Source organism: Microbacterium sp. M28, assembly GCF_025836995.1.
Classification (GTDB): Bacteria; Actinomycetota; Actinomycetes; order Actinomycetales; family Microbacteriaceae; genus Microbacterium.
This window is the reverse complement of sequence record NZ_CP107546.1, coordinates 619,424-675,848: the sequence shown is the minus strand read 5'-3', so window position 1 is coordinate 675,848 and position 56,425 is coordinate 619,424. Positions and strand designations below refer to the sequence as shown.

The following is a 56,425-nucleotide window of genomic DNA, read 5'->3' as shown; positions in this document are numbered from 1 at the left end:
CGGGAACAGCGCGAAGGCGCTGACCACGATGGCGACGAGGTGGCGCCATCCGGTGTCGGCGAACCAGGCTCCGAAGCTCCGGCGGCGACGCGAGGCGATGTCGGTGCTCATCTCAGTTCAACTCCTCGAGTGCCTTGGTCTTGCGGAAGCTGACGATCGAGATCGTCGCCACCACGATGAAGATCAGGATGGTGAAGGCCGACGCGAGACCGTAGTCGCGCGTCTGTCCGGTGAAGGCGACCTTGTAGACCATCGAGATCAGGATGTCGGTGTGCCCGACGGGGATCGACACGTCGCTGAAGCGCGGCCCGCCGTTCGTGAGCATGTAGATGAGGTTGAAGTTGTTGAAGTTGAACGCGAACGACGAGATCAGCAGCGGTGCGACCGTTACGAGCAGCAACGGCAGCTTGATGCGCCGGAAGATCTGCCACGGGTTGGCGCCGTCCATCACGGCCGCCTCGTTCACGTCCTCCGGGATGCCCTGCAGCGCGCCCATGCACACCAGGAACATGTAGGGGAAGCCGAGCCAGAGGTTGACCAGCAGCACCGACACCTTCGCCAGAGTCGGATCCGTCAGCCACGGGATCTCCGCGCCGCCGAGCAGGACCTGGTTGATGAACCCGAAGCTCTCGTTCATCATTCCGGCCCAGACCAGCGCCGACAGGAAGGCCGGGAACGCGTACGGGAGGATCAGAATGATCCGGTAGCCGTTGCGGAACCGCATCCTGGTGTTGTTGAACACCAGCGCGAGCAGCAGACCGAGGAAGAAGGTCGTCGCGACCGAGATCAGCGCGAACGCGAACGTCCAGATCGTGACGGAGATCAGCGGACCGCGGATGTTCTCGTCGGTGACGGCGCGGACGAAGTTGTCGAAGCCGACGGTGATCTGCCAACCGGGCAGCAGCTCGGTGCCGTCCTGGGCCGTGAACGCACCGGTGCCGATGTCGGAGTAGACCTCGCCGGACTGCGTGTCGACGATCGCGTCGGCGGCATCGTCGTACTCGAGCGTGGAGATGTACAGGTAGCCGCTCTGCCCGTCCGGCGTGCGGATCGCACCGTCGTTGGGGTCCTCGCTGTACGGCACGGAGAGCTGCTCGATCTGCTCGGAGCGCGAGAGTACATCCGCGAACGTCAGCGTGGTCCAGCCGTCGACGCCGACGGCCTTGGCGCCCTCCATGGTCGCGTCGACCTCCTGCAGGGGCTGCTCCTCCGTGCCGACCGATGCCTCGCCCGACTCGGGGTCGGTGACCAGCAGGCCGAGCGTGCCGAACTGCTCGACGACCGTGACAGGGTAGGTCGGCGAGTCCTCGACGCGCTCCTGCGCCGAGGCCAGCAGGGACGAGATCGCCTGATCCTTGCTGCCGTTGTGCCCGGTGCCGTAGTTCGTGAAGCCGATGTACCCGGTGTACAGCAGCGTGAAGACCTGGAACACGACGAGGAAGATGATCCCCGGGGTGAGGTACTTCGCCGGGATGCGCTTGCGCGAGAAGTAGATGTAGTTGACCAGCACCGTGACGGCCACGACGATGCCGAGCACCAGCCACTCCTGATGCGTGAAGAGCACGAACACCGCGTACAGCGCGACGGCGTCGACGATCGCGAGCAGCAAGATCTTCAGCAGCATCCAGCCGAGGTGGCCGGATGCGGCATCGGCGATCTGCGCGGCCTGACGCTGACGCTTGGTGGGCGGCGCGGTGGACTCGTCTGTCTCGACGGTGTCAGTCATGTCTTCCCCGTGGTGAAGCCGTCGGGGCGGACGCCTGGTCCGCCCCGACGGGGTTGCACTTCGTTACTTGATGGCGGCGGTGACGTCGTCGACGAGCTTCTGCCACGTCGCGGTCGGGTCCTCGCCGTTGATGATCGCGGCCTCGGCGACACCCCAGTACTCCCACACCGAGCCCATGGCGGGGATGGCGGGCATCGGGACGGCCTCTTCGCCGACGGCCTGGAAGCCGGCGATGATCGGGTCGGATGCCGCGGCATCCGCTGCCGCCGTCAGAGCCGGCAGGATGTTGCCGGTCTCGAACAGCTCGAGCTGGACGTCCTCCGTGCCGATGTAGTTGACCAGGAAGTCGTTCGCGGCGACCTTGTTCTTCGACTCGGAACTGACGAAGAAGCCCTTCACACCGGCGAACGGCGACGCCACCTCGGCGGTCGGGCTGGGGATCGGGTCGATCGCGACATCGATGCCACCGTCGACGGCCGCGCCGACGTTCCACGGACCGGTCAGCCAGAACGCGGCCGTGCCGTCGAGGAACTGCTGCTTGGCGATCTCGCCGTCGATGTCCGTGTTGAAGTTGCCTGCCGCACCCTGCGCGCCGAGCCACGAGGCGAACGCGAAGCCGCCCTCGCTGCCGAGCTGCAGGTCGGCCGGGTCGTAGCTGCCGGTGTCGTCGGTGCCGAACACCGGAGCGCCGAACGCGGTCTGGAACGGGTACAGGTGGTAGGGGTTGCCCTCGGCACCCTGCTCGACGACGAAGGCGCCCTTGGCGATCATGTCGTCCCAGCTGGTGGCCGGCTCGGGGACGAGCGCCGTGTTGCGCAGGATCGCGATGTTCTCGACCGCGTACGGGAGCATGTACGCGGTGCCCTCGTAGGTGGAGGCCTGGAGTGCGACGGGGAGGTAGTCCTCCGTGGAATCGCCGAGCTCGAGGGGCGCGACCACACCATTGGTGGAGAGCTCGCCGAGCCAGTCGTGCGCGCCCATGGTGATGTCGGGACCCTTGCCGGTCGGGACCTGCTGGATGAAGTCGTCCTTGATGGTGTCGACGTCCTTGGAGACGATCTCGACCTTGACGCCGGTCTTCTCCTCGTACGCCTCGGCGGCTCCGGCCAGCGCGTCGACGCGCTCGGCATCCACCCAGACCGTCAGAGTTCCGGTGCTCTCTTCGCCGGCGCCCTCTTCCGGTGTGCCGCCGCTCGCGCAACCGGCCAGCGTCAGCGTGGAAACCATAGCGATGACGCCTGCGGCGACGATGCCCCTCTTGTTCACCTTCATTGGTGTGTGCCTCTCTGCGTGCTGATGGCCTGCAGGACTGCAAGCGCTTACAGTATGCAACGAGATCACCCTGTTTTGCAACGACTCTGCAGGGTGATACCAACCTGTGACCGACCATTCCGGGGGCTGCGTCCTGTGGAAGCGTTTCCAAGAGTTCCCCGGATCATCAGGATCGCTACACTGCCTGTATGGCTGACAGCTCCTTTGACATCGTCTCCAAGGTCGACCACCAGGAGGCCGAGAACGCCCTCAACCAGGCCCGCAAGGAGGTCGAGCAGCGCTACGACTTCAAGGGCACCGACGCCTCGATCGCGTGGAGCGGCGAGCAGATCCTCATCAAGGCCAACTCCGAGGAGCGCGCGAAGGCCGTCCTGGACGTGTTCCAGTCCAAGCTCATCAAGCGGGGCATCTCGCTGAAGAGCCTCGACGCCGGCGAGCCGTTCGCGAGCGGCAAGGAGTACCGCATCGTCTCCTCTCTGAAGGACGGAATCTCCTCCGAGAACGCGAAGAAGATCAGCAAGATCATCCGCGATGAGGGCCCCAAGGGCGTGAAGAGCCAGATCCAGGGCGACGAGCTGCGCGTGCAGTCCAAGAGCCGTGACGATCTGCAGTCCGTGATCGCATTGCTCAAGGGCTCCGACCTCGACGTCGACCTGCAGTTCATCAACTACCGCTGATACCCCCTCCCCGCAGCCGTCCGATGGGTGGCGTCCCCCGTCGCGCCCGCTGCTCGATCACATACTGATATACGGGTCTCGATCGGCCAAGCTGGTGGGCGGTGCCTCTTCTCACTCGGGGTGGGAAGACTCTCCGGTGGGGAACGAGAGAGGCCTTCGACGCGCGTCGGACCTGGCACCTCCTGTGGCCGGCCGGCGCGTCTGACGTCCGCCGGCCACAGCACACCGGAGTTTGGCATCGGAGAGCCGTTCGTGATGTAGTGGCCCTCCGGGACGCATCGTGGCGGACCGGATCGAAGTACTGGGGGCACGATCGATGATTGGGGAAGCACGACGGATCGGACGCACGAAGCGGCTGCTGGCGGAAGAGGTGTTCCAACAGCTCGGCGCGGCCATCGTCACAGGGGAACTCGCACCGCGCGAACGCATCAGGGACGCGGAGCTCGCCCTGCAGATGCATGTCTCGCGCATGCCGATCCGAGAGGCGCTGCAGCGTCTCGAACGCATCGGACTGGTCCGGATGTACCCGAGCAGGTACACCGAGGTGACTCCCCTCACCGATCAGATCGTCGCCGACTCCCGCGAGTTCGCCGGCTTCCAGGCGGGCTTCGTCGCGCGTCTCGCCGCGGAGCGGATGACCGAGCACGAGCGCGACGTGGCGTCGACCCTCATCGACGAGCTGGACGCCACGATCGACGACCCGACCGCCTATTCACTCGCGCGCAAGGCGCTGTTCGGCCGGCTCTCGGAGTTCGCGCGCAATGCGTTGCAGCACAGCCTGCTGCGTGAGGCGAGCATGGCACTGGCACGCAACCTGCACCACCTCGCTCCGGACGACCGCGCTGCCACGCTGGGACTTCACGCCGAGCTCCGCGAGGCATTGCGCACCGGCGACCCGGATGCTGCTGAGCAGGTCAGCCGCGCGATCCACGGGCTGACGCCGCCCACCCCGTGACCCAGCGGTCCAGCCGGCGGTAGGCGTCCTCGCGCGCGTCGTGGCGCGACAGGAACACGTCATGCAGAGCACCGTCGATGCGTTCGACCGTCACGGACGGTCCGAGCTTGAGCGCGGCCCTCGCGATGTCATCGACCACGAGGACGCTGTCGGCGTGGGTCAGCTCCTCGGACCAGCGGGTCGGCACCGCCGTCCTGGCCGACAGCAGCACGCACACCGGGGCATCGATCGCGAGGCCGGCAGCCACTTTCGCGTGACCGGCGAGGATCGCATGCAGCCAGCCGGTGTGCACCGGCATCGAGTACTCGGGCCGCCAGGCGAGATTCACCTCGACCGGATCATCGGGGTCCGCCGCCTCGGCCTGCGCACGCGTGTAGAAGCCGAGGTCCACCTGCGGCACGGCATCCAGCGGTCGTACCCTGGCACCCCACCCGACCATCGGCGCGATCGCCTGGCGGACCGGACCGAGTTGGAACTCCAGCCACGGCGCGTTGAGGATCACCGCAGCGGCCCTTCCCGGGTGGCGCGTGGCCCACAGGCTCAGGATCAACCCGCCGGTGGAATGCCCGAGCAGCACGAGACGACGCCCGGATGCCGCGCCATCCCTGATCGCATCCAGCGCGGCCGCGATGTCCTCGTCGTAGGCCGTGAGATCCGCGATGTACCCGGGAGTCTGGCCTTCGCGCAGGCTCCGACCGTACTTGCGCAGATCCAGGGCGAAGAACCGAGCTCCGCGGCCGGCCCAGAACCGTGCCAGGCGCTTCTGGAAGAAGTAGTCGGACCAGCCGTGGATGTACAGCACGTCGACGTCGGCCAGATCCCTGGTCGGCACGGGCACGGGCCTGCCGCGCAGCCGCTGCACGAGCCGGTCCCAGCCGGTGGGCTCCGGTTGCGGCGGCGTCGGCAGCGCGCGCACCAGGGTTGCCACGACGTCGCCCTCGGCATCCGACCCGAGCGGCAGAGTCAGCTGCTCGAACTCGTCGCCGAGGATGTCGGGCGTCCACGCAGTCATGTGCCCAATGCGGTCATGTTAGCCGCGACGAGCGGAGCCACCGCCATCAGATCGTCCATGGATCGCCCCGGCGCGGAGACGCGCACCCAGTCATCACCGACGACGATGTCGATGAACGGCAGATCATCGTAGTACTCCTCCTCACCGGAGTACGCGGCATCGGCACCCTCGATATCGACTGCGGAGCGTCCGGTCGGCAACTCAGCCGCCCAGCGACCGGCCGGCAGCGTCGTCAGCGTGAGGTAGTGCTCGCCGTCGTACGCACCGGGCGTTTCGAGATAGAGGCAGGCTCGAGCGCCGCCCTGCTTCCAGTAGACAGCTGCCGGGATGCCCCAACCGCCGAACTCCGAGTGGAGCTGCGCCGGGACGTCCCACGTCGATGCGAGTGTCTCCGGCGCGAGCAACTGATCGCACGCGGCGCCAGCGATCGGGCTGGGCGCGACCTCGACGGGCTCTACCGTTTCGGCAGCCTGCGCAGCGAGTCCGACGAGCGCCGCGCGAACGGGCTCCAGATCGCCCTCGGTGATCTCGGGGCCGAGAACCGTCGCCTCCACGAGGATGTCTCCGTCGCGGACGAGGACCGCGCAGCGCCCGTCATCGCACCGGGGCGCCAGGTCCCCGTCGGTGTACCCATTGGCGGCCAGGTCATCAAGGACGTCCTGCGCGCCGGTGCTCGCCGTGATCTGCCATGATGTCTCGCCGTCGTCGTACGCGCACACCGCGCCGCCGGCTCGGGCGAACATGTATTGCGCAGGCCCCGGATACCAGCTCGGAGACTCCTTCAGCCACAGGTGCTCGGCGACGGGCGCCGACGGGGTGCCGAAGAGCTCCGTCATCGCGAACACCACGTCGTCGCAGGACAGATCGAACGCCGCTTGCGGCGCGCCTGCGGGCGCCGCGGTCGGGGTCGGGGTCGACGTATCGACGGCGTCGGGTGTCCGATCCGACGGAGACGGAGTCGCGGCCGGAGCGCAACCGGCCGCAACGACGAGCACAACAGCGAGCATCGGAACCCACCACTTACGTCGGAGCATGACGCCAGACTAAGCCACGAGACGGCATAGACGCGGGAGCCCGGTCACGCCTGCGGCGGCGGGCCCACGCGTCCTCGCCGCATGCATGACCGAAGCAGGTCAGTCGCGGGAGATCTGCACCATCTCGTCGCGATCGACGACCTTGATGCGGGCGCGGCCGTGCGGGGCACCCAGCGCGATCTCGTGCTGGTCGAGGCGGTGCCAGCCGTCGAGGTCCGTCCATGCGACGTTCCGCGAGGCGAGCAGAGCCGGGATGGCGTCCTCGGACGGGTCCTCCGGCTGCCACCACGACCCCTGGTCGTTCACGAGGTGCTGGACGGTCTCCATGGCGTCGGACTTCGTGTGACCGATCAGGCCGACGGGGCCGCGCTTGATCCATCCGGTGGCGTAGACGCCGGGAACGCGCTCGTTCGAATCCTTCGCGAGCACCTGGCCCTCGTGGTTGGGGATCACGCCGTGCTTCTTGTCGAACGGCACGTCCTTCAGGGGCGAGCCGAAGTAGCCGATGGCGCGGTACAGCTGGCCGATCGCGATCTCGCGCATCTCACCCGTGCCCTGCACACCGCCGGAGCCGTCCGGCTGGGTGCGCTCGTAGACGATCGCGGAGACGCGGCCATCGGCATCCTTCCTGATCTCCACCGGACGCGCCCAGAAGTGCAGGTGCAACCGGCGGGATGCCTCGCCGCCGGCGTTGTTCGCCCCCGGCCGGGTGCGCCACTGCTGCAGGACGCGATCGATGACCTTGACCTGCTTATTGCTCTCGACCGCGGCCTTGGATGCCTCGTCGTAGTCGAAGTCCTCGTCGTACACGACCATGTCGACGTCGCGCAGCTCGCCCAGTTCGCGCAGCTCGAGCGGCGTGAACTTGACCTGTGCGGGACCGCGACGGCCGAAGACGTGGACGTCTGTGACCTTGGACGCCTCGAGACCGGCGTGCACGTTGTCGGGGATCTCGGTGGGCAGCAGGTCCTCGGCGTGCTTGGCGAGGATGCGCGCCACGTCGAGCGCGACGTTGCCGTTGCCGAGGACAGCGACGGATTCGGCATCCAGTGTCCACTCGCGCGGGACGTCGGGGTGCCCGTCGAACCAGCTCACGAAGTCGGCGGCCCCGAAGGAGCCCGTGGCGTCGACGCCGGGGATGTCCAGGCTCGTGTCGCGGATCGCGCCAGTGGCGAAGATCACCGCGTTGTAGTGCTTCTTGAGGTCGGCGAGCGTGATGTCCTCGCCGAAGCGGACGTTGCCGAAGACCCGGATATCGCCGCGATCGAGCACGTCGCGCAGGGCACCGATGACACCCTTGATGCGTGGGTGATCCGGTGCGACGCCGTAGCGGACGAGACCGTACGGCGCGGGGAGCTGTTCGAACAGATCGATCGACACGTCGAAGGACCGCTCGGTCTTCAGCAGGATGTCCGCGGCGTAGATGCCTGCGGGGCCTGCCCCGACGATGGCCAGCCTGAGCTTGGTCATGATTCCCTTTCGGATGCTGCTGCGACCGGCGAGCGTCAGCTGCTGCGGTCGGCGAGGGTTTCGGCGAAACGCGTCAGCGCCTCGCGCACGGTGCCCTTCGGGAGCGGAGCGAGCACGGCGACCGCGTCGCTCGTCCACGCACGGGCGAGTTCGAGAGTCTGCTGCGTCACGGGGTGGTCGCGCAGTTCGGCCAGGGGCTCATCGAGGATGCCGGGGTCGACGCCTTCCGCGATGCGGGCGACGCCGTCGTCGATGCGGGCCGCGAGAGCCTGCGCCTCGGCGTCCTCGCGTGCCTTCAGGAGGAGGTAGGGCATCGTCGGGACTCCGGCGCGGAGGTCGGTACCCGGTACCTTGCCGGTGTCCTCCGGCTTGGCCGACAGATCGATCACGTCGTCGATGAGCTGGAAGGCGACGCCGACCTTCTCGCCGTACACCCGCAACGGCTCGTGGTACTCCTCCGGCGCGTTCGAGAACAGCGCACCGGCCTGGGTCGCGGCCGCGATCAGCGAACCGGTCTTGTCAGCGAGCACCTGGATGTAGAACTCGATCGGGTCGTCGCCCGGCTGCGCGCCGACGGTCTCGTGCAGCTGTCCGAGGACCAGGCGCTCGAACGTGTCGGCCTGCAGACGGATGGCACGATCGCCATAGCGCGACATGAGCTGGCTGGCCCGGGAGAAGAGGATGTCGCCGGTGAGGATCGCGACGCTGTTGCCCCACACCGCATGCGCGGCGGGGACGCCGCGGCGGCGGTCGGCGCCGTCCATGACGTCGTCGTGATAGAGCGAGCCGAGGTGCGTCATCTCCAGCGCTTTGGCGATGTCGATGACGGCCGTGGTGTTGCCGTCGCCGAGCTGCGCGGTCAACAGCGTCAGCACCGGACGAACGCGCTTGCCGCCCGCTTCGAGGAGGTAGCGGCTCGCGGCATCCGCCACGGAGTCCGCGACGCGGAGGTCGACGGCGAGGCCCTCTTCGACCAGTTCGAGGCCGTCTTCGATCTCCCGCGCGACGCGCCGGGCCGCAGGGCCGATGAAGACGCGGTCGCTGAAGCCGAGTCGGCTCGCCAGGCGCGAACCCGGAGCGATGGGGCTCGAAGTCACGTGAGTCAGCCTACCCGTACCGTCTGGGTCGCTCGGTCAGGAGGACGCGGATTCGGAGGTGGATCCGGAGGTGGATCCGGCGGCCGGTGCGGCCGTGGTCGCGCGCCGTCGGCGGCTCTTCGCTGCAGGGGCGGCGGGCTTGGTCGCGCGGTGCAGCGCGACGATGCCGAGGCTGAGATCGCGGTGGGCGACGTCGATCCAGCCCGCCTCGCGGATCCACGCGGCGAGCGCCTTCTGGTCGGGCCAGTCGCGGATCGACTCGTTCAGGTAGTCGTACGCCTCGCTGTTCGTCCCCGCCAGGCGGGCGACACGAGGAAGGATCTGCGCGTTGTAGAAGCGGTACAGCACGCGGAACAGCGGGTTCGGCGGCGTCGAGAATTCGTTGATGAGCAGTCGCCCACCGGGTTTGGTCACCCGGTGGAGCTCGCGCAGCGCCTTCTTCGGATCCTGCACGTTGCGCAGACTGTAGGACATCGTGACGGCGTCGAACTCGGCATCCTCGAACGGCAGGTCCGTGGCGTCGGCCTCGACGAACGACAGATTCGGCAGGTGCCCGTGGCGCCGACGCCCCTCGGCGAGCATCCCGGGCGAGAAGTCGGCCGCGACGACGTCGGCTCCGCTGCGGGCGAGAGATGCCGACGAGGACGCCGTCCCCGCACCGAGGTCGAGGATGCGCTCGCCCGGCTTCGGCCCGACCGCACGCGTGGACGCAGCGCGCCACAGTGCATCATTGCCGAACGTCATGACGACGTTCGTGCGGTCGTACCCGGCCGCGACCTGATCGAACATGCCGCTGACGCGGGACGGGTCCTTGCCGAGGTCGGCGCGGTTGGGCTCAGTCACGGTTCCAGTCTATGGCGGGGCGCCGTTCCGAACGGCTCAGCGGTCGAGACCGAGGGCGACGAGGCGGTCGAGCCAGGCGTCCGCCGTCGCGTCGTCGAACGGCGCCTCCTGCCGGCGCACGCGATCCTCGAGATCGAAGGTCAGCGCCTCCAGATGCGCCATGACGTCCGCGGGATATCCGAACCGCGCGCTGTGCTCGGCCCACTCGTCGCGGTCGTCGACATACGTGCCCTGCTCGTCGGTGCGCCGGATCACGTCGAGGTCCATGTCGATCGCGGAGGCGAGCAGCGGGCCGTACCAGCGGACATCCCAGGCGATGTCGATGTAGATGCGCAGATCGCGCGGGTGGTCGCGGTTCACCGTGAGCGCGTAGTCCGCGGAACCGGCCTGCAGCGTGACCTTGTTGCGCTGACCCACATGGTCGACCGCCGGGATCAGGGTGACGTTCGGCACGTCCGCGTCGAAAGCCGCGCCAGGGCGCGAGCTGTGGAACCCGATGGGCTGGCCGATCCAGTCGCCCCAGGCATCCGCTCCGAGGTAGACGCACTCGTGCCGCCAGTGCGGCGAACCGTCCCACTTGCGCCACTGGAAGATCATCTCGGTGCCGGGTTCGGGGCGCTCGCTCATCCTGCCAGCCTATGCGGCGGCGCAGGCCGCGCCCGGGACACCTTCGCGACGGTCATATCCTGGAGGGGTGAGCAACAGCCTGGTCGTGCAGACCCGTGAGATCGAACCGGTCGAGGATCTGCTGGCCTACGCCGACCCCGAGGCTCCGCTCGCGTGGTTGCGCCGCGGCGACGGCTTCGTCGCGGCGGGATCCGGTGTCGCCGCGGTGATCCGGGTAGCAGCCGGCGAGGGTTCTTCCCGCGCGGCGATCGCCGCCGAGTCCTGGCGTCGCCTCTGCGCGGACGCCGAGATCGACGACACCGTGAAGCTGCCCGGATCCGGTCTCGTGGCCTTCGGCGCTCTCACTTTCGACGAGGACTCCGCCGCCGACAGCATCCTCGTCGTACCGTCGGTCATCGTCGGCAAGCGCAACGGCCGCAGCTGGATCACCCGCATCGGCGACGCGGCACCGCTCGCCGAACGCGAGTACGGACCGCACTGGGCCGGGACGGTCGGCCCCGGCGCGCAGACCCCCGAGGGCTACCAGGCATCGGTCGGCGCTGCCCTGGAGCGCATCGGCGCCGGCGAGCTCAGCAAGGTCGTCCTCGCCCGCGATCTCGCGGGCACGATCCCTGCAGGCTCCGATCTGCGCCGCCTCGTCCGCGCGCTGTCGACCGGCTACCCCGACACCTGGACGTTCGCCGTCGACGGCCTCATCGGCGCCAGCCCGGAGACCCTCGTGACCGCGCAGCAGGGCACGGTCACCGCCCGCGTGCTGGCCGGGACGATAGGGCGCGGTGCGGATCCGGACGCGGATACGGTCGCCTCGGCAGCCCTCGCTTCAAGCACCAAGGATCTCGACGAACACCAGTACGCGGTGCAGAGCCTGCTGGTGGCGCTGCGCCCGCACGTGCGGGCGCTCGCGGCGAGCGAGCAGCCCTTCCTGCTGAAGCTGCCGAATCTCTTCCACCTCGCGACCGACGTCGAGGGCGAGCTGTCCGACGGAGAGTCCGCCCTGGATCTCGTCGGCGCGCTGCACCCGACCGCTGCCGTCGCGGGGACCCCGACCGACGTCGCGATCGCCGCCATCCGCGAGCTCGAGCCCTTCGACCGTGGCCGTTACGCGGGGCCCGTCGGGTGGGTGGATGCCGCGGGCGACGGAGAGTGGGCGATCGCGCTGCGCTGCGCGCAGTTCGACACGGATGCCGACGCGGATGCCCCGATCGCCGTCACCGCGTACGCGGGTGCCGGAATCGTCGCCGGGAGCGACCCCGAGACCGAGCTGCTCGAGACCCGGGTGAAGTTCCGGCCGCTCGTCGACGCTCTGGCCTAGGCGGGTCGCCGTCCATAACTCCTCATGAATGCCCGGACTCCGGCTGGATCTCGGCCGTTTGGCGGCGCGAACCCATCGATTCTGAGGAGTTGTGAACCGCCGGCGCGTCGCTCAGCTCGCGGCGAGGCGCTTCTTCTCGGCTTCCACGTCGAAGTCGGCGACCGGCCATTGCGGGTCGGTGTCCTGCAGGGCCGAGATCAGCAGCTCCTGCACCGCGAGTCGCGCGTACCACTTGTGGTCTGCCGGGACGACATACCAGGGCGCGGCATCGGTCGAGGTCCGCTCGAACACGGTCTGGTAGGCGGCCATGTAGTCCGGCCACAGCAGCCGCTCGTCGACGTCTCCGGGGTTGTATTTCCAGTGCTTGTCCGGACGTTCGAGCCGCTCCATGAGCCGCTCCTTCTGCTCCTCCGGGGAGATGTGCAGCATGACCTTGATGATGCGCGTCCCCGATGCCGCGACGCGCGACTCGAACGCGTTGATCGCGTCGTAGCGGCGTTCGATCTCGGCGGCATCCGCGAGGGATCGCACCTTCCCGATCAGCACGTCCTCGTAGTGCGAGCGGTCGAAGACGCCGATGTAGCCGGGCGAGGGAAGCCGCTTCTCGACCCGCCGGAGGAAGTCCTGCGCACGCTCCTCGTCGGTCGGCGCCTTGAAGGCGGCGAGCTCGACCCCCTGGGGGTCGACGCCGCCGACCACGTGCCGGACGATCCCGCCCTTTCCGGCAGAGTCCATCGCCTGCAGCACGAGCAGCACGGCGTGACGCGTCTCGTCCACTCGGCTCTGCGCCCACAGCCGCTCCTGCAGCTCACCGAGTTCCTGCACGCGGTGCGCGAGATCCTTGGCAGCGCGATGCTTGTCGCCGTCATAGCCCGGCGTGCTGTCCGCCTCGAGCCTCTCCAGGCGGAATCCGCTGTCCACGCGAAGGATCTCGGATGCGTCGGCGTGCCAGCCGTGTGTGCTCATGCGCCCATCCTGCCCGACCGCGGCGTCGCGGGCGAGGCTCAGCGCTCGAGCGGAACCTCGATGAGCTGGCGTCCGCCCGCAGGAGCCGTGAGCACCTGGTCCAGGACGGCCCGCGTCGTGACGCGCTGATACTCCCAGCCGTATGCGCGTGCGAGGTGTTCGAAGCCGACGGTGTGCGGTGTGTAGAAGGCGCGGTCGAGATCCTCGACGGGTGCCTGCGTGGCGACCTCGAGCGAGTCGAAGATCGTTCCTCCGCGGTCGTTGCCGACGATCACCTGAAGCCGCGGCTCGCGTTCGTCGGGCGGGAGCAGCAGTGCACCGACGTCGTGCAGGAAGGTCAGGTCGCCGAGCAGGACGCGCGTGGTGCCGGCCGGGCCGCCGGTCTGACTCGCGATCGCGATGCCCATCGCCGTCGCGATGGTCCCGTCGATGCCGGCGAGTCCACGGTTGGCGTGCACGGGTACCTTCTTGCCCGGCAGCACCGCGTCCGCGGCGCGCACGAGTCGGGACGACCCGAACACGAGCCGGTCGTGCGGCCACGTCGCGCGCCAGACGGCATCCGCGAGCAGCGTCCGATCCAGCGGACGGCGGACGGCGGCGAGCTCGGTGGCGACCGCCTCGCGTCGGACGGCCGGGTCCGTCGACAGCAGGCCTTCGGCATCCGGCGCCGGGTCGGTCAGGTCGACGGATGCCGCGGCCGATGCTGCGCGCCAGGAGCCGAGCCAGGCACGATCGGGCTCGCCCTCCGCCACGACGACGGATGCCACGGGTGTCGTGCGCCCGTTGAGGTCCAGCGCCTCTCCGCCCGATCGAACGGCGATGATCTCGATGTCGGTGCGGCGAAGCAGCGCCGTCGCCTCGCGGCTGAGGGTCGGGTGGCCGAACACGATCACGCGCTGGACGCGTCCGCCGAGGGCGTCGTCCCGCAGAAGTCCGCGGTAACCGTGGACGAGATCGCGCCCGAAGCGCGCGCCGCTGACGATCTCGGCGACCAGTGGCCAGCCGCCCGCATGCGCGACGGCCTCGGCGTCGGGCCCGGCGTCGGCACCGGCGAGGACGAGCGTCCGTGGCCCGTGCTGCACGGTCAGCGGCGTCATCGGGGCCGCGGCCGGCACCGGCCCCGGCATCGCGATGGCCGACGACGAGAGCGCGGCGGACAGCGGCTCCCTCGAGGGGAGGTTCAGGTGTACGGGACCGGCGACGCCCACGATGGGCGCCGCGGTCGGCCGGATGACGACCTCTTCGGACGGAGCCGTCTCCGCGCCGAGCGCGACCGCCACGGCGCGTTCGCCGAGCGCCGTCCAGTCGAAGTCGCCATCGTCCCCCGGCACCGGCGCGTCGATGCTGAGCCGAGCGAACGGGGCGAACAGTCCGGGTTGGACGGTGGCCTGATTCGCACCGACTCCGCGCAGTTCCGGCGGACGGTCCGCCGTCAGCAGCAGAAGCGGGACACCGGCGTGGAACGCCTCCATCGTGGCGGGCAGCAGGTTCGCGACCGCCGTGCCCGAGGTGCACACCACGGCGACCGGGACGCGCTGCTCGCGTGCGATGCCCAGGGCCGTGAAACCCGCGACGCGTTCATCGATCCGCACGTGCACGCGCAGCGAGCCCTGCCGGGCGAAGTGCGTCGCGGCGAGCGCGAGAGCCTGAGAACGGGACCCCGGTGACAGCACGACGTCGCGGACGCCGTGGCCGATGAGCGACGCGAACAGGCGAGCCGCGGCATCCGTGGCCGGAGAGGCCGTCACGACCGCGGTTCCGCCGGGCCGTCGTTCTCGTCGTCCAGGCGGGCGAGCTCTTCCTCGAGACGACGGATGCGGTCGTCCTGCTCCGTCTTGCTGATACTGCGCAGGAACTCAGGGTCGTCGTCCGGTGCGACCGAGCGGGGTGCGCCCTTGCCGCCGGCGCGGAAGCGGCCGATCGTGAACCAGAGGATGCCGCCGATGACGGGGATCAGGACCACGATCGCGATCCACACGCCCTTGGACACGCCGCGGTGCCGCGTCGCCGGCTGCACCGCGCAGTCGACGATGCTGAACACCCAGAAGACGAGGGCCAGCAGGCCTCCGATGAACAACAGTCGAACCACGCCCTCAGTCTAGGCCGGTTGCCTGCCTGTCGGGCCCATACGGGACGCGCCGGTCGTCGGCGCCCCCGCTGTAGCCTGTCGCGCGCCGATCGGTCAAGGCTGTTCCCCCTGCCGGACGCGCAGAGCAGACTGCTCGGAGAACACGATCGGGTCGGCCGATCGCTGCAGGATCGGAGATCACCGTGTCGCTCACCGCCATCGCTCCCGCCGTCGGGCTCCCGTTCTCGGATCGCGGTCCGCTCAGCGCCGCCGTCCTCCGGCATCTCAGCGGTGACGCCCAGGCCGGCGACCATCGACGGTTGGCGGACGAGGCGCTCGCACGCACGGAGGATGTCATCCGCGACGACGACATCCAGCTCGCGCTCTTCGCCCTCTACGCCTCGGCGTACGGCTCGATCGAGGCGTTCTCACCGGAGACGGAATGGGATCCGGAGCTGATCGGCACCCGCCGGATGCTGGAGGAGCGATTCGAACAGGCCCTCCGCGCACAGATCCCGCAGCCCGATCTGCCGGAACCGACCGCCGATGCCGTCGCGCGCTCGCTGTTCGCGCTGACCGCGGCCGACGCAGGTCCCAGCGTGTCAAGGCACCTCGCCAGGACCGCGACGCTGGACCAGGCCAGAGAGTTCTTCATCCAGCGCTCCGTCTACACGCTGCGCGAAGCGGATCCGCATTCCTGGGCCATCCCGCGACTGCAAGGGCGCGCGAAGGCCGCACTCGTCGAGATCCAGACGGACGAATACGGCGGCGGGCGGCCCGATCGCGTGCACGCGACGATCTTCGCGGCATCCATGCGCGGCGTCGGGCTGGACGACACCTACGCAGCGTACGTCGATGACGTGCCGGCGATCACGCTCGCCGCGCTCAACATGATGTCGATGTTCGGACTCAACCGGCGCCTGCTCGGAGCCATCGTGGGTCACCTCGCCGCGTTCGAGATGACGTCGTCGATCCCGAGCCGCATGTATGCGGACGGATTGCGCCGACTCGGCTTCGGAGAACACGTGACCGACTACTTCGACGAGCACGTCGAAGCGGACGCGGTGCACGAGCAGATCGCCGCACGGGACCTGGCCGGAGGTCTCGCCGAGGACCGCCCGGATCTGCTCCCGGACATCATGTTCGGCGCGATCGCCTGTCTGACGGTCGAGGGCTGGTTCGGCGAGCATCTGCTGGATGCCTGGACGCGAGGCGAATCGTCGCTGCGGACGGCGGCCGGATCATGACCGGCGAACGCGCGACCATCACGCCCTACCCCGACGGTCCGCTGCTCGTCCGCGGGGACGTCGACCTGAGGACGCCCGACGGCGAACCCGTGCAGCGCAACCGCCGCACGGTCGCCCTGTGCCGATGCGGGTTGTCCATGATCAAGCCGTTCTGCGACGGGACGCACAAAGCGGCCGGCTTCCGCACGGAGGGTGACTGATCGCCGGCCGTGCGGGGCGGCGCCTGCGCGCCGCCCCGCACTCCGACCTCACACGCTGCGGCGTCGTCGGGTCATGGCCGCCGCGCCGGCGACCAGCAGCAGGAGCGCCGTCACGGCGAGCCCCAGCGGCAGCGCGCCACCGGTGCGCGGCAGCTCGTTGACGCCCGGCGTCCCCGGCTGGGCGGGGTCGACGCCACCGGCGGTGTCCGGAGCGGGCTGGTCGGGCGACGTCGGGTCCACCGGATCCACCGGATCCACCGGATCCACCGGATCCACCAGGTCCCGCACGATCACCCCGGCATCCCACGTCGGATCGATTCCCTCGGTCGCGCGGACCTCTCCCCACGGGTAGTCGTGGGTGAGTCGCGTGTTGTCCGCGCCGAGCACGATCGTCGCGGTCAGACCGGTCGCCGGATCCGCATCGGAGTCGACGGCATCCTCATCCCCGGCATCCGCCACGGTGAAGCCGTAGACCTGCTTCTGCTCGTCCGTGAGGGTGAACTTCACCCGGTACTCCCCCGCCGGCAGCTCATCGAACATGTAGCGGCCGCGGTCGTCGGTCGTGGTCGTGCCGATCACCTGGCCGTCGCGGAACAGCTCCACGGTCACGCCGGGCAGCACCTGCTCGGCATCATCCTGGATGCCGTCCTTGTCGGCGTCGATCCAGACGACGTCGCCGATGGCGTACGACCGCTCGGGCTCCACCGTCGCACCGGGCGTGTTGAACAGCACCACATCCTCCGACGCCCCGTCCTCGCCCACGACGATTCGGCGCAGCTCGGTCGCCCTCTCGTATCCCGCCGGAGCGACGTCCTCGCGCAGCCAGTACTCACCGGGTTCGGCGACGACAGGCGTCTTCCCTTCGGCCGTGATGATCTTGCCCTCGGTGACGCGCAGATCGCTCAGCACGACCGTGCTCCGGTCCGCCGCGAGCACCGAGAACCGGGCACCGGCATCCGTGATCAGGGTGGCCGCGTTCGTGCTGTCGCGCTTGAGCAGGCTGAGCGGATAGTCGTTCGTCGGGGTGATCGTCGCGCCGGTGGATCCGATCACGTTCGTGATGCCCACGTTCGGCTCGTGGTCGACGATGCGCACCTTGAAGTGCAGCGCGGTCGTCGCGCCGGGCGTCACCGGCCCGCGTTCGACCGTGACGGTCTCGGCATCGGCATCGTACGAAGCGACGAGCTTCGAGCCGGGGATCGCATACGTCGTCCCCGCCGTGATCTCCCCCGTCGCGACATCGTCCGCCGCCACGAAGCCGACGAACTCGACGCCTTCGGGAAGGTGATCGACGACGTCCTCGACCATGTGCGCGAACGTGCCGTGCGGCATCAGCGCGACGCGGTAGACGAACTCGTCCTGCAGCAGTGCGCCGTCGGCATCCGTGCCGACGCGGAGGTTCGACGTGAACGTGCCGGTCGCCGCGTCGTACACGCGCTTGCGCACCTCCATCTCGTTGCCGAAGCTCGTGGCCGTCGTGCTGGAGCTCGAAGTGAAGACGATCTCCTGGTCGGCGCCCTCGTAGCGTGCCGAGTTCACGACGTCCAGCGTCTGCTTGCCCTGCAGCACGTGCGTGGGCAGCGAGAGCGTGATGTTCCACGTCCCCGTGTACGGCGCCACAGCCGTCGCACCCCACGAGGCTGCCTTCGGGAAGGCCGCGTTGGGCGCGATCACGAGGTCGCCGGCGTCGTCGATCGACAGGTCGAACGTGTCGCCGTCCAGCGGATAGTTCCAGTCGTACATGCCTGTCAGCGACGCCTTGATCTGCGGGAGGGTCTTCTCCGTGACGTCGAACACGTCATGATCGATGTCGTCGATGATGCGCGAGTTCGCGGCATCCCCGACGCCCTGGCCGATCGTGAAGGTATACGGGATCGACGCCGATGTTCCGGAGCTGACCGTGACGGTGCCGCCCTTGGTCGTCTTCGCGAACCTGCTCGGGTCGTCGATGCCGCCGGTGGTGTCCTTCGGGACCGTGATGGTCGTCGAGGCGCCCTTCGCCTCGTAGCGGCCCTCGGCGTAGACGAAGTAGGCCGTGTTGTCGACTCGATACTGGGTCGCATACTGCGTGTCGGACGACGGCCACGCGGTCAGCGATCGGATGGTCGCCTTCGCCGTGAGGGTGTAGCTCTTGGCGGTGTCCCTGCCGATGTTCACGTAGATCGTCTGCCCGGAGACGACGTAGGTGTTGATGTACGCGTCCGCCGCGATCGCGTTCTCGGCGTTGCCGGACAGACCGGACGCCGGGGCGAGGACGATCTCGTCACCGTCCTGATCGGTCAGTCGGAGGAAGCCCGAGTCGTCGATGTTCCAGGTCGCCTGGTCGGCCAGGGTGTCGCGGATGACGACGTTGCGGTTCAGCGCGAACGGCCCGTCCGCGAACTCGGCGAACACGGTCAGGTCGGCGCCGAGCGTGTACGTGACCGGGATGCCGTCAGGCAGCGTCGCACCGGCGGCGAGCTGCTCGTCGAGCGCCACAGCCGTCGGGTCGACGTGCTTGCTGAAGGCGCGGCCGGTCGCCGGGCGCTCCTGGCCCTTCACCGAGCCGGTGATGGTCGTGGTGGCCGAGCGCTTCTCGCCGTTGATGTCGGCCGCATTGGTCAACGTGATCGTATAGCTGCCGCCGTCGACCTCGTCGATCGCGTCGTACGCTGCCTGGAGTTCGTCCCGCACGGCGGCGAGCGCTGCGGCATCCGCGATGCGCGCCTTGTACGTGAACGTGTAGACCGAGTTGGCCTCGGCGGCGAAGGTGTGCTCGAAGGTCGTGCCCGAGATGGCGGGCAGGCCGTCGATGGCCGTGGTGACCGGGTTGAGGTCGTTCACGTCGCGGACGACCTTGGAGCCGGCGAGCGAGCCGTCGACGAATGCGAGATGTGCGCCGAGCGTGTCGGCGAGCACGACCTCACGGGCCTGCTCGCTCGAGATGGTCACGGTGTACGGGAGCTCGATGTCCAGCACGCTCTCGTCCAGGACCACCCTGCCGTCCACGACCGTGTGCGGGATCGACACCCATGAGACCGACTTGTTCGCGGCGGTCGCAGTGTCGCGCGGCGAGTCGCCCTCGTCGGTCACGATCACGGTCTGCTTCGTCTGCTCGCCGTCGACCTCCCAGACGAGGTCGCGCACCTCGGACTGCTCGACGACGTCGACGGTGAACCGCAGATCGAGGACACCCTGGTTGACATCCGCCGGGAACGGGTCCTTGAACGTCACGACCAGGCGCCCCGCATCGTTCATCGCGAGCGACTCGACCGCCGTGTTGCCCGCAGGCACCACGAGCGCAGGATCCGGGATCGTGATCCCCTCCGGAAGGGCGATCTCGACCACCGCTCCGTCGTCCATGCTCCCGTAGCCGATCTGCAGGTCGTACGTCCCGCCTTCGGTCAGCACCGGCATCCCGTCGTGCTCGCTTCCGGATCCGACCGGGAACAGCGTGACCTTGCCGCCCGCAGCGAACGCCGGAGTGCTGAGGCCTCCGACGGCGAGCAGAGCGACCAGGATCCCGGCCAGCCAGTGCATGAAAGTGCGCGCGCGCGGGCGCGCCGAATCGTCCTTGGACATTTCTCCCCTTGTCCCCAACGCACGCCACCACAGCGCACGAACACACAGAAAGGCGCGTGAGATTCACACGCGCCTTCGCGACGATGCCGCCCTTCGCGGCACCCAGAGCGACGGACCTTCGGGTGGCCCGTCACTGATGAGACGTCGTCACCGTCGATTCATTACGCGATTCGGCAGGTGTGTTTCCCTGCGGCGCTCGGACAGCACTGTCAAGGGCCTCGCTGGAGCGGTGTTCGCGACTCAGGCTCGGACGGACCGAGACGAAGGAGGACCGATGAAAGCGCTCACCTGGCAGGGAACCCGACGGGTCGCCGTGAAGGATGTTCCGGATCCGACGATCCAGGAGCCGACCGACGCGATCGTGCGCATCACGTCCACGGCGATCTGCGGTTCGGACCTGCACCTGTACGAACTGCTCGGGCCGTTCCTCGATCGCGGTGACATCCTCGGACACGAGGCGATGGGAGTGGTCGTCGAGGTCGGGTCCGAGGTCACCCAGCTGGCGGTCGGCGATCGCATCGTCGTGCCGTTCAACATCGCGTGCGGCCACTGCTTCATGTGCCGCAACGGCCTGCAGTCCCAGTGCGAGACGACACAGGTGACGGAGTACGGCAGCGGCGCGGCCCTGTTCGGCTACACGAAGCTGTACGGTCAGGTCCCCGGAGGCCAGGCCGAACTGCTGCGCGTCCCGCTCGCCGACTACAACCACATCCGCGTCGGCGGGGCGCTGCCGGACGAGCGCTACCTCTTCCTCAGCGACATCCTGCCGACCGCGTGGCAGGCCGTCGAGTACGCCAGGGTGCCCGAAGACGGGATGCTGGCCGTCCTCGGACTCGGCCCGGTCGGCCAGCTCGCCGCGCGGATCGGCGTGTACCGCGGCCATCGCGTCGTCGCGATCGACCCCGTCCCCGAGCGCCGAGCCATGGCAGAGCGGCATGGGGTCCTCGCCTACGACCTCACCGACACGGTCATCGACGAGCTCCGCGATGCGGCGGACGGTCGAGGTCCGGACTCGGTCATCGATGCGGTCGGCATGGAGGCCCACGGCCACCGCGGCGTCGCAGCCGTCCAGCGCGCGACCGGGCTGCTCCCGGACGGCATCGCCCGCGGAGTGATGCAGAAGGCCGGCATCGACCGCCTCGGAGCGCTGTACGGCGCGATCGACCTCGTCCGCCGCGGCGGGACCGTCTCGCTCAGCGGTGTGTACGCCGGCGACGCCGACCTGCTGCCGATGAAGACGATCTTCGACAAGCAGCTCACGATCCGTGCCGGTCAGTGCAACGTCAAGCGGTGGATCGACGACCTCATGCCGCTCGTCGAGGATCCCCACGATCCGCTCGGCGTGATGGATCTCGCGACGCATCATGCGCCGCTCGAGAACGCCCCGATGCTCTACTCGACGTTCCAGCGCAAAGAGGAGGGCTGCATCAAGGTCGTCCTGCATCCGGGAATGTCCGCATGATCGGACACCCCGCTGTCTGGACGCGACGGCGGGAGTCGAACCCGCAGCGCCCTCAGGTATGAGCCGGGGCCCGGTCCAACCGGATCGCCGCGATGCGATCGACGTTACCCGGCCGTGACCTCTCCGGCGAGATCCGGAAGCTGGGATAACCCTATGAGTCAGTGGATGACGCGGGATGACGAGGCGCAGGCGGCTCGGCATCCAGCGCCCGCAGCACGCGGACGAGTGACTCGCGCAGTTCCGAGCGCGCCGGCTCAGCGAGGTCCGTGACGAACTCCACGCCCTCGGGGATGTACAGCATCCCGTACAGCGCCTCGCGCCAGTCCGCGCCGCCGACGGGCCAGCGCGTGCGGTCGCGGCCCTCGGCGGTCGCTCCCTGCGCCCAGGCGCCGAAGTACTCCTCCATCCGCGCGAGGGGCACGTCCATGACGACGTCCGCCTCGACTTTCTGCGGCGACCAGGACGCCGCCACCAGGATGCGCTCGGCGACCTCCTCCTCCGTGATGTCGCGGCGGGCGAACAGCACCCGGGTGTGCTGGACGCTCTCGATGCGATCCACTCGGAACGTTCGCCAGTCGTCACGGTCGAGGTCCCAGCACAGCAGGTACCACTTGCGTCCGGCGGGCGACAGCACGTGCGGTTCGACGCGTCGGATGCTCTGCGCACCCTGCCCGTCGGTGTAGCGCAGGCGCACGCGCTCGCTGTCGCGCGATGCGAGTGCGAGCTCTCCCAGCACCACAGGGGACACGGCCGGTCCCTCGCCGATGCGCGCCGGCTGCACGGCCGCGGCGAGCGCGTTCACCCGCCGTCGCAGGGCCGGGGGGAGCACCTGTTCGAGCTTCGCGAGCGCCGTCAGCGTCACCTCGGCACCGCCGACGAGCTGCTGCGATGCCGCCGCGCGAAGCCCGATCGCCATCGTGACGGCCTCGTCGTCCGTGAGCAGCAGCGGAGGCACCGCGCTGCCGGCTTCCAGTCGGTACCCACCGGCGGCTCCCGGTGCCGATTCCACGCGGTACCCCAGCTCGCGCAGGCGATCGACGTCGCGTCGCACGGTGCGTTCGGTGACCTCGAGCCGCCGGGCCAGCTCGGCGCCGGACCAATGGCGGTGCGTCTGCAGCAGACTCAGCAGCGCGAGAGCGCGCGACGTGGTGTCGGTCATGTGCTCAAGGCTGTCAGATGATGCGGACACTATCTGTCCGCATGCGCGCGCGATGCCCCGGCCATCACGACGTGGCACAGCCCGGCGCCGACGGCTTCGCCGATCGGCGCCGGGCCATCCGGTGCGGATCCGGATACCGACTCAGTACAGGTTCCGCCACTGCGACGGCGTCCACGCCAGCACGGCGTAGATCTGCGTCATCGCAGCCTGCTCCAGCAGTTGGGTGTGCTCGCCATCGAAGACGAACAGCCCGGTGGCGGGGTCGCGCTGCTCGGCCCAGACACGGTCGGCGTAGTCCTGCATGGCCGAGCGGTAGGTGGTGCCGCCGATCTCCGACTCGAGCAGAAGCAGGTTCTTGAAGAAGATCGAGTTGAAGAAGGCGGGCTGGTCATCCAGACGCCCCTCCGTCACGTAATAGCGGTAGGCGGCATCGGCGATGCGCTCGGCCTCTGCGAGGTAGCGCTCGTCGCCCGTGGCCTGGTACAGGAGCACGTTCACCCCGACGGGGACGCCCTGGTTGTACGACCACACGGTCGGCTCGATGGTTCCCGCAAGGTCGACATGATCCGAATACAGTCCGTCGGGGCGCTGCAGGTTCTCGTTGGTCCAGTCGTACATGCGCAGGGACCAGTCCAGGTAGTACTGCTCGCCGGTGATCTGGTAGAGCCGGAGGCCCAGTTGCGCGCCGGGCATGTTCGACACGGTATTGCGGTCACTGCTCCACGGCGCCTGCGTCCAGAAGACGCCGCCCGGGTTCGGGTGCGTCGGATCGGTGTCCCAGCCCGAGACGACCAGGGCGAAGATCTCCTCCGCGCGCGACAGCGCTGCTTCGTCGCCGTCGGTGAGGAAGCGCTGCACGTCGAGGAGACCCACCCACTCGTTGTCGTCGTAGAAGTAGTCGCCGCCCTCGCCATACTCGCCGACGGGGTAGGACGCGTAGCCAGGGAGTCCCGTCGCTCCACCGTCCGCATCCCAGTAGTGCTCCTGAGCAGCGGCCGCGACGACGAGCGCCTCGTCGTACTGGCGACCGTGGATGCCTGGTTGATTGGCGAGGTCGGCGATCGCGATATGCGCCTGCGAGAAGGGCCACTCGAACGCGTAGGGACGATCCTCTGCTTCGACGGGGATCTGCTCGCGATACAGGCCGCTTCCGTCGTCGACCAGGAAGGCCGTCTGCATCGCGGCGAACGCCTCCTGCGCCCGGCCGGAGTTCTCCTGCCTGCGGTTCGCGTTCTCCGCCGCGGCCGAGTGCGCCGCCGGGTGGATCGTGGTCGCGGCGGCTGACGAGGCCGCCGGAACGAAGAGGGCAGCGAGTGCGGCGGCCGCGATGGTGGTCGACACTGCGCGTTTCATTGGATCTCCTTCGATACCGTGAGTCCCGCGGCATCATCGCCGAGGGCGTACGCGCTTAACGAAAAACTATTGAGTAATTCTTGTCAACGATCGGTCCTCGCACTCGACGCGTTCCGGTGCGGCATCCGTCCCGGGAACCCGCACAGGTGCGCCGCCTAGACTTGACGGGTGAAGATCCCGCCGCTCCTCGTGTACTCCGTGCTGCGCCTGCTGGCGTTCGTCGTTCCGCTCGCGATCATGTGGCTGTTCTTCCCGATCCTGCGCGAGTACTGGTGGCTCACCGCGATCTTCGCCGCGTTGATCGGCGCGAGCATCTCTTTCCTGTTCCTCCGGGGGCCCCTGACGGACGCGTCCGCCGACATCCACGCACGACGCTCGACCAGTCGCACGCGACCGAACACGGCCGCAGAGGATGCCGCGGCCGAAGACGCCGCGACCGACTGACGGGTCGCCCGACCTCGCGTCAGCCGACGAAGGCCCAGTACAGCGCGCCGGCAAAGAGCAGCGCGGTCAGCGACGTGAGACCGAGCGCGATCACGAGCTCACTCGCCTTGCGGTACGTCCAGACGATCGCCAGTGCCGGAAGGCCCGCCAGAAGCGCGAGCAGCGCCAGCCAGGCGATCGGGTACAGCAGGGCGATGAAGCTCGAGATCAGGAAAGGCACGATGAGGAAGATCGTGTACAGCACCTGTGTCGCCCGCCTGCCGATCAGCACGGTGAGCGTGCGCTTGCCTGCGACACGATCCTGATCGATGTCGCGCAGGTTGTTGGCGAGCAGCACGCCGCACGCGAACAGCCCTGCCGCGATCGCCCCGAGCCACGCCTCCTGCGGCAACGCGAAAGCCTGCACCCAGGTGGTGCCGAGCGTGGCGACGAGGCCGAAGAACACGAAGACGAAGACCTCGCCGAGCCCGAAGTACCCGTAGGGGCGCTTGCCACCGGTGTAGAACCATGCCGCGATGATGCTCACGGCACCGACCGCCAGCATCCACCACTGCTGCGTGCGGACGACGATCGCGAGCCCGGCGACCGCGGCGAGCGCGAAGAAAACGAGAGCGACGATCAGCACGTTCTTCGCCGAGACGCGGCCGGATGCCGTGAGCCGAGCAGGCCCGACCCGATGCGCGTCGGTGCCGCGGATGCCGTCCGAGTAGTCGTTCGCGAAGTTCACACCGACCTGCAGCAGGACCGCGACCGCGAGGCAGGCGAGCGCGATGACCCAGTGCAGATTCGGATCGACGATCTGCGCGGCTCCTGTGCCGATCACGACGGGAGCGATCGCGAGCGGCAGCGTGCGGAGCCGCGCGGCGCCGACCCAATCCCGAAAGGTCACCGGGGGTGCCTCGACGATGGGTCGCTTGGCCGGGTTGCCGCTGGTACGGGGACGCTTCTTGGAAGATCGCTTGCTGGATGCCACGGGGGAATCATAGTGGCCGCGCTGATGCACCCCGTGGCAGCCGGCGTCAGCGGCGCTGGAACGTCACGTGCGTGACACCGCTCTCCGCGACCTCGCTGCTGACGTCGTAGTCGCTCTCGAATCCGCGCAGACCGTCCCAGAGTCGGGCGCCCTGGCCGAGCACGACCGGGACGACGGCGACATGAAGCCGATCGACGAGCCCGGCGGCGAGGAACTGCCGAACCACATCGACACCGCCGCCGATGCGCACGTCGGCGTCGCCTGCCGCCTCGGTCGCCCGCCGGAGCACCTCGTCCGGCGCGGCATCCACGAAGTGGAACACCGTGCCGTTGTCGAACTCGATCGACGGCCGCGGGGTGTGCGTCAGCACGAAGACCGGGCAGCCGAACGGCGGTTCCTCGCCCCACCAGCCGCGCCATTCGGGGTCGTCGCCGTAGATGTGCAGGCCGAACATGCCTGCACCCATGACTTCGGCGCCGATGCCTTCGAAGTAGGCGGAGGCGTACTTCTCCTCCACGCCGGTCGTGCCGGCCCCGGACGTGTCGCCGAAGACGCGCGCCTGCATCGTGCGGGTCGCCGTGTAGGCGGCGACGAGGCGCATCCAATCCTTCCCGATCGGGTCTTCCGGAGTCTGGTCGGCGGTCGCGGCGAAGCCGTCGAGGGAGATGTTGAGGTCGACGCGGACGGTCATGCGCCCAGCTCCGGCGTGTTCGGGTTCGTGGCCTGACCGTCGAGCCACAGCGTGTCGGTCGCGTCGGCATGCGTGCCGTCGGTGCCGACGTGCTTCGTGCTGATCTGCGGCCCCTTCGTGATCACGTGCACGAGCGCCATGCCGTAGCCGCGCGAGAGGGCGTAGTCGGCCTTGAGCCACTCGAGGATCGGCGTCGCCTTGGTGCCGGCGCCGAATCCCTTCTCCGACGCCAGCTCGATGAACTGGCGAGGGGTGAGACCGGTCCTGGTCTCGATGTTGTCGAGGTATGCCTGGAAGGACATGGTTTCTCCTGGTTGTCAGTCTTCGTCGAGGAACGTCTGGATCATGATGGCGGATGCGTGGATGCAGAGGATGCGCAGCACGCCGGTGCCGGCGTTCACGAAGCCGTGCGGCACGTGGGCGGCGACGGTCGCGGTGTCCCCGGCGTGCGCGTCGAAGCGCTCCTCGCCGCGCGTGATGCGCGCCGTGCCCTCGAGGACCACCCAGGTCTCGGAGTAAGGGTGCCAGTGCAGCCCCGGACCCTGACCGGGGGCGTTCTCGACGTAGAAGTACGACACGTCTGCGCCGTGCTCCGCGCCCACGAACTTGCGACTCGCGCCGCTGCCCATGCGGATATCCGCGGCGGCGACGACGCTTTCCGGATGCGTTGTGCTGTTCATGGCTCCAGTCTCGACACCGTGCCCACGGCATCCTAGAGTTTCGATGTGGATCGAAACTCCCCGCCGGTCGAAGGCGTCGAGCATCCGGATCACCGGGTCGAGTTCCAGTTGAGCCCCGGCGACATCCAGGCTGTGCGCTTCGGCATCTCCCCCGGGCACGAACTCGCGCACGCCGTGCGCGTGCTCCTGCGCCCGGCCCAGAATCCGCTGCAGTGGGGATGGCTGCGTTCCGTGCGGGAGCGCCTGCCGCGCGAGAGCTTCGCCCTGCTGGCCGCGGTGATCGGCGACGACGGCTACCTGCCCGATTTCCTGACGGCGACTCCGAGCTGGGACATGACCCCTGAGGCAGAACTCGAAGCGCTGCGCACGGCGGAGCTCGAGCCGATGCGCATCGACTTCGGGAAGATGGTCGTGCGGTCCCGGGGCGCCAGGCAGGAGGCGCTGCGCGACATGCAGGCGCACCCGATCCGCGCACGACGCATGATCGCCGACGCCTGGTCGGACGTCTGGGACGCCGCGCTCGCTCCGGTGTGGCCGCAGCTCGAGCGGATCCTGCGCGCCGACATCGCCGCGCGCTCGCGGACGATCGCGGCATCCGGGATCTCGGCCATGGCCGGCGGGCTGCACGAGCGCGTCAGCTGGGGCGACGGCGCGGTGCGCGTGCGGCTGCGCAGGCACAGCGAGCAGGTCGACTGCCGCGGCAGCGGGCTCGTCCTCGTCCCCTCGGTCATGTCGTCATGGGGATGCATGGTGCTCACCGAGCCGCCGGCGCAGCCCACCCTCTTCTATCCCGCTCGCGGAGTCACGGCCGGGTGGGCACGCGACGAGACCGAGATCGCGGGCGCGCTCGGCGCACTGCTCGGCCCGGCTCGAGCCGGCATCCTCCTGTCGGCCGGTTCCGCACGGACCACCTCGCAGGTGGCGGGGGACGCCGAGATCGCCGTGTCGACGGCATCCCACCATCTCGGCGTGCTGCGCGACGCCGGTCTGATCGCCAGCGAGCGCGACGGCAATCGGATGCTGCACCTGCGCACGCCGCTCGGCGAGGCGATGGTGGGCGCCGTGCTGTGAGCGCCTACTCCGCCGGCACGATGGGTCGGTGCTCGTAGAACGTCTGCAGCACCACGGTGGTCCGGGTGCTCACGTTGGCCGCGAGACGGATGTCACGGACCAGCTCCTCCAGGGCGCGCGGAGTCGGCACGCGGACGAAGAGCATGTAGCTCGCGGCACCCGCGATCGAATGACAGGCCTCGATCGCGGTCAGATGCTCCAGCAGCTCAGGAGCGTTGTCAGGCTGGGCCGGATCGAGCGGTGTGATCTCGATGAACGCCGACAACGGCTTGCCGACCTGTTCCGCGTCGATGAGCGCTCGGTACCCCGTGATCACGCCGCGGGATTCGAGTCGCTTGAGCCGCGACTGGACGGCCGACGTGCCGAGCCCGACCGCCTCGGACAGCTGCGCGAGCGTGGCACGCGCATCGCGGGAGATCTCGGCGATGATCGCGCGGTCGACAGCATCTTCCATACATGGAAGAATATCGGCTATCTCCGAGATCGACCGGAGATTTTCCGCCCAACCTCAGATTCGGAGGTCCCGATGCCCACTCTTCCTGCTGCCAAGGCCATCATCGGCGAACCCGAGGTCGTCGAGGACGCCGCCATGGCCGAGGACAGCGCGGCGTGGCGGATGCTGAAGGACGCGGCCATCGCGATCCGCGAACTCCAGATCAAGGACGGCTCGATCCCGGATGCCGCCGATCACGCCGCCGCGCGTGATCACGTGGCCACGATCATCGCCGGCATCCGTGCACTCTCCCCCGCCTTCCCGCACGACGCGGAGTACCTGAGCGCGTCCGTGCGGGACTTCGAGCGCTGGGCGGAGACCGGGTTCGGCGTACCCGACTTCCTGGATTCACTCGTGGCCTTCCAGCCGCAGCTGCACCGGGTCGACGGCATCCGTCATCTCGTGGTGTTCCCGATGTACACGCAGAACGGCTCCCCCGACAGACTCGTCGAGGCGCTGATCGTGCAGGCGATCTGGCCGCAGTTCATCGCCGAACTCGAGGCGGGCGACTACGCCAACCGGCTGTTCGTGTCGCTCCGGCTGATCGACTTCACGCCGGGATACGACACGAACTCCGCGGTGCTGTTCCCCGAGACGGTGGCGATGCGGGAGATCCCGCCGTTCACGTGGGGCGCGATCTTCCAGGACCGCGAGGCGGCGCGCTACCGCCGAGTGGTGCGTGCGGCATCCGAGATCACCAAACTCGAGCTGCCTGCCGAGGCGGCGCGGATGCTGGACGACCAGGACCTCACCGAGCAGACGTTCGTGATGTGGGACATCATCCACGACCGCACGCACATGCGCGGCGACCTGCCGTTCGACCCGTTCATGATCAAGCAGCGCATGCCGTTCTTCCTCTACTCGCTGGAGGAGCTGCGGTGCGATCTGACCGCTTTCCGGTCGTCGGTCGAGATCCAGAAGCGGTTGTCGAGCCGGGCCTCAGCGGGGGGCGAGCTGTCGGATGCCGAGCAGCAGATGCTCGAGCACGCCGAACTCGTGCAGTACGCCGTGATCTTCGACCGGATCTTCCGGTTCGCGATCACGGGGTCGCGCGTACGCAACTACGACGGACTCGGCGGCCAGTTGCTGTTCGCCTGGCTGCACCAGCGCGGAGTGCTGCACTGGACGGACACCCGGCTCGCGTTCGACTGGGACGGCGTGCCGGACGCCGTGATCGCCCTCGGCGAGGCGATCGACGACCTGTACTGGCGCTCGATCGATCGTCCGAAGACCGCGCACTGGCTCGCTGCCTACGAGCTGGTCAGCTCCGTTGTGACGCCGAACCCGGCATCCGTCTGGGCGCGAGGACTCTCGGACGAGGTGCTCGCCGGTCCGCCCAAGGGATACACGGACGCGGTGCTGGACGACGAATTCCCCCTGTCGATGTTCTTCGAGGCGCTGGAGAGGAAGATGCGCGACGTGATCGCGTCGACGGCAGGGATCCGCGGGACGGACTGACGGAGCCCTGCGCCGTCACCGTTCTCCCAAGACGACGCGGATCTCGCAGGAACCAGGGGGCTTTCTGCGAGATCCGTGTCATTCTGCGTGATCTTCGTCGCGTGTCGGCAGGGGGAGAGGATTCTGGGGATGAAGGCAACGCACGAGAGGAACCGGACATGAACGCAGCAGGGCGCGTGGTGGTCATCGCGGGTGCGACGAGCGAGGCCGGCCTCGCGGTGACGCGCGCGCTCGTGGGGGCCGGGGCGCACGTCGTCGCCACCGGACGTTCGGCGTCGCGGCTTCGGGAGCTGCGGGATGCGGGGGCGCAGGTCGAGGCGTCCGACGCGACCTCGCTGGAGTCGATGACGTCGCTCGCCGGGCAGATCGGGCCGGTCGATGGCGTGATCCCGCTCGTCGGCGGGTGGCGCGGCGGCGGCGGACTCGCCGGGCAGAGCGACGACGACTTCGACGCGCTGCTTCCCGCACTGCAGGCCGTCCGAGCCACCAGTCGGGCGTTCGACGTCGCGCTTCGCGCATCGGATGCCGGACGTTTCGCGATCGTCTCCTCCACCGCCGTCGCGCGGCCGCTCGCCGGCGGGGCGAACTACGCGGCGGTGAAGGCTGCGAGCGAGGCGTGGGCGCGCGCGGTCGCGCACGGTTTCGCCAAGAACGCGCGGGATGCGGAGGAGCCGCTGCATGCGGCATCCGTCGTCTTCCGGGCGAAGCAGTTGGACCCGGACGCTCTGGCCGCAGCCGTGGTCGCCCTGTGGGATGCGGATGCCGCCGACCTCAACGATGGTGTCATCGAGATCTGAGGGCGCTCAGCGGTCGCGGCGCTCCGGGAACTCCGGCGGCATGCCGCGGACCGGGGGCGGCGCTTCCGGCATGTGGGCATCGGCGTGCACCTCGTCCGCTCCGGCGTCGGCGGCCTCCGTCGCATCGGCATCCGGACCCTGCTCGGCATCCGTTCCGATCTCCTGCTCTGGAGCCGTGGCGTACAGCTCGGTGAGCTTGCGGTACGACCGCGTGAAGAACGCCAAGCCGCCGACGATCACCATGATGATTCCGGCGAACAGGCAGATCAGCGCGATCCCGCGCGCCTGTCCGTCGCCGAGCAGCCATCCCCACTGCTTCTGCCCCGGCGCCGTCTCCATGTACGGGATGACCCAGAACTCCGCGATCGGCGCGATGAGGAACGCCGTGATGGGGGCCGCAGCCGCCTCCATCGCCGCGGCGACGCCGAAGACCCTCCCCTGCCGCTGGTACGGGACGACCTTCTGGATCACGGTCTGCTCTGCGGCCTCGGCCGGCGGCACCAGCATCATGTAGAACCACATGCCGATGACGTACAGCGGCCACCACTCGCGCAGCATGAACACGGCACCGAGCAGGCCCATCGCCATCACGACGAGCAGCAAGGTGCGCACGGGCCGCTTGCCCAGGCCGAACTTCGCCACCATCGCCCCGCCGATGAGGAATCCTGTCGACGCGAACGCCAGCGCGAAGCCCCACACCTGGGCGCTGAACAGCGTCAGGCCGTACGGATCCATCAGCGCCATGTAGACGCCGCCGATGAGGTTGTTGAACGTCGAGAACACGATCAGGGCGAACAGCCCCGGTGCCAGTCGGATCGCGCGGACGCTGCCGCGGAAGTCGAGGGCGCTGGGGGCATCCGGATCCGGCTGCGGCTCGCTCTCGGGAATCCGAACGAACAACAGGTGCACGAACGTGAGCCCCATCGCGATGATCGCGATGACGAGCGTCCAGCCCATCCCGAGGAAGCCGATCGACAGGCCGGAGAACACGCTCGTGACGAGGAAGGCGAGGCCCTGCACGGTACCGACCAGGCCGTTGGCGTTCGCGCGCTTGTCCTCTTCGATGAGCAGCGTCACGGTCGTGGACAGCGCGATGTTGCGCAACTGCTCGATCACTCCGCCGAACAGGATCACACCGGAGAACAGCCAGAACCACGGACCGCCCAGGTTCAGCAGCTCGGACTCGGGCTGCCACATGTAGAGCACCCCGGCGATACCGAACGCCACGGCGGAGATGACACTGGACAGCACCATCACGGCATGTTTGCGGTGCCGGTCGACGATCGTGCCGAAGACCATCGCGAAGATCGCGACGAACAGCATGTAGGCGCCGCCGATGATCCCGGTGGCGAGAACGGACTGCGTCTCGATGTACACCCAGAAGGTCAGGGCGAACCAGAGGAAGCTCGTCGTCACGTTCGCGATGAGCGTGTTGACGAGGACATTCGCGAAGGCGCGTTTCGCAAGGGTGCGATCCATGGGTCCGAGGGTAATCGGGACCACGGACATCCGACATAGGCTTGTCGGGTGAGCACCCTCCATGACCCCGCGATCCGGGGCTTCGCATCGGACAACTACTCCGGCATCCACCCCGAGATCCTGGCGGCCATCACCGCTGCGAACGACGGGCACCAGGTCGCCTACGGCGAGGACGCCTACACCGAGCGCCTGCAGGAGGTCTTCCGCGCGCACTTCGGTGCGGATGCCGAGGCGTTCCCCGTCTTCAACGGCACCGGTGCGAACGTTACCGGCCTGCAGTCGATGCTCCCCCGTTGGGGTGCCGTCATCTCGGCATCCACCGCCCACATCAACGTGGACGAGGGCGGCGCTCCTGAGCGCATCGGCGGCTTCAAGCTCCTGACCGTGCCGACCGACGACGGCAAGCTCACCCCGGAGCTCGTGGACCGTGAGGCCTGGGGCTGGGGCGATGAGCACCGCGCCCAGCCGCTCGTGGTGTCGATCACCCAGTCGACCGAGCTCGGCACCCTGTACACGCCGGACGAGATCCGCGCCCTCGCGGATCACGCCCACGAACGCGGGATGAAGCTGCACCTGGACGGTGCGCGCATCTCGAACGCCGCCGCTGCGCTCGGCGTCCCCTTCGCCGCCTTCACGCGCGACGCCGGGGTCGACGTGCTCAGCTTCGGCGGCACGAAGAACGGGGCGATGCTCGGCGAAGCGGTCGTCGTGCTGAACCCCGAGGCGTCCACCGGGTTGATCTACTCGCGCAAGTTCAACATGCAGCTCGCGTCCAAGATGCGCTTCGTGTCGGCGCAGCTGATCGCCCTGCTCGACGGCGACCTCTGGCTGCGCAACGCATCTCACTCCAACGCGATGGCGCAGCGACTGCGCTCCGGCATCGAGGCAGGACTCGCCGACGGCTCCATCCGGGGCGTGACGTTCACGCAGCCGACCCAGGCCAACGGCGTCTTCGCGACGCTCCCAGAGGGCATCGCCGATCGGCTTCGCGAGTCGTTCCGTTTCTACGACTGGGACGCCGCGCGCAACGAGGTGCGCTGGATGTGCAGCTTCGACACCGCCGAGAGCGACGTCGACGCCTTCATCGCCGAGATCGGCCGGCTGACCACCGCGTGACCGACTGGGAGGGCGCCTTCAACCTGCGCGATCTCGGCGGGCTGCCGCTGGCCGACGGCGGCGCGACGGCGCACGGGCGCGTCTACCGCTCCGGCCGCACCGAGACGCTGACGGATGCCGGGTGGAGCGCGCTGCGCGCCGCAGGCGTCCGCACGATCGTCGACCTGCGCAACGCTCCTGAGCGCGCGCGCCGGGACACGGACCCGGTGCTCGTGACGGAGCACGCCGCGGGCGTCGTCGTCGTGCATGCACCCACCGAGGACCCGGACGACGCGGAGTTCATGCGCGTCTGCGGGCCGTGGCTGGATCACCCGCGCTCGTACGCCGACAACACGCGTCTGTACCCCGAGCGCTTCGCCGCCGTGTTCACCGCGCTCGCCGCGTCCGAGGGCAGCGCACTGTTCCACTGCGCCGGTGGCAGGGATCGGACCGGAATGATCGCCGCGATGTTGCTCTCTCTGGCCGAGGTCGAGCGCGAGGCCATCCTGCTCGATTATGCCGCCGGGTTCCGCGAGGCCAGTCGACGGCACGCGCGCGACCTCCCCGCCGTGCCGATTCCCGGGCAGGGCGGCTACGTCGAACCGAAGTTCAGCGACGAGGAGATCGAGACGCGCATCGCCGACCGAGTCGCCGCCCTGGACGGGTGGCTGTCCGAACTGGACGTGCGCTCGTATCTGCGGGATGCCGGCATGACGGCATCCGATGTCGACGCGCTCGCGCGGCGGCTGCGGGACTGAACCTCCGCCCCGTCGAACGCCGTCCAGATCGCACTTTCTGCTGCTTCGAGCCCGACGAACGTTCAGGTCGCACTTTCTGCTGCTGCAACGGCGTCATAACAGCAGAAATCGCGACCTGAACCACGCAGCGCCGCCCGAAACGCGTGTCCATGGGGCAGCGCCGGATCAGCGCCCGGTCTTCGCCCCCGGCACGTCGACGTCCGTCCACACGAGACGGTGATCGCTCGACGGGAACGGATACACGCCGGTCAGCGCTGCGAGCGGATCGGCCTGCTCCGGCCAGAACACGGCGGAGTCGATGATGCGGATCTGCCGGCTCGGCAGCACATAGTCGACGCGCAGATTCCCGGGAGGCTCCGAGAAGTCCGCCGTGTCCTGCGCGGCATCCCCGGTGTGCTCCGCGTTGACACCCGCCTGCAGCACGGACGCCTCGGCTCCACCGGCACTCGCGGGAACCCATCGGGTGTTCACGGCCGGGTGCGTGAGCAGCTGGTCGATCGCGCCGGCCGTCGAGTCGCCGTCGTTCGGATCGGCGTTCTGGTCGCCCGCGATCACGAAGAGATCTCCCCCGCGCAGCCCGCCGGACCGGCCCGCGTCATCGTAGATGTAGTCCGCCCCGGAGATGTAGTCCGCCCAGAACCGGATCTCGTCGTGATTGCGCGTACCGTTGCGGTCTTCGACGCCGTCGAACGTCGGCGGTGTCGGATGCGACACGAGGAAATGCACAGTCTTGTTCTTCGAGACCTGCACGGGGACGTCCCAGTGGGACTTGCTCGACAACGGGAAGGACCCGAGCTCGTCCTCGGAGTAGAAGTCCGCCGGCTCGGCCGTGGTCGGGTCGTCCGGCAGCAGCGCGTCCGGCATGTCGGCCCAGCGGAATTTCTGGAAGGTCCGTACGGACTCCTCGTCGATCGGGAACTTCGAGTACACCGCCATCCCGTACTGACCGGGGAACCCGCCGAAGCCCCACGCATCGTCGCCACCGACCACCTGGCCGTCGTTGTTGAGGTCGAACCCGCTCGGCACGCCGGTGTTCACGGGCGCCGTGTACCGGTACGGATACGTGACGGGCTCGGCATCGCCGTGCGGCACGGAGAGGTAGTTGTCCTGGAAGAGGCGCAGCGCCTCTCCCTCGGCGTCGTAGTCGAACTCGTTGATCAGCAGCACGTCGGGTTGCGCACGCTGGATGATCTCGGCGACGGCATCCGCCTGCGCGTTGCCAGGCGCTGACAGATCGCTGACGAGCTGCCCGTCGGCGCCGCGGTTCAGCGACGCGTTGAACGTCGCGAATCGTGCGTCGGAACGGACCTCCCGGTCATCGGATGCCGCGGGCTGGGCAGCGATCGCCGGGGCGGCCGTGCCTCCCGCCAGGATGAGGGCCGCGGCGATGCCGGCTGCGCCCAGGCTGCGTCGTGTTCTGCTCATGCGAGCAGGGTAGCGCCGGGCAGTGACGCCAGGGTGAACAGAAGAGGCGGAACGCGCACCCCCGGATGCGCGTTCCGCCTCTGCCCTGGTGTCAGTGCCCCGGGACTGCTTCTTCGACCAGCAGCGCGTCGGCCTTGGCGCTGAAGTAGCGCGTGGCCCACATCAGAATGGCCCCGAGGAAGCCGAACACGCCGAGCGAGACGACGCCCCACGCTCCGCTGTCGGTCGGGATCGTCTCGTTCACGCTCGTGCGCATGATCGGGGCGACGAAGCCGCCGAGGTTGCCGAGCGAGTTGATGAGGCCGATACCGGTCGCGGCGGCTGCTCCGGTGAGGAACGAGGTCGGGAACGACCATGTGATCGGACCGGTCGACAGGAACGCGGCGACGGCGACCGTGATCGCGAAGATGCCGAGCAGGCTCTGCCCGTTCGCCCCGGCCCAAGCCGAGACGAGGATCGCGACGCCGGTGATGAGGAAGAACAGCGTTCCCCAGTTGCGGCGGCGCTTGACCGACGTGGCGAACTTGCCGACGTAGTAGCAGGCGAACAGACCGACCGCCCATGGGATGGCCGAGACCAGGCCGACCTGCCAGCCGACGTCCTGACCGATCAGGCCGGCCACCTGCTGCGGCAGGTAGAACGTCGTGCCGTAGACCGCGATCTGCAGGCAGAAGTAGATCGCGGTGAAGTACCAGACCTTCCAGCTGATCAGCGCCGCTCCGATGCCCCGAGGGCCGTCGGATTCCTTGATGCCGTCCTCGTGCTCCATCACAGCCTTGAGCGCGAACTTCTCGTCGTCCGTGAGGAACTTCGCCTTCTGCGGCGAATCGACCAGGAAGAAGAACGCGGCGATACCGGCGGCGACGGCCATCATGCCCTCGACGAAGAACATCACCTGCCATCCGGCCCACGGCGTGAACTGCTCGCCGAAGCTGATGAGTCCGCCCGAGAGCGGTGCGCCGAGCATCTGCGAGAACGGCTGAGCGAGGTAGAACAGCGCGAACATCTGGACACGGCGCTTGTTGGGGAACCACTGCGCCAGGAACATGATCACGCCGGGGAACAGACCGGCCTCGGTCACACCCAGCAGGAAGCGCAGGATGATGAACATCGTCTCGCCGTTGACGAACGCGAACAGCGATGCGACGATGCCCCAGGTGATGGCGATGCGCGCGAGCCAGAAGCGCGCGCCGAACTTGTCCAGCAGCAGGTTCGAGGGGATCTCGAAGAGCGCGTAGCCGATGAAGAAGATACCGGCACCGAGCGCGTACGCGCCGGCCGAGATGCCGCGATCGACCTCCATCGCCGCCTCGGCGAAGCCGACGTTCGTGCGATCCAGGAACGCGACGAAGTACAGGATGATGAGCATCGGCATGAGGCGGAACGTCGCCTTGCGGATGCCACTGGCGAGGTGCGGGCTGTTGAGCAGGCCCTGCGCGACGGTGACGTTGGTGCGCGTCGCCTCGCCGAATTCGGATGAGGACACGAGGACTCTCCTTTGAGCAGTCGGGGGTGGTGGGTAGGCGGGAGCGTCAGCTTCCCAGTGCCGGGATGATCATGACGAGGCCGACGGCCACGCAGATCAGCCCGAGCACCAGGAAGGCGATGCGGCCCTTGGACCAGGAACGGGTCATGGCGTGCTCCCTTTCGGGGATCTCAGTGCATGTAGAGGCCGCCGTCGACGTTCAGGGTCTGGCCCGTCACGAATCCGGCATCCTCGCTGATCAGGTAGGCGACAGCCGCGGCGATGTCCGTCGGGGTGCCGATCCGGGGCAGCACGCCGTCGGCGGCCATCGCGGTCTTGCGCTCCTCGGAGAGCGTGCCGCCCATGATGTCGGTGTCGATGGGACCGGGTGAGATGACGTTGGCCGTCACGCCCACGGGTCCCAGCTCGCGGGCGATGGAGCGCATCAGACCGATGACGGCCGCCTTGGATGCCGAGTACGGCGTCTTGGAGTACGTGCCGCCGCCGCGCTGGGCGGACACCGACGAGATGCCGACGAGCCGGCCGACTCCGTTCTCGGCGAGCGTGCGTGCGACGCGCTGGGTGATCCAGTGCACGCCGTCGAGGTTGATGGACTCGACACGGAACCACTCCTCAGGGGTGACGTCCAGGTACGGCACCGGCGACGAGACGCCGGCGAAGTTCACCAGCGCAACGATCTGCGGCAACTGTGCCTCGAGCGCATCGACGGCCGCGACGGCCTGCTCGCGGTCGGCGACGTTCGCTCCGGCTCCGGCGGCCCGGACGCCGTGCTTCTCGGCGACCTCGGCCGCGGTCCGGGCGGCCGCCTCACCGTCGACGTCGATGATGCCGATGTTCCAGCCGCGCTCGGCGAGATAGAAGGCGGTGGCGCGGCCGATGCCGCGTGGGCTGGCAGCACCGGTCAGGATCGCGGTGCGCTCTGCGGGGAATTCCGTTGCCATGGTCACGTCCTTCAGCTCTGTGCGGGGTGGATCGGGGCGGGGCCGAGTTCGTCGACGAGCTTCTTCATCGCCACGTAGGCCTTGTTGCGGTACGCGATCAGTTCCGGCGTCCGGTCGGCGGGCACGTCGAGGAAGCCGGCCCCCGACTTCGTGCCGAGCTTGCCCGCCTCGACGAGGTCGGCGAGCGCCTTCGGCGTCGCGAACCGCTCAGGGAACTCGGTCTGCAGCGACGCGTAGCAAAAGGCGTAGACGTCGAGCCCTGCCATGTCCGCGATCGCGAACGGACCGAAGAACGGCAGACGGAAGCCGAACGTCGTGCGCACGATCGTGTCGATGTCCTCGGGGCTCGCGACGCCCTCCTCGACGAGCTGGGTCGCCTCGTGGAACAGCGCGTACTGCAGGCGGTTGAGGACGAACCCGGTCGCGTCCTTGACGCGGGCGGTCTCCTTGCCGGTGGCGGCGACGATCTGCTCGACGACGGGGAGGATCTCGGCATCCGTCCCGGCGTGCGGGATGAGCTCGACACCGGGGATGAAAGGCGCCGGGTTGGAGAAGTGCACGCCCAGGAAGCGCTCCGGGTTCACGACCGCCTCGGCGAGCTTGCCGATGAGGATCGTCGACGTGTTGCTGCCGATGACGGCGTCGGGAGCAGCCGCCTCGGAGATGCGGCGCAGTGTCGCGTGCTTGATCTCGATCTTCTCCGGCACGGCCTCCTCGATGAACGAAGCGCCGACCACGGCATCCTCGATCGTCGCGGCGGTCAGGCGCTCGGCGATGATCTCCGACGCATCCGCGGGGAAGAGCCCATCGGAGGCGAACTGCGCGGCCTCGGTGATGAGGCGCTCGCGGTTGCTGCGGGCGATCTGGATGTCGACGTCGGCGATGCGGACGTCGGCGCCGGACAGCGCGAGCGACTGGGCGATCCCGCCGCCCATGTAGCCGCTGCCGATGACGGCGTAGACGGGGCGTTCCTGTTCAGTCATGTCAATCGTCTCCTGGGTGATCGTTCAGACGGCATCCGGAAGGAGCGTCCGCAGATAGTCGCGGTTCGTGGCGCACACGCCGAGGCTGTCCCCGCCGTACTGCTCCATGAGGAAGGGTCCGCGGAATCCGACCTCGACCGCGCGGGCGACCATCGCACGGTAGTTGATGAGGCCGAGCTCCATGCTCGTGGGCACCGAGGTCTGCCAGCTGCCGTCTGCGGCCTCGTCGCGGGTGTAGTTCTTGACATGCCAGTAATTGGCGTACGGCAGGGTCTTCTCGTGCATCTCGCGCCAGTCCTCGATCGGACGGTGCAGACGGATGAGGTTGGCGATGTCGGGGTTGAGGCCGACGTTGTCCAGCCCGATCTCCTCGATCAGGCGGACCGCACTGTCGGCGGTGCCGAGGTACGTGTCCTCGTACATCTCCAGCGACATCGGCAGGCCGACGGATGCCGCGTGCTCGCCGAGTTCGCGCAGGCGCTTGACCGCGAGGGCACGGGTGTCGGCGTCGTCGGGGTCGACCGGCCCCTGCGCGGTCCAGAACCACAGCGCCGTGCGCTGCGCCTCGGTGAACGGCTGGTGCAGGCCTGTGGAGAAGACCTGCATCCCGAGCTCGGCGGCGGCGTCGATCGCGCGGTGCGCGTACGCGAGGTTCTCCTCGCCCTTGCCCGGTTCGATGACGCTCTGACGCTGCACATGCACGGAGATGAGCTGGACACCGTGGCTGCCCGCGATCGTCTTCAGATCCGCCCGGCGCTCGGGGGTGAGTTCGGAGGGGCGGATGTGGCTGTCCGCGATCTCGACCGCGGTGAAGCCGAGGCGCTCGATCTGACCGAAGATCCCGTCCCAGGTCTCGGCGGAGGCGTCGTGCAGACGCGTCCCGTCGGGGGCCACGGGGCTGAACCCGTGCATGCAGACGGCGATGGGCCAGTTCTCACTGGTGAGGGGCTGCGACGTTGCGGTCATGACGACTCCGTTGACGATTCTCTCCGGTATGGTGCCGGTCTTCGTAGATCCTATAGGAAATAGAACAAAGCGCAAGCGACGCTGATCTGCACGCTCCTCAGGACTGCTCGAGATCGAGCGACCGCGCCCGCACCTGTTCGATGTGGCGCCGCATGAGCTCCTCCGGAGCATCCGGGTCACCGCTCGCGAACGCGTCGACGATGGCCTCGTGCTCCGCGATGGCCTCGCGGACGTCCGTGACGCCGTGCTCGGCCGACTGGCGCATGCGGTGCAGCTGCGCGCCCAGGGACTCCGACATCTCGGTCAGATAGCGGTTGCCGCAGTGCTGGAAGACCACGCGGTGGAACGCGGCATCCGCGGCGAAGTAGGCCGTCGTCAGCTCGACGTCCGTCGCGGCGGCGCGCAGCGTCGTGATCACCCGCTCGCCGATGCGGCGGTGCTCCTCCTCGGCGGAGCGGAGCTCGGCGATCATCTGCTCGGTGGCCGGCGTCGCGAGACGTGCGGCGCGGGATTCCAGCATGATCCGCGCCTCGAACAGCTCCTGCAGCTGCGCCAGACCCAGCGGCGGGGCGACACGGTAGCCCTTCAGCGCCTCGCGGGTGACGAGGCCGGTGCGCTCGAGCTGCACCATCGCCTCACGAACGGGCGTCGGCGAGACGTCCAACTGGCGGGCGATCGTGTCGATCGACAGCCGGGCCCCCGGCGCGGCCTCGCCGCTGAGCAGCAGCTGCAGGATGCGCTCGTACACGTGGTCGCGCAGGCCTCGACGCTCGATCGTCGTCTCCAGCCCGCGCAGCCCCCCGTCGCGCTCTTCGCCCATCATCGTCCCCTCACACCACGGCGATCACGCCGTCAGTGATCCCACTTCATCGAGGATGGCACGAACCGCGTCTGGGTCGTGCGCGAAACGTCCGAGGAACAGGCCGTCGACGCTGTCCGAGATCTGCGAGAGGAGTCCGGGGCCGGCGCTGCCGCCGTAGATCACCGACACGTCGCCGCCCAGCTGAGCGCGCAGAGCACTGCAGACGCCGCGGATGTGATCGGCGTCGGCCGGCTCCGGTGCGCCGATCGCCCAGACGGGTTCGTACGCGATCACGAGAGGGCCGGCGACTCCCGCATCCGTCGCCTCCGACAGTGCGGAGCGGATCTGCGCGAGGCAGGCCTCCGCCGCGGCATCCGGTGCCGCACGGTCGGTCTCGCCGACGCACAGGATGGGGGTGAGCCCGTTGCGCAGCGCGGCATGCGTCTTGGCGGCGATGACCTCATCGGTGTCGCCGAACAGGCGACGGCGCTCGGCGTGACCGACCTCGACGAATCGGCAGCCGAGCTCGGCCAGCACGGCCGCCGAGACCTCACCGGTGAAGGCGCCGGCATCCTCGGTCGCGACGTCCTGCGCCCCGACCGCGAGGTCGCCGGCGTGCTCGAGCGCCGCAGGGATGGACGGGTACTGCGGGATCACGAACGCCGTGACCTGATCGCGGGCCGGATGCTCGGCGACGATCGCGGCGACATCCGAGACCCAGTCCACCGTGCGGGCATGCGAGAAGTACATCTTCAGGCTCGCGCCGATCAGCATCCGCTCCGCCATGATCAGCGTGCTTCGTAGGCGCAGATCTCGTCGACCTTCTCGGCCGAGGCGCTCTGCGGGTCAAAGGTGTAGGTGAGCCACTCGGCCGCGAGGCGCCGGGCGAGCTCGATGCCGACGACGCGCTGGCCCATGCACAACACCTGGGCGTCGTTGGAGAGCACGGAGCGCTCGACGCTGAACGAGTCGTGCGCGGTGACGGCCCGGATGCCCTGCACCTTGTTCGCCGCGATCGCGACGCCGAGGCCGGTGCCGCAGATCAGGATCGCACGGTCGGCTTCGCCGGCGGCGACCTTCTCAGCCGCCGTGGTCGCGATCGTCGGGTAGTTGGTGTGCCCGTCGGCGTCGACGCCCACGTCGACGACGTCGGCGACGAGCGGGTTGTTCAGCAGGTCGGCCTTGATGCGCTCCTTGTAATCGAAGCCTGCATCATCAGAGCCGATCACCAGTCGAAGTGCCATTTCAGTCATCCCCTTTCAGGATGTCGAGAACCGTGTGCGTGATGAGCGCGAACGAGACCGCGCCGGGGTCGGGGGTGCCGAGGCTCTTATCGCCGTGCGAACGCGCACGGCCGAGCTTGGCGGTCAGGTTCGCGGTGGCCTCGGCCGCCTCGGTCGCCAGCGCCGCGGCATCCGTCCAGGCCGGGACGAGTTCGTCGCCGGCTTCCAGCCGCTCGGTGAGCCGATCCGCGAACGGCACGATCGCATCGATCATGGTCTTGTCGCCGACCGTGGCCTTGCCGAAGGACATCACGGCGTCCTTCATGCGGGCCACACCGGCTCCGACGGCATCCGCATCGACCTCCGCATCGTCGCCGAGCGCTGTGCCGAGAGCCACGAGCATCTCACCCCAGATGGCGCCGGAGGTTCCGCCGCCCTTGTCCGCCCAGGCGTCGCCGGCGTGGTGCAACGTGGTGAGGGCACCGGCGCCGCCCGCGACGGCTTCCTCCGCCGCAGCAGCTGCGGCCTTGCTGCCGCGCTGCATTCCGATGCCGTGGTCGCCGTCGCCGGCGATGCGGTCGATGCGCCCGAGCTCTTCGGCTTCGGCGTCCAGCATCGCGGCCATGGCGGACAGCGCACGACCGATCGTCTGCGCCGCGCTCTGCGACTCGGCGGAGGCCGCGCCGATCACGAACTCCTCCTCCTCGGCCGCGACCGTGTCGACGGCGATGCGGCCCTCCACGGCGCCGCGGCGGAACGCCGGAGTGTCGCAGGCTGCGAGCCAGAGCTGCTCGAGCTCGTCGTCCAGCCAGAGCAGCGTCAGGGAGACGCCGGCCATGTCGAAGCTCGTGCAGAACTCCCCCACCTCGGGCGAGACGACGGTGAGGCCCGCCTCGGAGAGCAGTCGATCCACCTCCGCGTAGACGACGTAGAGCTCTTCGTACTTGACGCTTCCGAGGCCGTTCAGGATCGGCACGACGCGCGCGCCGTCACGGTTCACTCCGTCGGGGATCTCCTCGAGCAGCGAGGACACGAACAGCTGCGCCAGGCCGGCGGCCGTCGGCACGTCGACCTCGTCGATGCCCGGTTCGCCGTGGATGCCGAGACCCACCGCCATGCGCCCCTCGGGAACCGTGAACAGGGGCTCGTCTGCGCCGGGGAGCGTGCAGCCGCTGAAGGCGACGCCGAGCGAGCGGGTGCGGTCGTTCGCGGCGATCGCGAGGCGCTCGACCTCGTCGAGGTCGAGGCCGGCTTCGGCCGCCGCGCCGGCGATCTTGAAGACGACGAGGTCGCCGGCGATCCCGCGGCGCTTCTCGCGCTCGGATGCCGGGGCGCTGGAGATGTCGTCCGTGACGGTGACCGTGCGGCAGTCGACGCCTGCCGCACGCAGACGCTCCTGCGCCTGACCGAAGTGCAGCACGTCGCCGGCGTAGTTGCCGTAGCTCAGCAGCACGCCGCGTCCCTCGTGCGCGGCCGTGGCGACCGAGTGCACCTGATGCGCCGACGGCGAGGCGAAGAGATTGCCCATGACGGCACCGTGGGCGAGGCCGGGGCCGACCAGGCCGGCGAAGGCGGGATAGTGACCGCTGCCCCCGCCGATCACGACCGAGACGGTGGGTCCGGCGCCGCGGGTCGAGCGGACCACGCCGCCGGTGACCGGACGGACCCATCGGGCGCTCGCGGCGACGAAACCGGCGGCGGAGTCGGTGGCGAAGTCGTCCGGATCGTTGAACAGGCGCGTCATTGCGATCTCCTTAGAGCGGCTGCGGTCGCGGGGGTGGTCCCGCCGCGTGCTCAGATCCTATAGGAAATCGGATAGAACTGCACGGACGGCGTCAGCGGAGGAGGCCGAGGCTCGCCAGCGCCTGGCGGATGAGGGTGCCCCTCCCGCCCTCCATCTCGGCGGAGACCTCGTCGGAGGCCGCTTCCTCCGGAGAGAACCAGGTGACCTCGAGGGCGTCGGTCCGCGGTTCGCACGTGCCCGTGACGGGAACGACGTAGGCGAGTGAGACCGCATGCTGGCGGTCGTCGTGGAACGCGCTCACGCCCGGGATCGGGAAGTACTCCGCCACGGCGAACGGCGCGGGCTGCGGCGGGAGCAGCGGGAACGCCATCGGGCCGAGATCGTTCTCGACGTGACGGAACAGCGCATCGCGGATCGTCTCGCCGAAGCGGACGCGTCCGGACACGATCGTCCGCGTCATCTCGCCCAGCGGCGTCGAACGCAGCAGGATGCCGACCTCGGTGACCTGCCCGACGCCGTCCGTGCGCACCGGGAGCGCCTCGACGTAGAGCATGGGCAGCCTGCGGCGCGCCTCGGCGAGCTCGATCTCGCTCAGCCAGCCGGGGTTGCCCGCCTCAGCAGGCACCTCGCCGAATCGTGCGAGGTCGTCGTCGGAGTCCTCGGGGTCTGGATCAGGCGTGCGGACGGTCATGGGTCATTTCTACCAGGCCGGCCTCTGCGCGGGTCCGGTGTCCGCACGCGCTGGCAGGATGGTGGCGTGGAAGACGAGCTGACGATCGACGACACGATCACGCGCTGGGCGCCAGGAGCCAGGGACGGCCGGCCGCTCGTCGTGCTGCTGCACGGCTACGGGGCCGACGAGCACGACCTGTTCGGCGTCGTCCCCTACCTGCCGGAAGGCATCGCTGTCGCGTCGCTCGCCGCTCCCCTCACGCCGCCATGGCCCATGCCAGGCCGCTCGTGGTATCCGATCGAGGATCTGGACTCGCGCAGCCCGGAGCCGACGACGGCCGCCGCCCGAGCCGTCCTGGCCTGGTTGGATGCCGCGGCATCCGGAGCGTCATCCGTGGCGCTGCTCGGCTTCTCGCAGGGCGCCGCGGTGTCGCTGCAGGCGCTGCGCCTGGCGCCCGAGCGATTCGATGCCGTCGTCGCGCTGAGCGGCTACGCGACACCCGGAGATCTGCCTCGCGATGACGAGCTCCGGGAGCTGCGCCCCGCTGTCTTCTGGGGCCGGGGCACCAACGATGACGTGATCCCGCCGGATCTGATCGCGCACACCGCGCTCTGGCTGCCCGAGCACGCGGATCTCTCCGGCCGCGTCTATCAGGGGCTCACGCACAGCATCTCCGAAGACGAACTGCTCGACGTCCGCGTCTTCCTGGACAAGTGGCTCGAGCGGATCGCCTGACGCGCCCGCAGCCCTTCAGTATCCAGGCGTCGGCCGGTCGTCGTCATCCGGAACCTCGTCTCCTCCGGGCGCATCAGCAGTGTCCTCAGCGACTCCGTCACCCATGACGTCCGCTCCGCTGCCCCCCGCGGTCGCGGTCCGGCCGAAGGCGAGCGCGAAGGCGACGCCGATCGCGATGCCCAGCGCGATGCCGACGCCCATGTTCTGCAGCGCGGCCCCCATCGCGACGCCGACGCCCATTCCGAGCGCGATGCCGATCCCCCAGTTCGCGCGCTGACGCGCCTCGTGCGGACTCATCCCGTTCTCAGCCATGCCTCCACGCTATGCGGGCGCGCTCGCTGAGGCATCCCCCGCACGACGGACAGCCGACGCGACACGCCCGGGTTGCACGAAACGTCGACGGCCGGTAGTCTCGTTGCGACCTGTCCGCCGTGTTGGGAAGTCCTTTGATCTGAATCGTCGCCTCCGCGCCCCTCTTTCCGCGCGCTGACCCGACGATCCTTCACGGACACGGCATCCCTCCGCCCTCTGCGGCGTCGAGCGATCCCCCGGTGTCAGTGCACCCTCGCACTCGACAGGAGACACCATGTCAACCCCGACCCTTCATGCTTCGGTCACGCTCGACCGCCTCACCTTCGCCTGGCCCGACGGCTCGATCGCGCTCGACAGCGTCTCGGGCGCGTTCGGCACGGGCCGCACCGGTCTCGTCGGTCGCAACGGCTCTGGCAAGTCCACGCTGCTGCGCCTGATGGCCGGTGAGCTGACGCCGACCTCCGGCTCGGTCCACACCACGGGGGAGGTCGCGTCCCTCCCCCAGCGCCTGACCCTCGACACCGACCGCCGGGTCGCAGAGCTTCTCGGCGTGGCCGCCGCTCTCGACGCCGTGCGGGCGATCGAGTCCGGCGACGTCGACCCCGCGCACTTCGATGCCGTGGGAGACGATTGGGACATCGAGGCGCGCGCCGCGGCATCCCTCGCCGAAGCCGGACTCGACCCGTCGTTCCTGGACCGGCGGGTCGGAGAGCTCTCCGGCGGCGAGGCCGTGCTCGTGGCGATCGCCGGCATCCGCCTGCGGCGCGCGCCGATCACGCTGCTCGACGAACCGACCAACAACCTGGACCGTGACGCGCGGGCGAAGCTCGCCGACATGGTCCGGTCGTGGAAGGGCACTCTGATCGTGGTCAGCCACGATCTCGGCCTGCTCGAACTCATGGACGACACGGCCGAGCTGTACGCGCACACGCTCAGCGTCTTCGGCGGGCCGTACTCCGAATGGCGCGCCTGGCTGGACGCCGAACAGGATGCCGCGAAGCAGGCCGAGCGGGACGCCTCGCAGGCCTTGAAGAAGGAGAAGCGCCAGCGGATCGAGGCGGAGTCCAAGCTCGCGACCCGCGCGCAGATGGGGCGGAAGGCGTTCGAGGAGAAGCGCGTGCCGAAGATCATCGCCAACGGGAGGAAGATGGCCGCCGAGGTGTCCGCCGGTCGGCTGCGCACCGAGGTCGCCGCGAAGGAGGAGGCCGCGCGCGCCGCACTCGACCAGGCTGGTCGCCGCATCCGCTCGGACGACACGATGAAGATCGAGCTCCCGGATCCGGAGGTCTCGCGCAGCCGCCGCATCGCCACGATCGGCGGTGACGAACGGGAGTGGATCGTCCAGGGTCCGGAGCGCGTCGCGCTGATCGGCCGCAACGGCGCCGGTAAGACGACGCTGCTGGAGCGACTCGTGAGCGGCGCGTCGGAACCGGGATCGGGACTGCACGTCGAAGCGCACACCGACCGCATCGGCTACCTGCCGCAGCGGATCGACGGCCTCGACGAGTCCCGCTCGGTGTTCGAGAACATCGCGGCGGCGGCGCCCGCGATCCCCGAGAAGGAGCTGCGCAACCGTCTGGCGCGCTTTCTCATCCGCGGCAGGACGACGGACCGCCCCGTGGGGTCGCTGTCCGGCGGCGAGCGCTTCCGCGTGGCTCTGGCGAAGCTGCTCCTGGCCGATCCGGCGCCGCACCTCGTTGTGCTCGACGAACCGACGAACAACCTCGACCTCGACACGGTCGATCAGGTCGTCGAGGCGCTGCGGGCGTACCGCGGAGCGGTGCTCGTGGTGAGTCACGACGACGCGTTCCTGAAGCGTCTCGATCTCGATCTCACGCTCGCGATCGACGCGGACGGCGACCTGTCGCAGGTGGAGTGACGAGACCGTCTTCCCCGGTGCGTCGGACATCCAGGGCCCGATGTCCGACGCACCGACCATGATGGATGCATGAGCGATGTGCTCGAGCGCTTCACGCCGGCGACCCAGGACTGGTTCCGCGGGGCGTTCGCCGCGCCCACATCAGCGCAGTCGGGCGCGTGGGATGCGATCTCCGCGGGCAAGCACGCGCTCGTGGTCGCGCCGACGGGCTCGGGCAAGACGCTGTCGGCGTTCCTCTGGGCGATCGACAGCATCTTCCGTGAGCGCGCCGCGGCGACCGACGACGCCGACGATGTGCCGCGGACGCGCGTGCTCTACATCTCGCCGCTGAAGGCACTGGGCGTCGATGTCGAGCGCAACCTCCGTTCGCCCCTGGTGGGCATCGGGCAGTCGGCTCGGCGACTCGGCGAGACCGCACCGTCGGTCACCGTCGGGGTCCGCTCGGGCGACACCACCTCGAGCGACCGCCGAAAGCTCGTGTCGAATCCCCCCGACATCCTCATCACCACGCCCGAATCGCTTTACCTCATGCTGACGAGCCGGGCGGGTGAGACCCTGCGCGGTGTGCACACGGTCATCATCGACGAGGTGCACGCCGTCGCCGCGACCAAGAGGGGCGCGCACCTCGCGGTGAGCCTCGAGCGGCTGGACGCCCTGCGTCGGGCGCGGGGCATCGAGACGCCGGCGCAGCGCATCGGACTGTCGGCGACCGTTCGCCCGATCGACGAGGTCGCCCGCTTCCTCGGCGGCTCGGAGCCGGTCGAGATCGTCGCGCCCCGCGCCACGAAGACGTTCGAGCTCGGGGTCGTGGTTCCGATCGCCGACATGACGAATCCCCCGGCACCCCCGGGCGCGCCCGATCCGATGGCCCCGGACGACGCGGAGTACACCGAGGTCACCGGGTCGGTCTGGCCGCACGTCGAAGAGGCGATCGTCGACCGGATCCTGCAGAACAACTCGACGATCGTGTTCGCGAACTCACGTCGTCTCGCCGAGCGCCTCACCGGCCGGCTCAATGAGATCTACACCGAGCGCAACGGCGACGATCCACCGCCCGCACCCGCCCGAAGGGTACCGGCGCAGATGCCCGCCCAGGGCGGCGCCACCGCCGGCGCCGACGCCGTGCTCGCCAAGGCCCACCACGGATCGGTCTCCAAGGAGCAGCGCGCCCAGGTCGAGGAGGAGTTGAAGTCCGGCATCCTGCGCTGCGTCGTCGCGACCAGCAGCCTCGAGCTCGGCATCGACATGGGCGCCGTCGATCTCGTGATCCAGGTCGAGGCGCCGCCCTCAGCGGCATCCGGCTTGCAACGCGTCGGACGCGCAGGACACCAGGTCGGCGAGATCAGCCGTGCCGCGCTCTTCCCCAAGCACCGAGGCGACGTGCTGCACACGGCGATCGTGACCGAGCGGATGCTGGCGGGCAAGATCGAAGCGATCTCCGTGCCGCGCAATCCGCTCGACATCCTCGCGCAGCAGACCGTCGCCGCGTGCGCGATCGATCCGATCGGCGTCGAGGACTGGTTCGAGACGGTCCGCCGGTCCGCGCCGTTCCAGTCTCTTCCGCGTTCCGCTTACGAGGCGACGCTCGATCTGCTGGCGGGCCGCTTCCCATCCGACGAGTTCGCCGAGCTGCGTCCGCGCCTGGTCTGGGATCGCGACGCCGGGACGCTCACCGGTCGCCCCGGCGCCCAGCGGATCGCCGTGACCAGCGGCGGGACGATCCCCGATCGCGGCCTGTTCGGCGTCTTCGTCGCCGGCGAGACGACCGGGGCCAGGGTCGGCGAGCTCGATGAGGAGATGGTCTACGAATCGCGTGTGGGTGATGTGTTCACCCTCGGGACCACGAGCTGGCGCATCGCCGAGATCACGCACGACCGCGTCAACGTCATCCCCGCGTACGGCCAACCAGGCCGAGTGCCGTTCTGGCACGGCGACGGCATCGGGCGTCCGTTCGAGCTCGGCGAAGCACTCGGGGCATTCTCCCGTGAAATCTCATCGGCCGAGCCGGCGAAGGCGACGCAGCGCCTCATGGACGCCGGTCTCGACGAGATGGCGCGCGACAATCTCATGGCGCATCTGTCCGAACAGCGCGCCGCCACCGGAACGCTGCCGACCGATCGGACGCTGACCATCGAACGAGGGCACGACGAGGTCGGCGACTGGCGGATCATCCTGCATTCTCCGTACGGCATGAAGGTCCACGCCCCCTGGGCGCTGGCGATCAACGCCCGTGTCAGGGAGCGGCTCGGCGTCGAGGGATCCGCGGTGGCCAGCGACGACGGCATCATCGTCCGCATCCCGGATGCCGACAGCGAACCACCGGGCGCCGACCTGTTCGTGTTCGACCCCGACGAGCTCGAACAGCTCGTGACGGAGGAGGTCGGCGGCTCCGCGCTGTTCGCGTCGCGGTTCCGCGAATGCGCCGCACGTGCGCTGCTCATGCCGCGGACGAACCCGAACCGGCGTTCCCCGCTGTGGCAGCAGCGGCAGCGCAGCGCCCAACTGCTCGAAGTCGCCAGACGGCATCCGACGTTTCCGGTGATCCTGGAGACGCTGCGCGAAGTGCTGCAGGACGTGTACGACCTCCCTGCCCTGCGCAGACTCGCGACGTGGATCGCCGATCGGCGCGTCCGCCTCGTCGAGACCGAACCGGCCCAACCGTCGCCGTACGCCCGCGACCTGCTGTTCGGCTACGTGGGCGCCTTCATGTACGAAGGCGATTCCCCGCTCGCCGAGCGCCGCGCGGCCGCGCTCTCGGTGGACCCCGCTCTGCTGGGCGAGTTGCTCGGCACGGTCGAGATGCGCGAGCTGCTCGACCCCGACGTCATCGCGCAGTTCGAGCGAGAGGCGCAGCGACTCGACCCGGATCGCCGCGCCCGCGGCGTCGAGGGCGTCGCCGACCTCCTGCGGATGCTCGGGCCGTTGGATGCCGCGGAGGTGGCGGCGCGCCTCGAGCCGTCCGACGGGGGGACCGCGCCACCGGAGGCCGAGGCGTCGGCGCACCTCGAGGCGCTCGTCGCCGCGCGGCGGGCGATCCCCGTCACGATCGGCGCCGTCCCGCGCATCGCGGCGATCGAGGATGCCGCGCGACTGCGCGATGCACTCGGTGCCGCGCTGCCCACCGGTATCCCCGTCGCCTTCCTCGAGCAGGTATCCGACCCGCTCGGCGACCTCGTCGCCCGCCATGCCCGCACCCATGGGCCCTTCACGACCGAGGCGGTCGCGACGCGTTTCGGCATCGGAGCAGCGGTGGCCAGGCACACGCTGCAGCGGTTGGAGAGCGCGGGGCGGCTCAGCAGCGGCTACTTCCTGTCCGCCGCCGAAGCCGCCTCGGACGACGGTCCGGAGTGGTGCGACACCGAGGTGCTGCGGCGTCTGCGGATGCGGTCGCTCGCCGCGATCCGCGGCAGCGTCGAGCCGGTCGAGCCGGCGGCGTTCGCGCGGTTCCTGCCCGACTGGCAGCATCTGTCCCGGCCGGTGGAGGGCCTCGAAGGCGTCCTGAGCGTGATCGAGCAGCTCGCCGGCGTACCGATCCCGGCCAGCGCCTGGGAATCGCTCGTGCTGCCGTCCCGCGTGCGGGACTACTCGCCCGCGCTGCTCGACGAACTGACCGCGAACGGCGAGGTCATCTGGTCCGGACACGGGACGCTGCCTGGACGCGACGGATGGGTGTCCCTGCATCCGGTGGATCTCGCCCCCTTCACGCTCCCCGACCCCGACGAGACCGAGATCGCCCCCGATTCCCTCGAGGCTCGACTGCTGGACGCGCTCGGCACGGGCGGCGCCTCGTTCGCCTCGCACCTGCGCGACCGGATCGGGGCGGAGAACGAGCAGTCGGTCCTCGACGCCCTGTGGACGCTGACCTGGTCGGGTCGCGTCACCAACGACACGTTCGCCCCCGTGCGGAAGCTGCTCGCCGGCGGCTCGCAGGCGCACAAAGCCGTCCGACGCGCGCCGCGTGCACGCACGTATCGAGGCGTGTCCTTCGCCGGTGCCGCGGCCCGTCCGACGATCACCGGCGGACGGTGGTCGCTGCTGCCGGCCGGCGAGTCCGACCCCGCCCGTCGTGCGACCGTCTCCGCGGGGCTGCTGCTCGACCGCTACGGCGTCGTGACGCGCGGCTCGGCGCAGTCCGAGGGGGTTCCCGGCGGTTTCGCCCAGGTGTACCGCGTGCTGGCCGGGTTCGAGGAGGCGGGGCATTGCCGGCGCGGGTACGTGATCGAGAAGCTCGGAGCCGCGCAGTTCGCGGCCTCCACGACCGTCGATCGCCTGCGGACGTTCGCCGGCCTGTCCGATCCACCCCCGCGCAGGGCGATCACCCTCGCCGCCACCGACCCCGCGAACCCGTACGGCGCGGCGCTCCCCTGGCCGCGCCGCGAGGGCGTCACGCATCGACCGGGGCGCAAGGCCGGTGGGCTGGTGGTGCTCGTCGACGGCGCGCTCGTGCTCTACCTCGAACGGGGCGGGCGCACGGTGCTGGCCTTCAGCGACGATGAACAGGCGCTGCACGCTGCGGCCGCCGATCTCGCGACGACCTCGCGCGCCCGCAGGCTCGAGACCCTCACCGTCGAGAAGGTGAACGGCGAACCGGTGTACGGCACGCCGTTCGCGCTCGCCCTGCAGGAAGCCGGGTTCGTCGCGACACCGCGCGGCTACACCCTGCGCAAGGCGATCTGACGGCGGGCGGGCCGATGCACACCACTTCGCGCGTCCGCTCGCACGTCCTGGTCGCCCCGTACTCTGGAGGCATGCTGCGCGAGTTCGGTATCGGCGTCGGAATGCTCCTGACGGGCTTCCGGTTCTGGCGCACGCGACCGCGGCTCATGGCGCTCGGCCTCATCCCGGCGGTCATCGCCTTCCTGGTGCTCGCCGCAGCGCTCGTCCCGTTCGGTCTGAGCCTCGGAGTCCTCACCGACTGGGCGACGCCCTTCGCCGACGGCTGGATCAGCCCGTGGCGCGAAGTGCTGCGGGTCAGCCTGGGCATCGTGCTCTTCGTCGCCGCTCTGGCACTCGCCGGCGCCGTGTTCACCGCGCTGACCCTGACCATCGGCGACCCGTTCTACCAGCGGATCTGGCGCGGCGCTGAGCGCGAGTTCGGCGGTGACGAGCCGACCGGCGAGACCGGGTTCTGGACGACGCTCGGCGAGGGCATCCGACTGATCGCGCTCGGCCTCCTCGTGGCGCTGCTGACGCTGGCGATCGGATTCATCCCGCTGGTCGGCGGGTTCCTCGCCGGGGCGACCGGCATCGTCCTCTCCGGGCGCCTTCTCGCCAGAGAGCTCACGGGTCGCGCCTTCGACGCGCGCGGCCTGACCGCCTATTCGCGGTCGGAGGTGCTCTCCGTCAGCCGTGCACGGGTGCTGGGTTTCGGCGTCGCCACGCAGCTGTGCTTCATGATTCCGCTCGGCGCTGTCATCACGATGCCCGCGGCCGTCGCCGGGTCGACCGCACTGGCCCGCTCGCTGGTCGAACGCGCCCCGACCCCGCCGCCGGCATCAGCGGATGCCTGAGGGCGACACCGTCTTCCGCACCGCGCGACGCCTGCATGAGGCGCTCGCGGGGCACGAGGTCACGCGCTTCGATCTGCGGGTTCCGCGTGCCGCCACCGCGGATCTCACCGGACAGACCGTCCACGGATGCGTCGCGAGGGGCAAGCATCTGCTGCTGCGCATCGGCGAGTACACGCTGCATTCCCATCTGCGGATGGACGGCGCCTGGCACCTCTACGAGACCGGCCAGAAGTGGCGGCATCCGGCGTTCCGCGTGCGGGCGATCGTCGCCACGGCACGGCGAGAAGCCGTCGGCGTCGACATCGCGGAGGTGCAGCTCGTCGCGACGCGCGACGAGGAACAGCTCATGGGGTACCTGGGTCCCGATCCCCTGGGTCCCGACTGGGATGCAGCGGAGGCTGCCCGCAGGTTGAGCGCGGACAGCCGCAGCATCCATGTGGCCCTGCTCGACCAGCGCAACGTCGCCGGGTTCGGAAACGAGTACGCCGCCGAGCTGCTGTTCCTGCGGGGCATCCTGCCCACGACGCCGGCAGCGGCCGTGGATGCCGACGCCCTGGTGTCACTCGGAGTCCGGACGATCCGCGCGAATCGGGATCGGCCGGACCGCACGTTCACCGGCGTCGCACGTCGCGGTGCGACCGACTGGGTGTACGGCCGCGCCGGGCAGCCGTGCCGGCGGTGCGGAACGCTCATCAGACGCGGCGAGCAGGGCGCCGACCCCACGCGCGAACGCGTCACGTTCTGGTGTCCGACCTGCCAGAGATGACCCATCCCGATCCGGGAATGAATCGGCGATGACGGTGGTTGTCAATATATCCGGGAGTCTCCGGAACGGGAGGAATCGTGGGCAAGAACTACATCGATATCGAGGACGACCAGGGCGCTACGCTGCGGTACCGCAAGCACGCCAATGGCCGTGGTCTCGTCGCGCACGGCGCGAAGGTGCACCCGATGGCGGTCATCGAGGCAGGCGCCTATATCGAACCCGGCGCACGCGTCGCCGCGGGGGCGAAGATCGCCCGCGGCGCCTGGGTGGAGCCGGATGCCGTGATCGGCGAGAACGCGTCGGTCGACGCGCACGCGCACATCGGACAGGGTGCCGCCGTCGGCGCGGGGGCGCACATCGGCGTCCGCACGGAGGTCGGCGCTGGCGCGCGCATCATGCGCGGCTCACGGATCGGCGACGATGAGATCGTCGCGGCCGGCCTCACGATCGCCACCGACCGCAAGGGCCTCTGGCTCGCGGCCTGATCGAGGGAACGAGAAACCACTCCCCGCGCGAGAAGCCACCGCAGGCGCGGTTTCTCGCGCGCCAGGTGGTTTCTCGCGTCGCCCCTCGTCGTCCATACGTGCCAGGGCGAGTAGCCTGAGGACGTGGCGAAAGCGGGAGGCGGCGGGCGGAGCGGACGCGCGGGCGGAGGCCGGCGCCCCGTCAGCAAGGGCACGCCCGTCCGCACGGGCAGGGGTGCGTCCAAGCAGAAGCAGCCGGCCAAGAGCACGCCGAAGAATCCCTCCGGCCGCAGCGCACCCGCTGTCGGACGCTCTGACGCCGCGGCATCCGAACCCCGGCTCTTCCGCCTCGGCGTGATCCCCGGCGCGACGCCGGGCAAGTGGATCGACGCGTGGAAGCAGCGGATGCCGCAGGTCGCACTCGAGGTCGTTCCCCTCGTTGTCGCCGACCAGCGTGCGGCGCTCGCGGATCTCGACGCCGCCCTCGTCCGGTTGCCCATCGAGGATGCCGACCTGCACGTGATCCGTCTCTACGACGAGCTGCCTGTGGTCGTCGCAGCCACCGAATCGCACCTTCTCGCGGTCGACGAGCTCGACGCATCGGACCTCGACGGGGAGGTCCTGCTGACCTCCGCTGAGGATGTGCTGGATCTCGATCTACCAGGCACGACGGCGTCCGCCTACGGCGACGTGCCGACCACCGCGGATCTCATCACCACGGTCGCCACCGGCGCGGGAATCGCGGTGATTCCGATGTCGCTCGCGCGCCTGCACCACCGCAAGGACGTCGAGTACCGCGTGCTGCGCGGCGGTCCGCAGTCCACCGTCGCGTTCGTGTGGCCGCGCGAGCGGACCACGGAAGACGTCGAGACGTTCGTCGGCATCATCCGCGGCCGCACGGCGAACTCCTCGCGCTGAGCGTCACCGTCGGTCATCCATGTCGGCCGCGGCGCCCCGACTGGTTAGAATCGCCGGATGGCCTCGCTTCTCTACATCAGCGTGCGCCCTGAGCTGTCCGCCGCGGATGCCGAGCACGCCTCGTTCCGCCGAGGACTCGGCGGAGTCGAGCTGGACCGGCTCGATCTGCTGGCCACCCCGCTGGATGCCGAGACGCTGGCCGCCCATCGCGGCATCGTGATCGGCGGATCGCCGCTGAACGTCACCGATCCGGCGCCGACCGCACTGCAACGGCGCGTCGAGGACGATCTCGAACGCATCGCCGCCGCCGCGATCGACGGGCGCACCGCCGCCCTGTTCACCTGCTACGGCATCGGCGTCGTCACGAGGATGCTGGGCGGCACGGTCACGCTGGACACTCCGGAGTCCACCGCGGCCGTGACGATCCGCGCGACCCCTGCCGCACGTGCGGATCCGATCTTCGGCCCGAGCGGTCCTGAGCTCACGGTGTTCACCGCGCACAAGGAGTCGGCGGCCGCGGCACCGCCGACCGCGGAGCTGCTGGCCGTCGGCGATGTCTGCCCCGTGCAGGCGTACCGCGTCGGCACGCACCTGTACGCCACGCAGTTCCACCCGGAACCGAGCCCGGCGGACTTCGCCGAGCGCATGACCTTCTACCGCACCAAGGGCTACTTCGACGCGAATGCGTTCGACGCCGTGCAGCAGCGGGTGCTGGCCGCGACCGTCACCGAGGGCGAAGCGCTCCTGAGCCGCTTCGCCGCGACCTTCGCCTGAGCGTCGATCAGGTCAGCAGCGCGATCCGCTCGCGCAGGTATGCCTCCAGCGGCATGTAGCCGCCCGCGCCCGACCATTTCACCTGCGGGATGCCGCCGACCCACGCCAGGGGACCCGACGCGGCGCCCGCATCAACGGCATCCACGTCGATCGCACTCCAGCCGACGTGCACGACCTCGCCGGCGCCGAAGCCGCCGCGCAGCGCCCACTCACGGCGCACCGCACGCTGCCTGGCCGACTCGGCGGTGTAGCCGCGGCGGCCGGCGTCGGCGGCCCGGAGCACCTCTGCGGTCGCCAGAGCGGCGTCATCGGTCAGCAGCAGCACGCCGACGTGCCAGGCCTCGCCGACGCGGACGATGCGATCGCCACGGAACCGCGAGTGCTTCTCCTCGCCGAGACCCTCCTTCGGCACGCCGACCAGCTGTCGCCGAGTGTCGTCCAGCAGTGCGCGCGCCGACATCACAGCTCGCTGACGGGCTGGTTCTTCTCGGCCTCGGCAAGCGCTGCGGTCTCGCCCCGAAGCGACATCGCGATGAGCGGATACAGCAGCACCGACAGCATCCCCGCCCCGACGAGGGCGGCGGCGATCCCCGAATCGAGCATCCCTTCCTCCACGCCGATCGCCGTCACCGCGACGATGATCGGCAGCCCGGTCGCCGACAGCAGGGCGAGCGCCGACCGCTCGCGACCGCTCGTGCCCGCCGGTGCCGAGAGTTGAGCAGCGACACCGCGGAACAGCAGCAGCGCGACGAGGAAGACCGGGACAAGGACCAGGGCCTGCGGAGAGGAGAGCAGTGCGTCCAGGTCGTAGGTAATGCCGGTGTAAAGGAAGAAGATGGGCACG

General features: G+C 69.3%; 54 protein-coding genes and 1 tRNA gene (2 of these 55 cut by a window edge). 20 read left to right on the top strand and 35 right to left on the bottom strand.

The features are described 5' to 3' along the window. From OED01_RS03310 to OED01_RS03300, 3 genes are all read right to left on the bottom strand, one after another. Positions 1-111, bottom strand: partial view of a sugar ABC transporter permease gene (locus OED01_RS03310; protein WP_264156978.1) — the beginning only. It extends 777 nt beyond the left edge of the window; 111 of the gene's 888 nt are visible here — the first part of the coding sequence; it begins with the start codon at positions 109-111; its stop codon lies off the left edge, out of view. Between the two features lies 1 nt (position 112). Further along, positions 113-1,726, bottom strand: a complete 1,614-nt coding sequence (locus OED01_RS03305) for an ABC transporter permease subunit (RefSeq protein ID WP_264156977.1) — start codon at positions 1,724-1,726, stop codon at positions 113-115. A gap of 63 nt (positions 1,727-1,789) precedes the next feature. Continuing rightward, positions 1,790-2,998 carry a sugar ABC transporter substrate-binding protein gene (locus OED01_RS03300; protein WP_264156976.1) on the bottom strand — a complete coding sequence of 403 codons (1,209 nt, stop codon included), beginning with the start codon at positions 2,996-2,998 and terminating at the stop codon, positions 1,790-1,792. A 188-nt stretch (positions 2,999-3,186) separates the two neighbouring features. Here OED01_RS03300 and OED01_RS03295 point away from each other — a divergent pair, with 188 nt between their 5' ends. Further along, positions 3,187-3,675 carry a YajQ family cyclic di-GMP-binding protein gene (locus OED01_RS03295; protein ID WP_264156975.1) on the top strand — a complete coding sequence of 163 codons (489 nt, stop codon included), beginning with the start codon at positions 3,187-3,189 and terminating at the stop codon, positions 3,673-3,675. Between the two features lie 316 nt (positions 3,676-3,991). Next, entirely contained in the window at positions 3,992-4,630 is a 639-nt protein-coding gene (locus OED01_RS03290) for a GntR family transcriptional regulator (RefSeq protein ID WP_264156974.1), read from the top strand. Here the strand turns inward: OED01_RS03290 and OED01_RS03285 are convergent. The 6 genes from OED01_RS03285 to OED01_RS03260 form a co-directional block, all read right to left on the bottom strand. Continuing rightward, on the bottom strand, positions 4,590-5,642 hold the full coding sequence (locus tag OED01_RS03285) for an alpha/beta hydrolase (protein ID WP_264156973.1): 1,053 nt from the start codon (positions 5,640-5,642) through the stop codon (positions 4,590-4,592). The two genes, OED01_RS03290 and OED01_RS03285, sit on opposite strands and share 41 nt — an antisense overlap. Continuing rightward, positions 5,639-6,676, bottom strand: coding sequence for a hypothetical protein (locus tag OED01_RS03280; protein WP_264156972.1), 1,038 nt, complete (start codon positions 6,674-6,676; stop codon positions 5,639-5,641). The genes OED01_RS03285 and OED01_RS03280 overlap by 4 nt, the downstream gene beginning before the upstream one ends. A 99-nt stretch (positions 6,677-6,775) precedes the next feature. Further along, on the bottom strand, positions 6,776-8,146 hold the full coding sequence (locus tag OED01_RS03275) for an FAD-dependent oxidoreductase (protein ID WP_264156971.1): 1,371 nt from the start codon (positions 8,144-8,146) through the stop codon (positions 6,776-6,778). A gap of 35 nt (positions 8,147-8,181) precedes the next feature. Beyond that, positions 8,182-9,243 (bottom strand): polyprenyl synthetase family protein, encoded by a 1,062-nt coding sequence (locus OED01_RS03270; RefSeq protein WP_264156970.1) that lies wholly within the window; start codon positions 9,241-9,243, stop codon positions 8,182-8,184. Between the two features lie 36 nt (positions 9,244-9,279). Continuing rightward, positions 9,280-10,086, bottom strand: a complete 807-nt coding sequence (locus OED01_RS03265; protein ID WP_264156969.1) for a class I SAM-dependent methyltransferase — start codon at positions 10,084-10,086, stop codon at positions 9,280-9,282. 36 nt (positions 10,087-10,122) lie between these two features. Continuing rightward, positions 10,123-10,713: a YgaC family protein gene (locus OED01_RS03260; protein ID WP_264156968.1), complete on the bottom strand. Its 591-nt coding sequence runs from the start codon at positions 10,711-10,713 to the stop codon at positions 10,123-10,125. Between the two features lie 67 nt (positions 10,714-10,780). Here OED01_RS03260 and OED01_RS03255 point away from each other — a divergent pair, with 67 nt between their 5' ends. Beyond that, entirely contained in the window at positions 10,781-12,025 is a 1,245-nt protein-coding gene (locus OED01_RS03255; RefSeq protein ID WP_264156967.1) for an isochorismate synthase, read from the top strand. 111 nt (positions 12,026-12,136) lie between these two features. Here OED01_RS03255 and OED01_RS03250 read toward each other — a convergent pair whose 3' ends face one another. From OED01_RS03250 to OED01_RS03240, 3 genes are read right to left on the bottom strand one after another with little or no spacing between them, the layout of a single operon-like run. Continuing rightward, positions 12,137-12,991, bottom strand: coding sequence for a PPK2 family polyphosphate kinase (locus OED01_RS03250; protein WP_264156966.1), 855 nt, complete (start codon positions 12,989-12,991; stop codon positions 12,137-12,139). A 38-nt stretch (positions 12,992-13,029) separates the two neighbouring features. Next, complete coding sequence (gene menD, locus OED01_RS03245) at positions 13,030-14,739, bottom strand: 2-succinyl-5-enolpyruvyl-6-hydroxy-3-cyclohexene-1-carboxylic-acid synthase (protein ID WP_264156965.1); 1,710 nt, start codon at positions 14,737-14,739, stop codon at positions 13,030-13,032. Then, the gene (locus tag OED01_RS03240; protein ID WP_264156964.1) at positions 14,736-15,080 is read right to left on the bottom strand and encodes a PLD nuclease N-terminal domain-containing protein; all 345 of its coding nucleotides are present in this window, start codon (positions 15,078-15,080) and stop codon (positions 14,736-14,738) included. The genes menD and OED01_RS03240 overlap by 4 nt, the downstream gene beginning before the upstream one ends. Before the next feature lie 182 nt (positions 15,081-15,262). On the opposite strand from OED01_RS03240, the gene OED01_RS03235 reads away from it, so the two are divergent. Together OED01_RS03235 and OED01_RS03230 are read left to right on the top strand one after the other, a co-directional pair. After that, complete coding sequence (locus OED01_RS03235; protein WP_264156963.1) at positions 15,263-16,306, top strand: iron-containing redox enzyme family protein; 1,044 nt, start codon at positions 15,263-15,265, stop codon at positions 16,304-16,306. Beyond that, complete coding sequence (locus tag OED01_RS03230; protein ID WP_264156962.1) at positions 16,303-16,506, top strand: CDGSH iron-sulfur domain-containing protein; 204 nt, start codon at positions 16,303-16,305, stop codon at positions 16,504-16,506. Before OED01_RS03235 ends, OED01_RS03230 begins: the two co-directional genes overlap by 4 nt. A gap of 48 nt (positions 16,507-16,554) precedes the next feature. On the opposite strand, the gene OED01_RS03225 is transcribed toward OED01_RS03230, so the two are convergent. After that, positions 16,555-20,067 (bottom strand): SdrD B-like domain-containing protein, encoded by a 3,513-nt coding sequence (locus OED01_RS03225; RefSeq protein ID WP_264156961.1) that lies wholly within the window; start codon positions 20,065-20,067, stop codon positions 16,555-16,557. 274 nt (positions 20,068-20,341) lie between these two features. On the opposite strand from OED01_RS03225, the gene OED01_RS03220 reads away from it, so the two are divergent. After that, on the top strand, positions 20,342-21,529 hold the full coding sequence (locus OED01_RS03220; protein WP_264156960.1) for an alcohol dehydrogenase catalytic domain-containing protein: 1,188 nt from the start codon (positions 20,342-20,344) through the stop codon (positions 21,527-21,529). A 17-nt stretch (positions 21,530-21,546) separates the two neighbouring features. Here OED01_RS03220 and OED01_RS03215 read toward each other — a convergent pair. The 3 genes from OED01_RS03215 to OED01_RS03205 all read right to left on the bottom strand — a co-directional run bounded on the left by OED01_RS03215 (position 21,547) and on the right by OED01_RS03205 (position 24,041). Beyond that, positions 21,547-21,621 (bottom strand) — tRNA-Met (locus OED01_RS03215). 59 nt (positions 21,622-21,680) lie between these two features. Further along, complete coding sequence (locus OED01_RS03210; protein ID WP_264156959.1) at positions 21,681-22,688, bottom strand: helix-turn-helix transcriptional regulator; 1,008 nt, start codon at positions 22,686-22,688, stop codon at positions 21,681-21,683. Between the two features lie 141 nt (positions 22,689-22,829). Continuing rightward, positions 22,830-24,041, bottom strand: a complete 1,212-nt coding sequence (locus OED01_RS03205) for a glycoside hydrolase family 76 protein (protein WP_264156958.1) — start codon at positions 24,039-24,041, stop codon at positions 22,830-22,832. Between the two features lie 168 nt (positions 24,042-24,209). Here OED01_RS03205 and OED01_RS03200 point away from each other — a divergent pair, with 168 nt between their 5' ends. Further along, a complete protein-coding gene (locus OED01_RS03200) occupies positions 24,210-24,485 on the top strand; it encodes a DUF4229 domain-containing protein (protein WP_264156957.1) in 276 nt (91 codons plus the stop codon). A gap of 19 nt (positions 24,486-24,504) precedes the next feature. Here OED01_RS03200 and OED01_RS03195 read toward each other — a convergent pair whose 3' ends face one another. The 4 genes from OED01_RS03195 to OED01_RS03180 are packed head-to-tail and all read right to left on the bottom strand — an operon-like array spanning position 24,505 to position 26,829. Beyond that, entirely contained in the window at positions 24,505-25,458 is a 954-nt protein-coding gene (locus OED01_RS03195) for a 1,4-dihydroxy-2-naphthoate polyprenyltransferase (protein ID WP_264156956.1), read from the bottom strand. A gap of 46 nt (positions 25,459-25,504) precedes the next feature. Then, positions 25,505-26,149, bottom strand: coding sequence for a dihydrofolate reductase family protein (locus tag OED01_RS03190; RefSeq protein WP_264156955.1), 645 nt, complete (start codon positions 26,147-26,149; stop codon positions 25,505-25,507). Then, complete coding sequence (locus OED01_RS03185) at positions 26,146-26,451, bottom strand: DUF4287 domain-containing protein (protein ID WP_264156954.1); 306 nt, start codon at positions 26,449-26,451, stop codon at positions 26,146-26,148. The genes OED01_RS03190 and OED01_RS03185 overlap by 4 nt, the downstream gene beginning before the upstream one ends. Before the next feature lie 15 nt (positions 26,452-26,466). Then, a complete protein-coding gene (locus OED01_RS03180; protein ID WP_264156953.1) occupies positions 26,467-26,829 on the bottom strand; it encodes a cupin domain-containing protein in 363 nt (120 codons plus the stop codon). Between the two features lie 45 nt (positions 26,830-26,874). Here OED01_RS03180 and OED01_RS03175 point away from each other — a divergent pair, with 45 nt between their 5' ends. Next, a complete protein-coding gene (locus OED01_RS03175) occupies positions 26,875-27,900 on the top strand; it encodes an ArsR/SmtB family transcription factor (protein ID WP_264156952.1) in 1,026 nt (341 codons plus the stop codon). 4 nt (positions 27,901-27,904) lie between these two features. Here the strand turns inward: OED01_RS03175 and OED01_RS03170 are convergent, their stop codons facing one another. Beyond that, positions 27,905-28,354 carry an Lrp/AsnC family transcriptional regulator gene (locus tag OED01_RS03170; RefSeq protein WP_264156951.1) on the bottom strand — a complete coding sequence of 150 codons (450 nt, stop codon included), beginning with the start codon at positions 28,352-28,354 and terminating at the stop codon, positions 27,905-27,907. 72 nt (positions 28,355-28,426) lie between these two features. On the opposite strand from OED01_RS03170, the gene OED01_RS03165 reads away from it, so the two are divergent. Further along, positions 28,427-29,851 carry a DUF6421 family protein gene (locus tag OED01_RS03165; RefSeq protein WP_264156950.1) on the top strand — a complete coding sequence of 475 codons (1,425 nt, stop codon included), beginning with the start codon at positions 28,427-28,429 and terminating at the stop codon, positions 29,849-29,851. Between the two features lie 158 nt (positions 29,852-30,009). Continuing rightward, positions 30,010-30,648, top strand: a complete 639-nt coding sequence (locus tag OED01_RS03160; protein WP_264156949.1) for an SDR family oxidoreductase — start codon at positions 30,010-30,012, stop codon at positions 30,646-30,648. Positions 30,649-30,654: 6 nt separating this feature from the next. On the opposite strand, the gene OED01_RS03155 is transcribed toward OED01_RS03160, so the two are convergent. Continuing rightward, a complete protein-coding gene (locus OED01_RS03155; RefSeq protein WP_264156947.1) occupies positions 30,655-32,127 on the bottom strand; it encodes an MFS transporter in 1,473 nt (490 codons plus the stop codon). A 48-nt stretch (positions 32,128-32,175) separates the two neighbouring features. Here OED01_RS03155 and OED01_RS03150 point away from each other — a divergent pair, with 48 nt between their 5' ends. Beyond that, positions 32,176-33,243 carry a threonine aldolase family protein gene (locus OED01_RS03150; RefSeq protein ID WP_264156946.1) on the top strand — a complete coding sequence of 356 codons (1,068 nt, stop codon included), beginning with the start codon at positions 32,176-32,178 and terminating at the stop codon, positions 33,241-33,243. Then, positions 33,240-33,980, top strand: coding sequence for a tyrosine-protein phosphatase (locus OED01_RS03145; RefSeq protein ID WP_264156945.1), 741 nt, complete (start codon positions 33,240-33,242; stop codon positions 33,978-33,980). The genes OED01_RS03150 and OED01_RS03145 overlap by 4 nt, the downstream gene beginning before the upstream one ends. Before the next feature lie 165 nt (positions 33,981-34,145). Here the strand turns inward: OED01_RS03145 and OED01_RS03140 are convergent, their stop codons facing one another. From OED01_RS03140 to OED01_RS03095, 10 genes are all read right to left on the bottom strand, one after another. After that, positions 34,146-35,405, bottom strand: coding sequence for an endonuclease/exonuclease/phosphatase family protein (locus OED01_RS03140; RefSeq protein ID WP_264156944.1), 1,260 nt, complete (start codon positions 35,403-35,405; stop codon positions 34,146-34,148). A 91-nt stretch (positions 35,406-35,496) separates the two neighbouring features. Next, entirely contained in the window at positions 35,497-36,891 is a 1,395-nt protein-coding gene (locus OED01_RS03135) for an MFS transporter (RefSeq protein WP_264156943.1), read from the bottom strand. Between the two features lie 170 nt (positions 36,892-37,061). After that, positions 37,062-37,832 (bottom strand): SDR family NAD(P)-dependent oxidoreductase, encoded by a 771-nt coding sequence (locus OED01_RS03130; protein ID WP_264156942.1) that lies wholly within the window; start codon positions 37,830-37,832, stop codon positions 37,062-37,064. Between the two features lie 11 nt (positions 37,833-37,843). Continuing rightward, positions 37,844-38,815, bottom strand: coding sequence for a 3-hydroxyacyl-CoA dehydrogenase family protein (locus tag OED01_RS03125; RefSeq protein ID WP_264156941.1), 972 nt, complete (start codon positions 38,813-38,815; stop codon positions 37,844-37,846). Positions 38,816-38,839: 24 nt separating this feature from the next. Next, the gene (locus OED01_RS03120) at positions 38,840-39,781 is read right to left on the bottom strand and encodes a sugar phosphate isomerase/epimerase family protein (RefSeq protein ID WP_264156939.1); all 942 of its coding nucleotides are present in this window, start codon (positions 39,779-39,781) and stop codon (positions 38,840-38,842) included. A gap of 97 nt (positions 39,782-39,878) precedes the next feature. Next, complete coding sequence (locus OED01_RS03115) at positions 39,879-40,601, bottom strand: GntR family transcriptional regulator (RefSeq protein ID WP_264156938.1); 723 nt, start codon at positions 40,599-40,601, stop codon at positions 39,879-39,881. 24 nt (positions 40,602-40,625) lie between these two features. Then, positions 40,626-41,369: a triose-phosphate isomerase family protein gene (locus OED01_RS03110; protein WP_264156937.1), complete on the bottom strand. Its 744-nt coding sequence runs from the start codon at positions 41,367-41,369 to the stop codon at positions 40,626-40,628. 2 nt (positions 41,370-41,371) lie between these two features. Then, a complete protein-coding gene (locus OED01_RS03105; protein WP_264156936.1) occupies positions 41,372-41,827 on the bottom strand; it encodes a ribose-5-phosphate isomerase in 456 nt (151 codons plus the stop codon). A 1-nt stretch (position 41,828) separates the two neighbouring features. Continuing rightward, on the bottom strand, positions 41,829-43,550 hold the full coding sequence (locus tag OED01_RS03100) for a dihydroxyacetone kinase family protein (RefSeq protein WP_264156935.1): 1,722 nt from the start codon (positions 43,548-43,550) through the stop codon (positions 41,829-41,831). Positions 43,551-43,641: 91 nt separating this feature from the next. Further along, positions 43,642-44,241, bottom strand: coding sequence for an NUDIX hydrolase family protein (locus OED01_RS03095; RefSeq protein WP_264156934.1), 600 nt, complete (start codon positions 44,239-44,241; stop codon positions 43,642-43,644). Positions 44,242-44,307: 66 nt separating this feature from the next. Here OED01_RS03095 and OED01_RS03090 point away from each other — a divergent pair, with 66 nt between their 5' ends. Further along, the gene (locus tag OED01_RS03090) at positions 44,308-44,958 is read left to right on the top strand and encodes an alpha/beta hydrolase (RefSeq protein WP_264156932.1); all 651 of its coding nucleotides are present in this window, start codon (positions 44,308-44,310) and stop codon (positions 44,956-44,958) included. A gap of 15 nt (positions 44,959-44,973) precedes the next feature. On the opposite strand, the gene OED01_RS03085 is transcribed toward OED01_RS03090, so the two are convergent. After that, the gene (locus OED01_RS03085) at positions 44,974-45,270 is read right to left on the bottom strand and encodes a hypothetical protein (RefSeq protein WP_264156931.1); all 297 of its coding nucleotides are present in this window, start codon (positions 45,268-45,270) and stop codon (positions 44,974-44,976) included. Positions 45,271-45,544: 274 nt separating this feature from the next. Here OED01_RS03085 and OED01_RS03080 point away from each other — a divergent pair, with 274 nt between their 5' ends. From OED01_RS03080 to OED01_RS03050, 7 genes are all read left to right on the top strand, one after another. Then, positions 45,545-47,149 (top strand): ABC-F family ATP-binding cassette domain-containing protein, encoded by a 1,605-nt coding sequence (locus tag OED01_RS03080; RefSeq protein ID WP_264156930.1) that lies wholly within the window; start codon positions 45,545-45,547, stop codon positions 47,147-47,149. Between the two features lie 69 nt (positions 47,150-47,218). Further along, positions 47,219-51,826 (top strand): ATP-dependent helicase, encoded by a 4,608-nt coding sequence (locus OED01_RS03075; RefSeq protein WP_264156929.1) that lies wholly within the window; start codon positions 47,219-47,221, stop codon positions 51,824-51,826. 71 nt (positions 51,827-51,897) lie between these two features. Beyond that, positions 51,898-52,659 (top strand): EI24 domain-containing protein, encoded by a 762-nt coding sequence (locus tag OED01_RS03070; protein ID WP_264156928.1) that lies wholly within the window; start codon positions 51,898-51,900, stop codon positions 52,657-52,659. Then, entirely contained in the window at positions 52,652-53,425 is a 774-nt protein-coding gene (locus OED01_RS03065) for a DNA-formamidopyrimidine glycosylase family protein (protein WP_264156927.1), read from the top strand. Before OED01_RS03070 ends, OED01_RS03065 begins: the two co-directional genes overlap by 8 nt. Before the next feature lie 77 nt (positions 53,426-53,502). Next, a complete protein-coding gene (locus tag OED01_RS03060; protein ID WP_264156926.1) occupies positions 53,503-53,910 on the top strand; it encodes an LbetaH domain-containing protein in 408 nt (135 codons plus the stop codon). 123 nt (positions 53,911-54,033) lie between these two features. After that, positions 54,034-54,807 (top strand): LysR substrate-binding domain-containing protein, encoded by a 774-nt coding sequence (locus OED01_RS03055; protein WP_264156925.1) that lies wholly within the window; start codon positions 54,034-54,036, stop codon positions 54,805-54,807. A gap of 57 nt (positions 54,808-54,864) precedes the next feature. Then, complete coding sequence (locus OED01_RS03050) at positions 54,865-55,581, top strand: glutamine amidotransferase-related protein (RefSeq protein ID WP_264156923.1); 717 nt, start codon at positions 54,865-54,867, stop codon at positions 55,579-55,581. Positions 55,582-55,588: 7 nt separating this feature from the next. Here OED01_RS03050 and OED01_RS03045 read toward each other — a convergent pair whose 3' ends face one another. Beyond that, the gene (locus OED01_RS03045) at positions 55,589-56,041 is read right to left on the bottom strand and encodes a glutaminase (RefSeq protein WP_264156921.1); all 453 of its coding nucleotides are present in this window, start codon (positions 56,039-56,041) and stop codon (positions 55,589-55,591) included. Beyond that, on the bottom strand, positions 56,041-56,425 hold the 3' portion of the coding sequence (locus OED01_RS03040) for a cation:proton antiporter (RefSeq protein ID WP_264156920.1). Its footprint extends 824 nt past the window's final position; the window shows 385 of its 1,209 coding nt (coding positions 825-1,209); its start codon lies beyond the right edge, outside the window; its stop codon occupies positions 56,041-56,043. The genes OED01_RS03045 and OED01_RS03040 overlap by 1 nt, the downstream gene beginning before the upstream one ends.

What these genes read in the sequence shown, in the direction of transcription:
- OED01_RS03305 (WP_264156977.1), bottom strand. Translation starts at nt 1,726, where the DNA reads ATGACTGACACCGTCGAGACAGACGAGTCCACCGCGCCGCCCACCAAG.
- OED01_RS03300 (WP_264156976.1), bottom strand. Translation starts at nt 2,998, where the DNA reads ATGAAGGTGAACAAGAGGGGCATCGTCGCCGCAGGCGTCATCGCTATG.
- OED01_RS03295 (WP_264156975.1), top strand. Translation starts at nt 3,187, where the DNA reads ATGGCTGACAGCTCCTTTGACATCGTCTCCAAGGTCGACCACCAGGAG.
- OED01_RS03290 (WP_264156974.1), top strand. Translation starts at nt 3,992, where the DNA reads ATGATTGGGGAAGCACGACGGATCGGACGCACGAAGCGGCTGCTGGCG.
- OED01_RS03285 (WP_264156973.1), bottom strand. Translation starts at nt 5,642, where the DNA reads ATGACTGCGTGGACGCCCGACATCCTCGGCGACGAGTTCGAGCAGCTG.
- OED01_RS03280 (WP_264156972.1), bottom strand. Translation starts at nt 6,676, where the DNA reads ATGCTCCGACGTAAGTGGTGGGTTCCGATGCTCGCTGTTGTGCTCGTC.
- OED01_RS03275 (WP_264156971.1), bottom strand. Translation starts at nt 8,146, where the DNA reads ATGACCAAGCTCAGGCTGGCCATCGTCGGGGCAGGCCCCGCAGGCATC.
- OED01_RS03260 (WP_264156968.1), bottom strand. Translation starts at nt 10,713, where the DNA reads ATGAGCGAGCGCCCCGAACCCGGCACCGAGATGATCTTCCAGTGGCGC.
- OED01_RS03250 (WP_264156966.1), bottom strand. Translation starts at nt 12,991, where the DNA reads ATGAGCACACACGGCTGGCACGCCGACGCATCCGAGATCCTTCGCGTG.
- OED01_RS03230 (WP_264156962.1), top strand. Translation starts at nt 16,303, where the DNA reads ATGACCGGCGAACGCGCGACCATCACGCCCTACCCCGACGGTCCGCTG.
- OED01_RS03225 (WP_264156961.1), bottom strand. Translation starts at nt 20,067, where the DNA reads ATGTCCAAGGACGATTCGGCGCGCCCGCGCGCGCGCACTTTCATGCAC.
- OED01_RS03220 (WP_264156960.1), top strand. Translation starts at nt 20,342, where the DNA reads ATGAAAGCGCTCACCTGGCAGGGAACCCGACGGGTCGCCGTGAAGGAT.
- OED01_RS03210 (WP_264156959.1), bottom strand. Translation starts at nt 22,688, where the DNA reads ATGACCGACACCACGTCGCGCGCTCTCGCGCTGCTGAGTCTGCTGCAG.
- OED01_RS03205 (WP_264156958.1), bottom strand. Translation starts at nt 24,041, where the DNA reads ATGAAACGCGCAGTGTCGACCACCATCGCGGCCGCCGCACTCGCTGCC.
- OED01_RS03190 (WP_264156955.1), bottom strand. Translation starts at nt 26,149, where the DNA reads ATGACCGTCCGCGTCGACCTCAACATCTCCCTCGACGGCTTCGCCGCG.
- OED01_RS03185 (WP_264156954.1), bottom strand. Translation starts at nt 26,451, where the DNA reads ATGTCCTTCCAGGCATACCTCGACAACATCGAGACCAGGACCGGTCTC.
- OED01_RS03180 (WP_264156953.1), bottom strand. Translation starts at nt 26,829, where the DNA reads ATGAACAGCACAACGCATCCGGAAAGCGTCGTCGCCGCCGCGGATATC.
- OED01_RS03170 (WP_264156951.1), bottom strand. Translation starts at nt 28,354, where the DNA reads ATGGAAGATGCTGTCGACCGCGCGATCATCGCCGAGATCTCCCGCGAT.
- OED01_RS03165 (WP_264156950.1), top strand. Translation starts at nt 28,427, where the DNA reads ATGCCCACTCTTCCTGCTGCCAAGGCCATCATCGGCGAACCCGAGGTC.
- OED01_RS03160 (WP_264156949.1), top strand. Translation starts at nt 30,010, where the DNA reads ATGAACGCAGCAGGGCGCGTGGTGGTCATCGCGGGTGCGACGAGCGAG.
- OED01_RS03155 (WP_264156947.1), bottom strand. Translation starts at nt 32,127, where the DNA reads ATGGATCGCACCCTTGCGAAACGCGCCTTCGCGAATGTCCTCGTCAAC.
- OED01_RS03140 (WP_264156944.1), bottom strand. Translation starts at nt 35,405, where the DNA reads ATGAGCAGAACACGACGCAGCCTGGGCGCAGCCGGCATCGCCGCGGCC.
- OED01_RS03130 (WP_264156942.1), bottom strand. Translation starts at nt 37,832, where the DNA reads ATGGCAACGGAATTCCCCGCAGAGCGCACCGCGATCCTGACCGGTGCT.
- OED01_RS03125 (WP_264156941.1), bottom strand. Translation starts at nt 38,815, where the DNA reads ATGACTGAACAGGAACGCCCCGTCTACGCCGTCATCGGCAGCGGCTAC.
- OED01_RS03120 (WP_264156939.1), bottom strand. Translation starts at nt 39,781, where the DNA reads ATGACCGCAACGTCGCAGCCCCTCACCAGTGAGAACTGGCCCATCGCC.
- OED01_RS03115 (WP_264156938.1), bottom strand. Translation starts at nt 40,601, where the DNA reads ATGGGCGAAGAGCGCGACGGGGGGCTGCGCGGGCTGGAGACGACGATC.
- OED01_RS03110 (WP_264156937.1), bottom strand. Translation starts at nt 41,369, where the DNA reads ATGGCGGAGCGGATGCTGATCGGCGCGAGCCTGAAGATGTACTTCTCG.
- OED01_RS03105 (WP_264156936.1), bottom strand. Translation starts at nt 41,827, where the DNA reads ATGGCACTTCGACTGGTGATCGGCTCTGATGATGCAGGCTTCGATTAC.
- OED01_RS03100 (WP_264156935.1), bottom strand. Translation starts at nt 43,550, where the DNA reads ATGACGCGCCTGTTCAACGATCCGGACGACTTCGCCACCGACTCCGCC.
- OED01_RS03095 (WP_264156934.1), bottom strand. Translation starts at nt 44,241, where the DNA reads ATGACCGTCCGCACGCCTGATCCAGACCCCGAGGACTCCGACGACGAC.
- OED01_RS03085 (WP_264156931.1), bottom strand. Translation starts at nt 45,270, where the DNA reads ATGGCTGAGAACGGGATGAGTCCGCACGAGGCGCGTCAGCGCGCGAAC.
- OED01_RS03080 (WP_264156930.1), top strand. Translation starts at nt 45,545, where the DNA reads ATGTCAACCCCGACCCTTCATGCTTCGGTCACGCTCGACCGCCTCACC.
- OED01_RS03075 (WP_264156929.1), top strand. Translation starts at nt 47,219, where the DNA reads ATGAGCGATGTGCTCGAGCGCTTCACGCCGGCGACCCAGGACTGGTTC.
- OED01_RS03070 (WP_264156928.1), top strand. Translation starts at nt 51,898, where the DNA reads ATGCTGCGCGAGTTCGGTATCGGCGTCGGAATGCTCCTGACGGGCTTC.
- OED01_RS03065 (WP_264156927.1), top strand. Translation starts at nt 52,652, where the DNA reads ATGCCTGAGGGCGACACCGTCTTCCGCACCGCGCGACGCCTGCATGAG.
- OED01_RS03050 (WP_264156923.1), top strand. Translation starts at nt 54,865, where the DNA reads ATGGCCTCGCTTCTCTACATCAGCGTGCGCCCTGAGCTGTCCGCCGCG.
- OED01_RS03045 (WP_264156921.1), bottom strand. Translation starts at nt 56,041, where the DNA reads ATGTCGGCGCGCGCACTGCTGGACGACACTCGGCGACAGCTGGTCGGC.